Below are 57671 nucleotides of genomic sequence, written 5' to 3' on the forward strand. Positions count from 1 at the left end.
CATCCAAACCGTATCGCGCTGCATCTCTAAGGACAGAAACCTCTTAAACTCAGGAGAGTGAAATGGAAGGAATGAGCGGTATGGCGGGCGTCGCTGCCGGATTGGGTGCCTTTGGATTTTGGATTTTCCTGGCAGCGGTTGTTATTGCAGGCATCTGGTACGATATCCGCAAGAAGGAAGTCCAGCACGAAACGCTGCGCCGGATCATGGACAGTGATCAGAAAATCGACGAAGCACTCTTGGACAAACTCCTGTCGGCAAGTTCGGGCGGCAGCCGGCGGCTCGAGCGTGAGCTGAGGATTTACGGCGTCGTGACACTGTTTACCGCACCCGGACTGGCACTGCTGGGCTGGATTCTCGGGTTTCAATTTCCGCCGGCGATGCTTCCCATATTGGGCGCGTCCGTACTGGTTCTGTTTGTCGCCGTTGGTCTTCTGGTGGCTGCCGGCGTAGTCGGTCGCGATCAGCGGGAAGGCGAGACTGTCTCCGGCAAGCTGGGCAGGGGTTAAGTTTCTTGCCCACGGCTCGAGACGACTATTCGAAAAGTCCGGAAAGTCTGGTTGTCGGGCTCGCGCAGACCGGCGATCACAGGGCATTTGAGGAATTGGTGCGCCGTCGCCAATCGTGGATCCGCAATCTGATGCGCCGCTGCTGTGGCGATCCCGTGTTGGCGGACGATCTGGCGCAGCAGGTGTTTTTGCAAGCATGGCGAAATATCGCCCGCCTGCAGAAACCAAGCAGTTTCGGCGCCTGGCTGAAGCGGCTGGCCATCACCGCCTGGCTGCAGCACAGCCGCAGAAACGACGCCCTTCGCGATGCCGAGGTCCATGAGGAAGCCGACCTGCCCCACGAGGGCACAACCGGCGTTGCCATGGACCTCGATCGCGCCCTGTCGACCTTGCCTGATCCGGTTCGCCTTTGTGTCGTGCTGTCCTATCACGAGCGCATGACCCACGGCGAAATCGCGGAACTCACCGGTCTTCCGCCCGGAACGGTAAAATCCCACATCCGGCGAGGCGCGGAACGCCTGCGGCAGCGCCTGTCCGCATACCGGCAAACACACAGTTCAGAGGAACTATCATGACAGATGACCGCGACCCCAAGCTGCAGGCCCTGTTCGCAGAGGCCGAAGAGGATCTGTCCGCAGGCGACTTTACCGCAAATGTGATGAATGACGTCGCCGGGCTGAAACGCCGCGCGCTCATTTTGCGCCTGTGTGCAGGCCTGGCACTGGTCGCCTGTGCCTGGCTGCTCGCCATGCCGCTTCAGGATGCGGCCAGCCATTTGTCGCAAGGCCTGATGACGCCATTGATCGGCCTGGAGAACCCATTGCTCGCACAGCTCCTTTTGCCGCTCAACAACGTTGCCTTTCCGATCGCGCTGGCATTGCTGGGGTTGCGCTTCATTCGTCGCAGGCTGTTTTCGTAATTCGCAACGCATCGATTTTATGGGAAAATAGTACGGCTGTATTGGACCATGTCCGGCTGCCGCGCCAGCGCATTGTAGGCTCATCACCTGAAAAGATCCGAAGCCGGATCCGCCCCAACCTGCAATATGGTCTCCTGACAAAACGCTGTCAGGAGGGTGGCGGCTGTAACCTTTACGCCTGCTCACAGCATCTTAGTTTAACAGCGGTTCACAGAAATTGAGCCTTGCAGTCGGACCGGCGCCCTATTTCACCGTCAAGTTGCAGAAGACGACCTGGAGATGCGGAAGCGGCGTGCCGTCATTGTAAGCCGTAACATACTGATAAAAATCATAAAGGAGGCGAAGCCTCACCAATAGGCATGTCATGTAATCCCAATCCAAGATCGAGGACTTGAAACAGTGACACCTGAAAAAAACACAGTAATTTCAACCCAGACAGGTATCAACTTTTACAATGCAGTCCGCGCCCGCAGCCGGACTTTGGTGGAGGGCCTGTCGCCGGAAGACATGACCCTGCAGTCGATGGAGGACGCCAGCCCCGTCAAATGGCATCTGGCCCATACGAGTTGGTTTTTCGAGGAGTTCATCTTAAAGCCTCGCGTTGCGGACTATGTCTCACCCGACGACCGTTTCGCTTTCCTTTTCAATTCCTACTATGTCCAGGCCGGTCCGCGGCACACACGCTCAAAGCGCGGTCTCATTTCCCGTCCGACCGTGAAGGAGGTATTCGCATACCGCGAACATGTCGACGAAGGAATGCGGCAATTGCTGTCGCAGTCCCGCGATGATGCGGGCGAGATCCGCGATCTGACAGAGCTTGGATGCCACCATGAAATGCAGCACCAGGAACTGCTTGTTACCGACCTCCTGCACGCGCTTTCCCACAATCCTTTGATGCCGCCTTACCGTGTGCCGGAGCCGATCGGTCTGGCAACCGAGCGCCCACTCGGCTGGATCGATCACGAAGGCGGACTGGTCGAAATCGGCCATGCGGGCGAAGGTTTTGCCTATGATTGCGAAGGGCCGCGCCACAGGACCTACCTTGAACCGTTCCGGCTTGCCTCGCGTCCGGTGACCAACCGTGATTGGATCGGCTTCATGGAGGATGGCGGCTACGAAACAGCGACGCTGTGGCTTTCGGACGGCTGGGCGCGACGGCTGAAAGAAGACTGGGACGCACCGCTTTACTGGTGGCGGCAGGATGATGCCTGGTGGAGTTACACGCTGCGCGGACCGCAGCCGGTCAATCTTGACGCGCCGGTGGTTCACGTCAGCCATTACGAGGCCGATGCATTCGCCCGCTGGGCCGGCAAACGCCTGCCGACCGAGGCCGAATGGGAGGTGGTCGCCCGGGATCGCCCGATCCGTGGCAATTTTCTGGAGGACGCCAACTACCGGCCGATGCCGGCCAGCCTTCGCGCAAAACGCGCGACGCAGGACGAGCAGTTCTGGGGTGATGTGTGGGAGTGGACGCAAAGCCCGTTCACGCCCTATCCCGGTTTCCGTCCGCCGGAAGGCGCGATTGGCGAATATAACGGCAAGTTCATGTGCAACCAGTTCGTGCTGCGTGGCGGCTCCTGCGCGACACCACTGGCACAGATGCGCCCCACTTATCGAACCTTCTTCTATCCGCACCAGCGCTGGCAGATGCTGGGCCTGCGCCTGGCCGATGACGGCGGTAAAACCGATGGCACTAGTAAATATTTTCATACGGCCAGGGCTCCTGCCAAGACATCCAACCAGCAGGACGGTGGCTTTGCCGGATCGGTCCTTTCAGGATTGAAGGGCGAGCGCAAGACCATTGATGCCAAGTGGCTCTATGATGCGGCGGGCTCGGCGCTTTTCGACCGGATTACAGAGCTTGATGATTATTATCCGACACGCACCGAGACCGGCATATTGAAGAACAGGGCCGCCAGCCTTGCGGATTACACACCCGCAGGAGCCGCACTTGTCGAACTCGGCAGCGGATCCAGCGTCAAGACCCGTCTTCTGCTCGATGCAATGCCGTGGCTGTCCGCCTATGTGCCCGTGGATATATCGGGCGAGCATCTCGATGGGGCGGCAGGCCGGCTGTCCGCCGACTACGGTGCGCTTGATGTGCATCCCGTAGCCGCCGATTTCACCGGCGATTTCGCATTGCCGCCGGCCCTTGAAGACAGCGCCAAACTGCTGTTTTTTCCGGGATCCACAATCGGCAATTTCGAGGTGGATGAAAGCATTGAACTGATGCGGCGACTACGCGCGATAGACAATGTCTCGGCGTTTGTGATCGGTATCGATCTCGTCAAGGACCGCAAGACGCTGTTGCGTGCCTATGATGACGGCGAGGGTGTAACTGCGCGGTTCAACCTCAACCTGCTGACCCGCATCAACCGTGAGCTCGGCGCCAATTTCGATCTTGCCGGCTTCCGCCACCAGGCGTGCTGGAACGAGACGGAAAGCCGTATCGAGATGCATCTCGTCAGCCGCCGCCGCCAGGAGGTCATGGTTGCAGGAGAAACGATCGTCTTTAAGGAGGACGAGACAGTCCACACGGAAAACTCCCACAAATATACCTCCGCCCGTTTCGAGCAACTTGCGGAAAAGGCCGGATGGAACCTTGCGGAGCTGTGGACCGACGAGAAGAAGCATTTCGGCGTAGCGGTGCTAAACTAGTCGATTGCCAAAAAAGTAAGACACCGGCGGTCTACGCGGATCGCCGGCCCTTCTAAGGAACCGTGAGATTCGAAGCGAAGGCTGTTCGAACCTCGCATGGAAGCGCGGTAACGGACCGCATCCGGAACCTGATCGATCGGTGCAATCGAAGGTGTGGAAAGCCTGTCCGCGGCAACAAATTGCGCGGCGTCAGGACAGCCCGCTCAGCAATTTGGTAAGTGTGCGTTCGATTTTCTCCAGCGAGGCAACAAGAAGCTTGTGCCTCTTTGCTGCTGTTTTTGACACATCAGAGTAGTAGGATTGCAGCTGTTTCGACAGCTCATCGTGCGTTATACCGACCAGGCCGGCCACCGAATCGCAGTTAACACAGACGAGAACCGGCAGAAAATGGGGCACGTCACTATCGCGTACATCTCCTATTCTGAATCCGTCTTCTGAGTTGCAAAATCCACATTTGGCCATGCGTTTATCCTTGTCATGTCCAGATTCGTTCGGAACCAAACAGACCAACGCCGCGGCAACGAGTCGATAAACCTTAGTGCCATCCGGGCCTGTTTGCGCGGGGATATGCACAGCATTGCCATGGTCGTGAAAGTGGTCGACGGCGATACGTTCGAAGCCAGGTTCGATCCTGATTTTGATATCCGCGTCAAAAATGTCCGTATACGTCTCGCCGGCATTGATGCACCTGGAAACCGTGGCGTGGAAGGGGAGAGTGACAGATCAGTCTGTCGCGGTCCAAGGTGCGGGCTGACGGCGGACGTAAATCTGCCGGTTCATGCGCCTGGGGAACAGGTTTGCAACAGGAAAAACAGCAATCAGCCTGTCTCGCTTCTTCTTAAGCGTTGTTTTTCTGATGAAAAATTTGGCTGGGGAACCTGGATTCGAACCAGGACTAACGGAGTCAGAGTCCGCGGGTCTACCGTTAACCTATTCCCCAACGGCGCGTGTTAGCGCGGCGGCGTTATAGACAAAATTATAGCGCGATGTAAATGCCGGCGCAAAAATAATTTTAACGCCATTTCTGCGGCCGTCCAAAAATCATTTGGTGTTATATGACCGCGCTGTTACAGTTTCCCCAACGAAGAACAGATAAGCGCCCGCTGCCGCTATTTTTGCCTGGCGCGGCGCGACAGGAAATAAAGTGACAGACCCCGCAGACGACGCATCCGCGTCCGGCAACGGGGCGCTGAGAACTGGCGAGGTGAACGGGCACGAACGCGATGTTCGGTCCCGCGAGGACGGCGCGCAAGGGATACCATCCCCCGATGCCAGAACCGCCAGAGAGCCCGGATCGCAAGGCGAGGACGGGAGCCGGCGCTTCGAAAATGACAGACAAAAGGCTGCCGGTGACAGGCCGGACGAGCGCGGCGTATTTTCACAAAATTCCGACAAAAAACGGCGCCGCCGGCGTTCCAGGCGCGGCAAATCCGGTCGCGGTCAAAATGCCGGCCAGAACAAGGTCAACGGTTCAACGGACGAGGCGCGCGATCCGCATGGCGCCTCGCACAAACGCCGTGCAAGGCCGGTGCACTGGAAGGATGGCGCCGGCGAAGCGAAGTCCGCCGACGGGGCCGGCGCTCAATCCGCCAAACCCGGACAGGGACAGCAGTCCGGCCGCAACTCCAAGCATTTCAGGGGCAAGCGCTATTCCGGCAATGCGCCGCTTTATGCAGCGCTTGATCTGGGCACCAACAATTGCCGCCTGCTGGTTGCACTGCCGACCAAACCCGGCCAGTTCCGGGTGGTTGATGCCTTTTCGCGTATTGTGCGGCTCGGTGAAGGGCTAGGCGCCTCGGGAAGGCTGTCGCAGGCGGCTATGGACCGCGCCGTTGACGCGCTGAAAGTCTGCGCCACGAAACTGGAAAACCGGCCTGTTCGCCGTCACCGCCTCATTGCGACCGAGGCCTGCCGTTCGGCCGCCAACGGCGCCGAGTTTCTGGACCGGGTCAAATCGGAAACCGGTCTTGACCTGGAAATCGTCAACCGCGAAACCGAAGCGCGCCTTGCGGTTTCGGGCTGTTCGTCGCTGGTCGGGCGCGAAACCGATGGCGTCGTCCTGTTCGATATCGGTGGTGGATCGTCGGAAATCGCCGCCATCGACCTGTCCGGAAGCCGTTCCAACCGGCTGGCCAATCACATCGCCGCCTGGACATCACTTCCCGTCGGCGTGGTAACGCTTTCAGAGCGCCATGGCGGCCGTGACGTCACAAGCCAGATCTTTGCCGATATGGTTGAAGAGGTTGCCGATCTCCTGGAAGGTTTCCGGTGTCCCGAGATTCCGGGCTGCAATGGCACCAGGGACGGTGTGTTTCACCTGCTTGGAACTTCCGGGACGGTGACGACACTTGCAGGCGTACATCTTGACCTGCCCCGTTACGACAGACGGCGTGTCGATGGCTTGTGGCTGAGCAGCCGCGACGTCGACCGCATGACCGAAAAGCTCCTGTCATGGGATTTCCACGCCCGCTCCTCCAATCCGTGCATCGGATCGGACCGGGCAGATCTGGTGCTGGCCGGTTGCGCCATCCTTGAAGCCATCCGCCGGCGCTGGCCGTCGGAGAGGCTGCGGGTCGCGGACAGGGGACTGCGCGAAGGATTGCTCACTGAAATGATGGCCGCGGACGGCATCTGGCGACGGGGCAGAGGGCGGCGAAACTATTACAAGCGCCAGCAGGGCCAGGGGCCAAAGCGCGGACCGAGGCCGGGGGAACGGCCGGAACCGAAGGAAACCGGGCGATGACGCGATCAACCGCCGGAAACAGGACCGGGCGCAAGCTTGGTCAAAGAGTGAAAAAGCGCGGCAAGCTGAAGGCATCGTCACGCCGCTGGCTGGAACGGCATCTCAACGATCCTTATGTGCAGCGTGCAGAGCTTGAGGGCTACCGCGCTCGGTCCGCCTTCAAGCTGCTGGAGATTGACGAAAAGCACAAGATCCTGCGCGGCGCCAAGCGTATCGTCGATCTTGGTTCGGCGCCGGGAAGCTGGTCGCAGATCGCCGCAAAGGTGACCGGATCGAGCGATGCGGACCCAAAGGTCGCCGCCATCGACTTTCTGGAAATGGATCCGGTTCCGGGCGTCAAATTCCTGCAGATGGACTTTCTTGACGATGAAGCGCCCGGCAAGCTGATCGAAGCCTGCGGCGGCGCGCCGGATCTGGTGATGTCGGACATGGCGGCGCCGACGACGGGCCACCGCCGAACCGATCATCTGCGCACCATGCACCTTTGCGAGGTAGCGGCCTATTTTGCTGTTGACGTGCTTAATGAAGGCGGCCATTTCCTCGCCAAGACCTTCCAGGGCGGCACGGAAGCGGACCTTCTCAACATGCTGAAGAAGAACTTCAAGCAGGTGCTGCATATCAAGCCGCCGGCAACACGCGCCGAATCGGTTGAAATGTATCTTCTGGCCAAGGGCTTTCGCGGCAGGGACGAAGAGGCCGAATAGTCCTGAAATGCGCTTGGGGTGCGGCTTTTGACGGCTTCACGGCCCGGCAGCGCTTTTTCTGTTCCCTTCACCGTCTATCCGTGGTACCAGCCAACGCCAACTTCTGAACGAATAACAAGTCTGTAGCGGCGCTTTAATGGCGAACCGCCGCATACCTACACCATAGAGGATTGGCCATGGCGCACATTATCGAATCGGCGACAGGACACGAAGCCCTAACCTTTGACGATGTGCTGCTGCAGCCCGGACACTCTACCGTCATGCCCGGTCAGACGGACATCCGCACGCGCATTGCACAGGACATCGACCTGAACCTGCCGATCATATCGTCAGCAATGGATACGGTAACGGAGGGGCGCCTGGCGATCGCCATGGCGCAGGCCGGTGGCATCGGCGTCATACACCGCAACCTTTCGCCAGCTGAGCAGGCTGAAGAGGTCCGCCAGGTCAAGAAGTTTGAATCCGGCATGGTCGTCAATCCGCTGACCATCGGGCCGGAGGCAACGCTTGGCGATGCGCAGGCCTTGATGAAGACGCACGGTATTTCCGGCATTCCGGTTGTCGAAAACGGCGGCACCGGCGGTCACAACACGGGCAAGCTTGTCGGCATTCTGACCAACCGCGACGTGCGCTTTGCGTCCGATCCGGGGCAGAAGATCCGCGAGTTGATGACAAGCGACGGCCTCGTCACCGTCAATGAGAGTGTCGAGCAGCGCGAAGCAAAAAAACTACTGCACCATCATCGCATCGAAAAGCTGTTGGTCGTCGATCCCGACGGCCATTGTGTCGGACTGATCACCGTCAAGGATATCGAAAAGTCGCAGCTCAATCCCAGCGCGTCCAAGGATGCGCAGGGTCGTCTGCGCGTTGCCGCCGCCACCAGTGTCGGCGATGACGGTTTCGAGCGCGCCGAGCGGCTGATCGATGCCGGCATCGACCTTCTTGTGGTCGATACCGCCCATGGTCATTCGCAGCGCGTTCTCGATGCGGTGACACGGGTCAAGAAACTCTCCAACTCCGTTCGTATCATGGCTGGAAACGTCGCCACTGCCGACGGCACAAAAGCGCTGATCGACGCCGGTGCGGATGCGATCAAAGTGGGTATCGGCCCCGGTTCAATCTGCACGACGCGAATCGTTGCCGGTGTCGGCGTGCCGCAATTGTCGGCAATCCTGGGTGCAGTCGAGGTCGCCCAGGCGACCAACATTCCGGTCATCGCCGATGGCGGCATCAAGTTTTCCGGTGATCTGGCAAAGGCCATCGCAGCCGGTGCCTCCGCAGCCATGATCGGTTCGCTGCTCGCCGGCACGGACGAAAGCCCCGGCGAGGTCTATCTCTACCAGGGCCGCTCCTTCAAGGCCTATCGCGGCATGGGATCCGTCGGAGCCATGGCGCGCGGATCGGCCGACCGCTATTTCCAGGCCGAGGTGCGCGATACACTGAAACTTGTGCCGGAGGGCATTGAGGGGCAGGTGCCCTACAAGGGGCCCGTCTCGGCAGTTCTTCACCAGCTCGGCGGCGGTCTCAAGGCCGCCATGGGTTATGTCGGTGCGGGTAATCTTGACGAACTGCACGAGCGGGCGCGTTTCGTGCGCATTTCCGGAGCGGGCCTGCGCGAAAGTCACACGCACGACGTGACAATCACCCGCGAAAGCCCGAATTACCCCGGCAGCGTCTGACAACGCCCGTTGGGCTGTTTGAATATGCGAACGCCGCGTACTGTCTGAAGGCATGGCGGTCGCGTACGTACAGGCGTTGAAGCGCAATATTACTGCAAGCCGAGCAGATTTAACGATTAAGCTTTATATAAGCAAGAGTTGTGGCCGCGCTCATCAGATTTTATACGAAAATATGAGAAATATTCATGTATAGATTTAAAGGTTGCAAGAATTAGTCAAATTTAAGGATTGTTAATGCTTGCGACTATTATTTTGTCGACTAGGTTTGACACGCAAGGGTGAAATACGCAATCTTTAGTAGCCACGTATACTCGCGCCTCGTGGTGGGACTGGGCGGTATATCTTACCCTGGCTTGCTCGCTGCTGTGAAGAGTGAGTTTATGGACAACCGCCCAGTCACCTTTGCCTCAAAAAGATTCGTTTATCCGATTGTGATTGACAGCGCATGCAGCCGTGCCAAGTTGCCGGATGGGTGCGGTCGAGCCGCCCGTAATGAGTGAGATCTTAGAATTGACAGCCCTTCGCTTCCCGCATTCCCGAGCATCTGAAAAAATTTAGGAAACCGCTTGACCTCAAGTTCACTTGAGGAATTAGGATATAAATATCAGATAAATGAAGACCAGGGGAGGGCAGAATCGAGCGCGATCATGTGCAATGGCGGGAAATCGCCGCACCCGGATACCGGGAACCGCTGGCGGCCGCCTGTCTCGGTGTCTGGCTGCATGCCGCCGACAGCCTGCTGATCTCCACCATGATGCCGGCGATTGTCTCGGACATCGGCGGCGTGGCGCTGATTCCGTGGACATTCGCACTTTATGAAATCGGTACAATCGTTGTCGGTGCTGCCTCCGGATTGCTCTCCATGCGTTTTGGTATCCGCAAGCCGATGGCGCTGGCCGGCGCTCTGTTTGCGCTTGGCTGCGTGATCAGCGCCGTTGCCGCTCAAATGGAGGTATTGCTTGCCGGTCGCATATTGCAGGGGTTTGGCGGCGGCGGTCTCATGGCGCTGTCTTTTGTTGTTGCGGGTTCACGTTTCCCCAAGCGGTTGGCCGGCCGCGTCATGGGTGCGATATCAACCATCTGGGCGGTGTCGGCCTTCATGGGGCCGCTGGTTGGTGGCCTGTTTGTCGAATTTGCTTTCTGGCGGGGCGGTTTTCTGTTTTTCGCCGCTCAGGCACTCGTGCTGGCAGTGTGGATGGCGCTCTCAAAGGACCCGGGAGAAACGCCGCCAGTAGCGGATACGGGTGAGCGCATACCGGTCAAAAGGCTGGGCTGGCTGACTGCCGGGGTCGTCCTCGTCGCCTATGGAGGCATCGAGGTTTCGATCCTCAGTACGACCGCGTTCGTTGTTTCAGGACTGCTTTGCCTGGTAATGTTTGTCAGACTGGAAGCCCGCCATGAAGGCAGCAGGATGCTGCCGCGGCAGCCTTTCAGTTTGAAAGACCCGGTCGGCGCCGCGATGTTGATGGTTCTGTGTTTTGCTGCGGCGACGACAGCAGTCACCGTCTATGTGCCGTTTCTCATTACCGGGCTTCACGGCGTTTCGGTGCTCGTTGCGGGCTACATCATCGCGCTTGAATCGATTGCCTGGACTGTCGCCGCCCTGTTGATTTCGGGGCAACCTCAGCACCGCGACCGCATATTCATCATTCTTGGAATGGCAATCGTTACCGTTGGCATAGCAGGATTGATCTACGCGGTTCCGCAGGGGCCCATCTGGCTTATTGCGGTGTGTGCATGTCTGCAGGGCTTCGGCTTTGGTCTCGCCTGGACATTCGTGCTGCGTCAGGCAACGACGATCGCACCGGCCGAGGAAACACAGCGCGTGTCGAGCGCATTGCCGACCGTTCATCGTCTCGGTTATGGGCTCGGCGCAGCATTTATGGGCATTGTGGCCAATGCGGCGGGAATTGAGGGCGGACCGGGTCCAATGAAATTTGCCGCCGCGGCACTCTTTGTTGCAAGCATGCCGGTGGCGTTCTTGGGCCTGATTGCAGCTGTACGGTTCGTTGGCGGCGGAAACGGGGCTCGCTCCACCGTTCATTGATCAGATCTGCAACCGTTCCGAAACGATCTTGCGCAAATCCGGAACTCTCCCGGTCTCGAACACGCATTCGCCGTGATCAAGCAGGTGAACTTGATCGGCAACCTGTTCGACGAGCGTCATATTCTGCTCGACGATCAGGAACGATCGCCCGCATGCAGTCTCCTTCAGGATGGATTTGCCCATGCGGTCGATGTTTTCGGGCTGCACGCCTTCGGACGGTTCGTCGAGAATGACAAGCCGCGTCTCTTCGGCAATCGCACGGCAGAAGGACATGATCTTCTTTTCCCCTCCCGAAAGCGTGCCGGCAAGTTGCGCCAGCCGCTCGCCAATGCGCGGAAAGAGGCTGAAAAGATTGTCGTATCGGGTAAGATCGCGGTCCCGATAATGAAGCGTCAGATTCTCGAATATGGTGAGTGTATCGAAAACGACGCTTTCCTGCGGTGCGTAGCCGATACCAACGCTTCTTCGACTGTGTCCCGGTTCTTCCGTAATATCCCGTCCATTGAATGTTATGGTGCCGTCGGTCGCTTGAAGCTGCGCTGCGATGAGCTTGACCAGCGTCGATTTGCCGACGCCGTTACGCCCCGTAACAAATACGGCCTGTCCGGGGTGAACGTCCAGCGATACATTGCGAATGACGGTGACATCGTCATAGCCGCCCGTCAGATTCCTGACAGCCATAAGCGGAGTCCCGGTCATTTGGTGCCTCCGCTGTAAACGGCCCGGACTTGCGGGTTCTGGCGAATTTCGTCAATGGTTCCGTTTGCGAGCAGGCGACCCTGATGCATGACGAGAATATGATCGCACAAGCGCTCCACCACCCGCATGTCGTGCTCGATAACGATGGCGGTCGAGCCAAGGCGGGCATTGACTGCGGCAATCGCATCGATCATTTCGGCAGTCTCGCCGGTGGAAAGACCCGCGCAGGGCTCATCCAGCAGGAGCAGCCGCGCTTCCGTGAGATAAGTCATGGAAAAATCGAGCATCTGCCTCTGGCCGAGCGACAGTGCGCCGGCTGCCTGGCTTCCTTCGCTCATGAACGCAAACCGTTCCGAAAGATCGTCATAAAGGCTGCTGCGCCAACCGAAAGGCCGCATGGATAGAAGTTCGGCCCACCGGATGCGACTAGCCCACAGCGCAATATCAACGTTTTCGTCGACGCTCAGCCCCGCAAAAACGGACGGCACCTGGAATTTCCGCGACACGCCCTTGCGGGCCACCTGATAAGGTTTCAGACCCGTGAGTGTTTCGCCCTGCCAGGAAATCAGGCCGCCGGTCAGTTGCAGATTGCCGGTCAGGACGTTGAATGCAGTCGTCTTGCCTGCTCCGTTCGGGCCAATAATGGCATGGATGCCGGGCGTTGAGATGTTGAAGCCGAGGCCGTCGAGAATGGTGACCGGACCAATGACGAGTTGGACACTATCGAATTGCAGCTGCGGCGCCTGCGCAGCCTCGCGTTCGGGAAGCAGGACATCGCGCCGGCGTGGCGATTTGCCGTTTCCATCCGTAAGGCTTGACAGTGCCGCTTCGAGGATGCCGACGAGACCACGCGGGAATTTCAGCACCACCACGATGAATATCAGGCCGATAATGACTTCCCAGTAGCGGAAGGTGTCGCGCAGTTCCGATGCAAGAAAGCCGATCACGACGGCGCCGACGACCGGTCCGGCCAGCGACGCCCGCCCGCCAACGGCAGTCCAGATGACGAATTCCGCCGACAGCAGGAAACTGACGGCCTGCGGTGTGACGATACCCTGATGCGGTGCGTAGAGCGCCCCGGCGAGGCCTGCGAGACCGGCACTGATGGCAAAGGCCGCAGCCTTTAGGGCGCTGGTGTTGAAACCGAAGAACTGTAACCGTTCCTCATTTTGCGATGTTGCCGCAAGCAGCACGCCGAGCGGCGTCCTCAGTAGCCGGAAAAGCAGCAGGGAAACGCAGGTAAGGGCCGCAAGGATAACGAAATAGAGGCCGCCGAAACTGTCGATCCCGGGCAGACCGGGAATGCCGGTCATGCCGTTGAACCCGCCGGTCAGCCAGTCGAGTGAATTGGCAAGCTGGAAGCCGAGCATGGAGAGTGCCAGGGTGATCAGCGAAAAATACGGCCCGGAGCCGATCTGGCGGTTAAAGACGAGCAGGCCGACAATAGCGGCAAGTGCCGCCGGCACCAGGCAGGCAATAGCAAGGGCAGGGACTAGAAGGGCGTAGCTGCCGCCGAAATTCTTGAGTGCGGCACCTGCGATATAGGCGCCCATGCCAAAAAACAGCGCCTGCCCGAGCGGCAAAAAGCCGGTGCGACCCCAACACAGCGCAATGCCCTGGCCGACAATGCCGTAAAGAAGATACAACCCCAGCTGATAGGCCGTGAACGTGCCGAAAAGTGCCGGCACGATTGCAAGACCTGCGAGTATGAAAAGACTAGCGACGCGAGAATAGACCATCGGGCCTCAGCCATAAAAAGAGAATGGAAATTGACAAAACGGCCATATAGCCGCTGGTCTTGCTGAACAGCGTTGAAATGGCCGCATCCGATCCGCCGATGACGGACGAGCCGATTAAAAGCCCCTCGAGCGATCCGAGGCCCCCGACAACAAGAATGAAAAAGGAAGAGAGCAGATAGTCGATGCCCATATAGGGTTCGATACGCACCAGCGGAGCGAGCGCAACACCCGCAAGCCCGGCCGTGCATACGCCGAATATGAAGGTGTAGCGGGCAAGGCGTGCCGTATCGATGCCGACGGCTGCCGCAAGCGGTGGATTTGAAACCATGGCCTTGATGCGTGCGCCCGTGTTGCTTTGCCGGTACCACAAAAACAGCAGGCCGAAAAAGATCGCGATTACCGCCAGAAGCAACAACCGGTATGCGGGATAGGCAACGCCCAGGAGTTCGACCGTTCCCGGCAGTATCTGGTCGATGCTCTTGTAATCGCGGCCGAATACCACTTCGACCATCTTGCGCATCAGGATGGAAAGTCCCCATGTTGCAAGCAGCGTATCGAAGGGTCGACTGTAGAGATGGCGGACGATCGACCATTCAACGATATAACCGATCACACCACAGACAGCGAAGGCCAGCGGCACGGCTGCTATGAACGGCAAGCCCGCTCCCTGAACGACATAGACACTGTAGGCACCGAGCATGACGAATTCGCCATGGGCCATGTTCATCACGCCAAGCAGGCCGAAAACGACGGCGAGCCCCAGCGCAATGAGCGCCAGGGTCGCGATGGCATAAACAAGGTTCATGCCGTTTGTCAGAACAAGATCCAAGGTTTCCGAGCCGTCCCGCTATCTGCAGTTTTTGCCTGCACCGACGGCCGGGAAGGCCTCGACGACCCTGAACGCAGCGCCGTCGGCCTCGGCAAGGTAGATGTCCTTCGAGACATGTCTTTCGCTCATTGTCGCGCGGCCGCGCGGACCGTCATAGCTGGTGCCGTCCGCGGTGCCTTCGAAGTCCGCCACTTCAAGCGAGCCGGCCTTTGCGGCCAGGGCCTGGAGCAACTTCATGCCCTCATAGCAGGACTCGCCCAGCGTGTTGAGCGCAGCGGCGTCAGCGCCGAACTTGCCTTTATAGGCTTCGGAAAATGCAGTTGCGGCGGGTGTATCGATGCTGGCGAAATAGCCGGCGGAAGAAAAGAGGTTTTTCGAGTTCTCCGCACCGATACCGGCCAGGGTGTTTTCTTCGATCAGCGTTCCGAGCCGCACCACGGTATCCGGCAGGCCGAAGCTGGCAAAGGCCCGGTTGAAGCCGACAGATGCACCGCCGACCAGCGTTATCAACACGGCATCAGCGCCGCTGCTCTTGATCTTGGCAAGGTTGCTGTCGAAATTGTCGGCGGTGAACGGCAGATATTCCTCGCCCACCACGGCTCCGCCCGAGGCCTCGATATAACCTTTTGCAGCAGCGTTGGTATCGCGCGGCCAGTTATAGTCATTGCCGATGAGGTACCATTTGCTGGCACCCTTCTTGTCGGCCATCCACGGAATGACCGGTTCGAGCTGCTGTGCGGGCGTTTCTCCCAGCACATAGGTGCCGGCCGAGCACTCTCCGCCCTCATAAACGGGCGTGTAGATATAGGGGACCTGCCCCTTGAAGAGATTGGTCAGCGCTCCGCGCACGGCGCTGTCATGCATGCCGATAAAGGCGTCAACCTTCTGACCTTTCCAGAGTTTGAGTGCAGCCTGGGTGGCATCTGCAGGCGGGCCGCCGACATCCGCAAAGACCGGCTCGACCATACGGCCCAAAATGCCGCCGCCCGCGTTGATTTCGGCAACAGCCAGGTTTGTGGCGTTTTCGCATGATGGCCCGAAGAGCCCGGCCGGACCCGATTGAGGCAGGAGAACCCCGACCTTGATGGGATCGGCGGCCCGCGCAACGGTGCCGAGCAGCGACGGCAGGGCGGCAAGCGCCGATACGCCGATCGTCAGCTTGATGAGATTTCTGCGGTTCATGATGTATCCTCCCTTATCGTTCTAAAATTCCGGCGCCGCGTTGAAGCCGATAACGGTTTCGACCGCCTGCGCGATGGCCAGCAGCGTGTCGTCGGAGCCCTCAGGACCGTCCAGTTCCATGCCGACCGGCAGGCGGTCCGCCGTTATGCCTGCAGGCAGGCTGATGCCCGGAATGGCAGCATTGCTTGCCGGGTCGGTATTGCGGATGAAGGTCGGAAAGGTCGGCACGCGTTCGCCGTTGAGTTCCACCGTTTCATCGTCCCCGATTGGGCGGGCGGCAAGCGGAGCGGTCGGGAAGAGAATTGCCGGCACATCGTATTGCGCAAAGCAATCGGCATAGGCGCGCCGTAGCTGCGGCCGCGCCACATCCATGACCTGGCGGTAGACGGTTTCCGGAATGGCATCATCGCCGAGCTGCGATCCGAAGACGGCTTTGACGTCGGCGCTGCCAATCCCCTGATAAATGTCTTCCAGGGTATAGGTGAGACCGTGGTCCGCCAGATATTTTGCGAGATCGACCTTGAATTCATAAAGGGCGACCGGAAAACCGACCGCGTCGTTAAGGGCCGCGATATCGGGTATGTCGACCTCGATCAGCGCCACGCCAGCCTTGCCGAGTTCTTCTATGGTCCGATCGGCGACCGTCGCAACACCCGGGTCGAGATTGTCATAAAAATGCGGGCGCGGGATTCCAATCCGCAGGCCACGCAGATCCGCAATCGTCTCGGCCGGCTTTTGATTGCGCATGGCCGCATCAAGCAGCCGCGCATCCTGGACATTGCGGGTGATGGGGCCTGCCGTATCGCGTGTATGGGAGATCGGGACAATGCCGTCTCCCCGATAGCGCCCGACGGTTGGTCGGAAGCCGACAATGCCGCACAGGGCCGCCGGCAGACGCACCGAAGCACCGGTGTCCGTGCCGATACCGCCCGGCATCATGCGCGCCGAAACGGCTGTTGCGACGCCGCCGCTGGAGCCGCCCGGTATCATCTTGGCATTGTACGGATTGCGCGCCGGGCCGGTCACCGCATTGTTGCTGGTAATACCAAAGGCAAGCTCGTGCATATTGCCCTTTGCCCCAAGCAGCGCGCCGTTGGAAAACAACGCATCGGCGACCGGCGCATTGCGTCCCGCGATATGATCATTAAGTGCGCCAGTGCCGGCGCTCGTCGTTAGCGTCCGGGTATCGATATTGTCTTTCAAAACCAGGGGAACGCCGGACAGGCCTTCGCCGGCCCGACCGCTTTCGTCGACCGCCTTGGCCGCATCACGTAGCGCGTTCCAGTCATGACTAACATAGGCATTCAGTTCAGCGCAGCACTCGCTCCGATCGATATGCGCTTCAACATAGTCGCTGCAAGAGAGCGAGCCGGCCCGCATGGCTGCGAGTGCCTCGGTTATGGTGAGGTCGACAGGGTTTGACAAAGCAGGCACCTCCCAATGCGTGTCGCCTCAATCCTGCCGCTTGATCGAAAGGAGCGGTATCCTCACAAATGAGGATATTTTTTTGCCGTAGCGGATGCGGGTGACCGAGCACCAGCCTTTTCGAAGCTTTCGGAAAGCGGATACGGCGGAGGCTCGCGATTGGTGCGATTTGGTCGGGTAGGTGTTTGATTGGAAAATCAATTATATAGAAGTAGGCAGGTCGATATATGTAAGTAATTACTGATTTTTTATTGAAGCGCACATGTTTAAAGAGATTTTCGATGATCCAACTATTGTTGCGTGTGGTTTGAACTGGTTGCAACCAATGTATTGATTGATCAGTGCGAAGCATTAACTGAATTGAAACCACGTGTTACGATAAATACATAACGGTTGCTTGAATTGTATTGATTCAAAGGCATGACGCCCTGCTGCCGTGTCGGCATAAATCCAACATGTACAAATCGGGTCGGAACTCAACGCATCTGCCAAGAAGTTGCGTGGGGACTTGCTGTGCCGTTTTGCCACCAGGTCAGGTCGCGGCAACAAATATGAGGGAACTTAAATGATCAGGAAGTGTAAATATGGGGCGGTCCGCAGGCGCAGCCACTGCACGCCCCCCTTGGCTTATGAGGGCAGGGCCGCAACGGCCACTTCACCAATCGGCGTCGTTGCGCATCCCGCGCAGCCGGCCGGCAATCACCTGAAAACCATCGGCATATGAGCCGACCCGGATTTGGAGAAATCAGATGAAACGGCAAAGTGGATTTAATACACAGTCGAAGGCTGGCGCCAGATCAGTCGGCATCGGCGCCAAGGTTTATATGATCGTCGGTTTGTGCCTGGCATTTTTGTGCCTGGCCGCAGGCACGGGCATCTGGCAGATGCGGCAGGTTGGTCTTGAAGTCGAGGCAATCGCCGAACGCGATGTCCCGATGACGGCAAGTCTGGCCAAGGTGACGGTCCATCAGCTCGAACAGGCCATTAATTTTGAACGCGCCTTTCGAACGGCACAGGAGATGAAGAACCATCCCGAGGCAAAGGCCGGGTTCGAAAAGGCGGTTCAAACGTTCGAAAAACTGACCACGAAGGTCGACGGCGAATTCGTCGAGGCGATCGAGATGGCCGGTCACGCGCGCGATACTGCCCTGACTGACGCGGAACGCAAAGAATTTCAGAAGATCGCTGAGGAACTAACGGCCCTCGGCGAAATGCACAAAAGCTATGACACGCAGGCCCTCGACGCTATCGAACTGGTCCGTGCGGGTAAGCTGGAGGAAGCCATTGAGATGCTTCCGGGTATCGAAGCCCTGGAGGATACACTGGACCACGGCCTTGAGGCCCTGCTGTTCGAAATCGAGGAATTTACATTGCAGGCCGCGCTGGCGGCCGAGCACCACGAGCAATTTGCTCTCAAGCTGATGTCCGTCATTGCCGCGGTGGCTGTTCTCCTGGGAGTGGTCATCTCGATATTCCTGGTACGGCGGAGCATCACCCGTCCGCTGGCGCAAATCGTCAAGGGGCTCGAGGCGCTCAATGCCGATGACATGTCGGTTGATGTCGAGGTCGTCAGCAATGACGAGATCGGCAAGGTCGCCATGGCCTATGGTGTCTTCAAGGACAATATGATCAAGTCAATGGAGCTTGAGGAAGAACAACAGCGGCTGCTGCAAAAACAGCAAGATGAGGAAGCAAAAGCAAGAGAGCGGGACGAAGCCATGGCCGCCGAAACGGCGATGGTGACCGAGAGCTTCGGCAAGGCAATGTCCTCGCTTGCGCAGAAGAACCTGAGCTACCGCATCGATGAGGCGTTTCCGCCATCCTTCCAGGCGCTAAAGGACGATTTCAACGGTGCTGTGGAGCAGCTCTCGGCAACGATAGACCAGGTTGGCGCCGCCTCCGGACAGATCCTTTCCGGTTCGAAGGAAATCAATTCGGCTGTGGACACGCTCGCCAGCCGCAGCGAGCATCAGGCTGCATCAGTTGAAGAGACCGCTGCAGCAGTCAGTGAAACCACGTCGGCCATGAAATCGGCGAGCGACCGGGCACGGGAAGCCAGCGAACTTGTGACAACGGCCAGAAGCAACGCCGAAAAATCGGGCACCGTCGTTCGCAATGCGATCGAAGCCATGGGCAAGATCGAAGCGTCTGCGGATAAAATCACCGACATCATCGGAGTGATCGACGAGATTTCCTTCCAGACCAACCTCCTGGCGCTCAATGCCGGCGTGGAGGCGGCCCGGGCAGGCGAAGCCGGCAAGGGATTTGCCGTCGTCGCCCAGGAGGTTCGTGAACTTGCCCAGCGTTCGAGCAGCGCCGCCAAGGAAATCAAGGAACTGATCGATACCTCCGGGCAGGAAGTCAAAACCGGAGCTGCGCTTGTCAATGAAACCGGTGAGGTGCTTGAAGCCATCGTCTCGCAGGTAACAGAAATCAACGAGCATATCGGTTCGATTTCGGGTTCGGCCAACGAACAGGCCCTGGGTCTGCAGGAGATAAACGAGGCGGTCAACAATATTGATCAGGGCACGCAGCAAAATGCCGCCGCTTCGGAACAGGCCGCTGCCGCCAGTCAGATGCTCGCGGACGAGGTCGTGCGTATCAACGATATGCTGCAGCAGTTCGATATCGGTATGGCCGGACAACGCAAGGTGTCCGAGCCCGTCGCTCAAAACAGCAATGCACAAAAAGAGCAGGTTAAGCCAAAGCCGGCCGCCGCTGCTTTTGACGGCAACGCCGCCATCGATACAGATGGTGATTGGGACGAATTTTAAGCAGATTTTTCCTGTACAGCACAAATTGAGGGCCGCACATCACGTGCGGCCCTTTTTTTGATACCTCGGATTCACTGCCCTGGAAGGCGCTGCAACAAGCGCGGGTCGGTCACGCCGCGCGGGCCATTGCAAAAACTGTTGACGCGGGTGAATTTTTATATAACCATCATGTTATGGAAGCAATTGGTTATATAAATAGGCAATCAAGTCTCGATGCCGTTTTTGCAGCTTTGGCCGATCCGACGCGGCGGGCAATTCTGTCGCGGCTTGCCGAAGGCGAGGCTTCGGTCAATGAGATCGCCGCGCCTTTTGAAATGAGCCAGCCGGCAGTGTCGAGACATCTCAAGGTGCTCGAACGCGCCGGGCTCATAGAGCGCGAAATTGACCAACAGCGCCGCCCTGCGCGCCTGAAAGCCGAAAAGATGGCCGCTGCCGTCGCGTGGCTTGAGGAGTTCAGGGCATTTTGGGCTGGAAGCTTCGATCAGCTTGATGATGTCCTTGTCAGTATGAAACTAGCCGAAAAGAAAGAAGCAAAAGATGAGTGAACTTCCTGAATATGTACATGACCGCGTTTTCGACGCTCCCCGCGAAATGGTCTGGCGTGCCTGGACCGATCCCAAGCTGCTGTCCCATTGGTATGGCCCGGGGGTGGAGACGGTCATTCACAAATTTGAGCTGAAGCCGGGTGGGGTATGGCTCAACGAAATGAAATGGGGCGCCAAATCCGATCTGAGCAAAATGGAATTTCAGGAGGTCGTGCCGCAGGAAAAACTGGTCTGGCATCACTCGTCGACAGACTCTAACTGGAACATCATCACCAGTCCGATGATGGCGGACTGGCCGCGTGTGCTGTTGACGACTGTGACGTTTGAGGATGCAGGCGCCAAAACAAATGTGCGGCTTACGATGGTGCCGCTTGATGCGACGGATGCGGAGATTGCCTGCTGGGCCGGAGCCATGGAAGGCATGAAGAAGGGCTGGGGCAGCGGATTTGTCGTACTGGACGAACTGTTGGCGAAGCTGCAGGCGGAAAACTCCTAGAGCGTGTCCTTCACCGCCAGATATTCCGCGCGAACAGCGGCTGCGCCCTATCGAACACGCGCGAGCCGTTGTTCGCGATAAAGGCGGGGAGGGTCCCCGAATTCGCGTTTGAACCATCGTGAAAAGTGGCTGCTGTCCGCAAAACCGCATTCATGGGCGATTTGTGTGATTGTCCGCTTGGAGTTGATCAGCCGCCAGCGGGCGTGCTGCAGGCGCATATCGCGCCAGATTTCCTGCGGCGTTGCTTTGGCATGGGATCTGAAAGCTCTGTTGAGTTGCCGCACCGTCGTTCCGAGCGTTCGGGCAAGATGCTTGGTGGTATCAGGCTCCCTGAGCTTCTGGCGCATGATCCGAATTGCCTGCTCGACCCGCCAGTTGCCGCAATCTTCAAGGTCCTGATAGGGCATCCTTCCAACATCATGAGCCTGCCGGTGCTCATCGACGACCATCGCCGTCAGACCCTTCAGACCGCGGGATTTGCCGCAGTGTTTGATCAGGATCTCGACAGCCAGGTCAATCGCGGCGGTTCCACCCGGGCAGGTGATAATCTCGCCGTCATCGATATAGATTTCGTTCTCTATTGGCACGACATCTGGAAACAGCTCAACGAATTCGGGCCGATGGTGCGCGTGGATGGCGCAGCGCCGCCCGCTGAGAAGGCCGGCTTTGGCTATGGCGAAACTGCCGGTACACAAGCCAACGAGCTTCGTTCCCCGTTCGAACGACTGCCGAAGGAATGCAAACGTGTCCGGGTGAATGTCATCAAGTTCAGAGAGCAGGCCGCCAATCACGACGATGTAGTCATAATCGCCCGCATCCCCGAAGGTCTTCCACGGCAGGACAGACAGGCCGGAACTCGATTTTATTGGTTTCGTCGTATGGGAAAGAACCTCCCAATTGCAAAAAATCTGCCGGCTTCGGTCCGCTTCATCGGCAGAATGGCGTACCGCATCCAAAAAGCCGGCAAATGGCAGTAGCGTGAACGCCGGCGTCGGGATGAAGGCGAAGCGGACGTCCGGCTCCACATCTGCCGGAACGGGAGTAGGCTGAAACATGTCGTGCTCCGTCGCTGTCTTCCGCCGCATACATATAAATGTCTGACCTATTCTATTGGATGTCTTGTCCGTTCAGCAAGATCTTCTCAAAATGATGGAGGTACAATGCGCTGGAACCGGACAGTAACGATTGTGGGCGCCCACGCCGAAGGGGAAATCGGCCGGGTGCTGACAGGTGGCGTTCTGGATATCAAAGGAAAGACCACGCTCGAAAAACTCGAATATCTTCAGGCGCATGATGAACTGAGGCAGTTCGTCAATCATGAGCCACGCGGATGCGCGCAGATGACGACAAACCTGCTGTTGCCTCCCAGCCGTTCCGATGCTGATGCGGCCTTCATTCCCATGCAGGCCGACGGCAGCCATGCGATGTCGGGCTCGAATGCGATGTGCGTGACGACGGTCCTTCTGGAAACGGGTATCTTGTCCATGCAGGAACCCGAGACCACCGTTGTTCTCGACACGGCGGCGGGTCTTGTAAAAGCGCGTGCCGTGTGCCGCGACGGCCGGGTCGAGCGGGTTTCGCTGGATTTCTTTCCGGCGTTCGTTGAGCACCTCGGCGCCAGTCTGGAAGTCGAAGGACTTGGAACGCTGTCTGTCGACGTCTCTTTCGGCGGCGTTTACTACGTCCTTCCCCGAGCACGTGAACTGGATCTCAGGATCAGCCCCGATACCGCCCAGGACATGGTGTCACTGGGCAACCGCATAAAAGCGGCGGCAAGGGAACAATTGCCGGTGCAACATCCCGAGATCAGGCAATTCAACGCGATCGAGTTTCTGATGTTCGTTGATGACATAGACGCTGCCGCAAACGCCTATCGCAATGCGACGATCATGCCTCCCGGGCGGGTCGACCGGTCCCCGTGCGGCACCGGTACGGCCGCGCGTCTTGCCGTCATGCATGCCAGAGGCGAGGCGCGGATCGGGCAGGATTTCGACATGCGCTCCACGATCAACAGCCGGTTTTCCGCAACCATTCTCGGAACCACAACCGTTGGCGGCAGGGCGGCGGTCTTGCCGCGCATTTCCGGAAGGGCGTGGATCTACAGTGTGACGCAACTGGGCACTGACCCGAGCGATCCCTATCCTGTCGGCTTCACCATGGCGGACACATGGGGTACGGATATTGCGCACGCAATACCCGGGGTCTGACCGGCCGCCGGTCAGGCGGCAGGTTTTTCGCGGTATCGGGTTGCATCGTAGAGGACATTGATCACCTGATCCCGGGTCAACAGACCCATGTCGACGATAACGTCGACAAACAGTTTTCCCTCCGCCTCGGCATCCTTGACGATTCTACTCACATCGGAATAGCCGAGTTTCGGCACGAACACCGTTGCCAGCGCGCTCGATGCCAGCAGGTTTTCAAGCGCCTGTTCTTCATTCGCCTTGATGCCGGATACGCACCTGTCGGCGAAAATACGGCTGCCGCGGGTCAAAAGATCCATAGTGTCGAACAGACGTGAGGCTATCACTGGCTCGAAATGATTGATCTCCAGCTGCCCGCCGAGGGAGGCGAGCGACACCGCCGCATCGTTGCCGACGACCGCGAAAGCGATCTGTTGCATCATCATCGGCAACACCGGATTCACCTTGCCCGGCATGATCGAGGAGCCCGGTTGCACCGCGGGCAGGCGTATCTCGCCGATGCCGCTCTTGGTTCCCGAAGACATGATGATGAGGTCGAGACAGATCTTTCCCATGACTTCGGCGGCAATGCGCAATTCACTTGAAATGCGAGCGAAGGAGTCCGCGTTCTGCATGCCGTCGAACATGTCGGCTGCAGGCCTGACGGGCTTGTTCAAACCGGCAGACAGATGGCTGTACACGAGCTCGCGAAAACCGGGGGCCGAGCCAAGACCGGTGCCTATAGCCGTGCCGCCCAGCGGCAGCACAAGCAGCTCTTCCACGGCCTTGCCGGTTTTATCGCCGATACGGTGGATGGCTGCGGCATAACCCCCGAATTCCTGGCCCAGGGTCATTGGTTGCGCCGCCTGCATGCATGTGCGGCCGATCTTGAGAACCTTCGAAAATTCCTGCGACTTGATCTGGAATGCATCGCCCAATCGCTTCAAAGCTGCCGTCAGGTCAGTGGATTTTTCATGAACCGCCAGCTTGACCGCCGAAGGAACGACATCGTTGGTGGATTGTCCCATATTGACATGGTCATTGGGGTGCAACCGGTCGTAGCGGCCCGGTTCATGGCCGAGTAGCTGCAACGCCCTGTTGGCTATGACCTCATTCGCATTCATGTTGATCGAGGTGCCACCGGATCCTTCCAGAAGATCAACGACAAAGTGACAGGTGTGTTTGCCTGCAAGAATCTCGTCGCAGGCTTCGACAATTGCCGCACCTTTGGCTGCGTCCAGTACACCCAGCGCCGTATTGGCCTTGGCTGCGGCTCTCTTGATCGCTGCGAGGGCGCGGATGAGGGCAGGCTCGTCGCCGATCTTCAGCGGTGAGACTTCAAAATTTTCGACACCCCGGAGCGTGTTGATGCCAAACAGGACATCCGCCGGTACATCGCGCTCGCCAAGGCTGTCGGTTTCTTTTCGGGTATTTTTCATGGCTTGTTTTGCTCAGTAGAAAGTCAATCGATTGTGGTCCTTGCTTGCGCCGGGCAATGCGAGGATCCTGTTGTGGAAAACGACATAGGCACCTGGAGGCAACAGCCGCAGTGCAAGGAGCGCTTCGGTTACATTCTGGACGGCATCGGAACCGGCGATCGTGCCGGGAATCATTGCACCTGTGAATACGACGGGCACGTCCGGGCGTCCGATCGTCCGGCATAGCTCTTCGCCCGTCTCGGCCATGCTGTCGGTGCCATGGGTCACCAGCACGGCATCATGAAGCTCTGCCGCCTTCGCGACGGCATCGACAATCGCCCGGCGTTCCAACGGGCCGATGTCGAGGGAATCCCTGTGCATGAGATCGCAATAGTCAAAATGCAGATCGTCCGTTCGCAACGAGGCAATGATGTCTCTGACCTTTGTCTCAAAATTGTAGAGGCGCGCCTTGGCCGGATTATAGCTTTTGGCGATTGTGCCGCCCGTCATCACAACGGCGACGGAAAGCGTGCTGGACCTGTAAAGGCTGCGCTCCAACTGCATCGAACTGTTGGACATATCCGATGATCCTACCCACCCTGCAGGCCGTTGCGCACGACAAACACGGAACAATTCGCGTGCCGTACTATCTTCGCTGCATTGGGGCCAAGCAGGTAGTCGCCGAAATCAGGCAGATGCGAAATCAGCATGATGAGATCGGCGGCTGTCTCCTCGGCGGTCGCGAGGATTTCGGAATAGACCGAGCCTGACCGCGTAACCTTGTGGATTTCGCCGAATTCGTCCCCGACTTCCGACACGAGCCGGTCGAGCCGCTCCGTTGCAACCGCAAGGGCGTGCTCTTTCAGCTGCGCCGGGGCCTCCGATGTGAAAGGCGCTGCCTGTGCTGCCTGGGCAATGACCGTTCCGAGTTCAGGAACAACGGTCGCTACCGTCAATTCGACATCACTGCCTTTGGCAAATTGCCGGAGCGGATCGAGCACCTTGTGCCAGGAGCGGGGCTCCTCGACATCGACCGGAACAAGAATTCGTAACGTCATGATTGTTTTCTCCGGTAACCGTCAAAGGCCGGTGATCAGCGACGGCAGCCAAAGTGAGAGCTGCGGAATGAACGTTGTAAGCAGGACCACCGGAAAATAGGCAAGGAATACGAAAACCAGGGTCGGATTGACGACTTTTGCCAGTGTTGTCTGACCGATCAGCGTTCCGAAATAGAGAATTGGAGCCGTCGGTGGCGTAATCAGTCCCATTCCGAGATTGGTTCCGATGATTGCTGCGAAATGAACCGGGTGAACGCCTGCTTCCGTCACCACCGGCAAAAGCAGCGGGGCGGCGAGCAGGATGCCGCTGACATCCTCCATGAACATGCCAATCATCAGGAGAAAGGCGTTGACCAGGAGCAGCAGGACGATCGGATTGTCCGAAACCGCCAGCATCGTTTCAAGAATCTGTTGCGGCACTTCCTCCAGCGTCAAAACCCGGGCCAGCATATTGGCGGTAAAAATCACCAGCATCAGGACCGCGGTCACCTGTGCCGATTTCCAGACGACGTCATAGAAGGATCTGAAAGTCAGTTCGCGGTAAATCATGAACGCCACCGGCAAAGCATAAACGACAGCGACCGCGGCAGCTTCGGTTGGTGTTGTGACACCACCATAGATCAGGCCCAGAATAATCAGCGGCATTGCCAGCCCGAAGCCTGCCTCGCGTGCACGCCGATAGACCGTTTTCACCTGTACATTGAATGACACCGGTTCGGCGACGCGAATATCCATCTTGCGGGTCAAAATCATGTTCCAGAGGGAGAACAGCACGATCAGAAGCAGTGCCGGTATCAGCGGAGCCAGGAAACAGGCGGCTATCGAGGTGCCGGTGACCCATCCATAAAGGATCATGGTTGCGCTTGGAGGAATCAGCAACGCAAGTACGGCGGAGCACGAAACAAGCGAGGTTGCATAGCCGCGGTCGTAACCCTGTTCGACCATGCGTGGAATGGCTATCGATCCGATTGCCGCCACGGCGGACGAAGCCATTCCTGAAATCGCCCCGAAGATGGCCGTGGTAATGACGGTCACGACGCCCAGGCCGCTGCGATAGCGGCCAAGTATGCTGTCGGCAAGTTCCAGGAGACGCCGGGCAATGCCGCCCTGGGTCATGATCCCGCCGGCCAGGATGTAAAGCGGAATAGCCAAAAGCACGACCGACGAAACCTTGGAATAGCCGGCGGTGATCAGGAATGTCGTGGAGTTGTAGTCACCGAAAATGACCAGGAAGGCTGCTGCAGCGACAAAGGTCAATGCGACCGGAACCCCAAGGATCATCAATGTCACGAGAATCGCGACATCCATAAGAATTAGCGAGCTCATTGTTTCGTTTCCTCGGCGGGTACGTGCCAGATCGTCGCGCGCAGGCTGTCGTAAAATTCCAGCAGAAAGTAAAAGGCGGTAAGGCCGAGACCGACAAGCATCGTGCCGTATATCCAGACCATCGGCAGTCGCAGCTCGACCGATTTTGTGTTCATGCGTTCGGTGAATATGAACAGGTCGAACAAGGAACTGAGGATGTAGAGCGTAAGCAGAAATGCCAGCAGCCGCGTAAAGGCGTGGACACCGGCTGTAATGCGCCCTTCGCCGAAAATCGTATCGATCAGGCTTGCCGAAATGTGGCTGCGTTCATGCGTGGCGTATGCGGCGCCTATGAAATACATGATTACGCCGGCGAAGCTCGCGAACTCCTCGATGCCGAACAGCGAATAATTGAAAAGGTAGCGCGCGACGACCTGAAGAAAAACGGCCATTGTGAAGACAATGCTGGAGATGAACATCACCAGGCGCAGGATTTTCAACTTGAACTGCCACAGCGGGTGCTGGATCTGGATTTGACGTTCCTGAAGCATGGTTCATTCTGCTTTCGGAGGCTGACGGCGAAGGGCCGGCGCTGTCACACCGACCCCTCGCGCCGTGTTAGGGCTAGTTGGCGTAATGAGTTGTGATCAATTCATAGAGCTCATCGCCAATTTCGCCCTTCATTGCCGGCCAGGCGTCGCTACGCACGGCATCGGCAAGCGCTTCAATTTCCTCGCGTGAATATGTCACAACCGTAACGCCACTCTCGCGGAGCTGGTCCAGATAGGCATTGTCTGCAGCTTCGACCGCGTCAAAGCGCTGGGTTGCCAGATCCTTGGCCACGGCAAGAACTGTGGCACGATCTTCATCCGACAGGTTTGCCATGGACATGGCGCTGCCAAGCAGCCAGTTGATTTCAAAATGGTCGTTGATCTGCAGCCAGGTCTTGACGACACCGTTCCAGTCGCGAACCGCATTTTCCGGTACACCGCCAACCATGCCGTCGATCACCCCGGTTTGCACGCCGGTGTAAAGTTCAGCCCAGGGCATGGTCGTGGTCGAGTATCCCAGTCGCTCAAGCGTCGGCTTGTGAGTCGGAACGCCGGACGGCCATACACGGATTTTCAGCGAGCTGTGGTCCGCGTCCGGATTTTTCGGATCGTCCACCTCTTTGCCCACCGCCATGCCGCCAAGGCCGAAAGCATAGGGTGCCAGCACATTGATCTGCTGTGGCTCGACCAGTTCGTCGACGATGTTGAACAGGAAGCCGCCAGTGTTCCAGGCTTCCCTGGCTGAATCGTAATCGACAGCCGTGTAGGGGAACCAGGTCAATGCGAGACGGGAATCGAATTTGGTCGATATGGACTGAATGGCCAGATCCACCGATCCCTGGCTGAGCTGTTCATAGACTTCTTCCCAGTCTCCCAATTGGCTTGCCGGGAATATGCGCACATTGATTTCGCCGTCCGTCTCGGCAGAGACGCGATCGGCGAACTGATGCGCCCATTTGTCCATATCCGATCCGGGTGGCGAAAGATGCGACAGACGAAGCGTTGTCCCTGCTGATGCCACACTGCCCAGCGAAGCAAGGCCGACGAACAACGCCGTGGTAGCACCCAACGCAGCGCGGCGGTTGAGTTTGGAAAACATCGGTATCCTCCCTTGAATGTAACCCTGAAACATCCGAATTCCTGGACGTTCTCTTGGTTGTTTCAGGGTATGGGGTACCCGGGATGTCAACTTGAATAAAATAGTCCTTTGTCTGAACAAAAAGGACGTGAAATGCGGGAATCCTTGTTTGGCAGGCCCCGCTCGGACCCGCCGGCAAACGGCAATTCGGTAATAGGCATGTGCCGTCGACAAGTCGGTCTGGTCTGCTATCGGAAGAACATCTACTCGGTCAATCCCGCGCTCTCGAGATCAAACCGCCGATCATCCGGCTGTCGCAGACTACACCCTAGTGAAGTGCGATACGGTGCATGAGCTGGGCCCGGCTCGAAACGCCGAGTTTGCGGAAGAGGTGTTTGAGGTGGGTGCGCACCGTGGTGATGGAGATGAAAAGCTCCTGCGCGATCTGAAGGTCCGTCTTGCCGAGCATGACGGCAGCGGCGATCTCTTTTTCACGGTTTGTCAAATGCACCTTCATGCTCTCGTGCTCGATCGCGGTCGTTACGGAAATGCGCGATTCCGAGCGTCCTTCGCGGGCAAGCGCGCGGCGCATGGCATGGGTGAAAGCCGGTCCGATGGCATCGACGATTTCGAGGTCGCGGCGGCAGAAGTCTTCCCGCCCGCGCCCGCGCCAAATGCGCAGGTCGCCGATGTTCTGGCCGGCGGAATAGGCATAATAGTTGATGCCGAAAAAGAGACCGTCGCGAACCAGGAAGTCGTTGAAGAACTCGCTGCGTTCAAGCGCCGAGCGGGAAATGATCTCGCTCACCGCCGTTGTCTTGCGCCTGCGCTGCAGGCGTGGCGTGATCGGATCCCGGAACTGGTAGTAGGTTTCGTAGGTCTTCAGGTTGTCGTCGCTCATATTAAGGGCGATGCGGCTGTCGAATGTCGTTGTCTCGTCGCTCCACACATAAGACGCAAAATATTGCGCGCCCAACAGATCAAGCAGCATCGGGCCGATCGTCGTACGCAGTGAGTGTGACGAGTGGTCGGTCGACAACTCGCCCATGATGCGAAAAACGATGTCGCTTTCTCTTGCTGTGAGGCTCACCATGCAAACGCTCCGGGCACACTGGGTCTGAATTCTAGCAAACCGGCCTGCGTTTTCAAATTTTGACCACCGCATCGGCAATTGGCTCGTGCGGCATGGCCTTCAAATCATCTTGAAGAAGGTGATTGCCGGACTCGATGCATCGCCTGATGGCAATCTTGGCCAGGTAGAAATCCTCGTGACTGAGACCGGAATATTTCCGGTCGACAATGTCGGCGGTTGCATCATATGCGGACATGGCGCGGTTGAAGGCGTTGCTCACCTCCGGCAGCCGGTTGTGATCGGATCCGAGCTGGAAGATGATATCGTAGGTTGTACTCATCGCCGATTGCGCCCACTCCTCGACGCCAACCCAGTCGCCGATATCGCTGTTTCTGTCGATCGTCTCGACGGGAAAGGCCTCCAGAGACCTTTGCAGCGTGCACAGATGTTTTTTCAGCCTTTCCTTTTCAAAGGTGCTGAGTGATTTTCGATCAATTGCGTTTTTTGATGCGGTCATCGAGTTTCGCTCCCGATCACAACCAGCAAAACTGATTTTGGTTTCTCAATACGTGAGTTTCGTACTCGAAATACTATCGAAACAGCTGCTCAAATTCCGGCTACATGCGAAGATCCACAAGCAGCGGCGCTTGTCTTCCCGGACCCGCCGCAACGTTCAATTCCGGTGTATTGGCGGATGCGAGGCAATTTCGCACCACGCCGGAAACCGGGCTTTCGGCCCGCCGGAGCGCACGGGTCATTGTTCGCAAACAATTGCTGTTCACGCCCCCCGACCCAGCGTCTCCCGTAAATCCAACGCAGCCAAAAGTGTGAGCCCGAAATGTGTCAATTTCCCGGAGGGCAACCGGGTCGCCGATCACATTGTGAGAAAGCCCGGTCAATCCATATCGAAATCGTCGTCATCATCCTCATCGTCCCGGTAGGAATCGAAATCCACCTTGGCCATGCGTATGTCGTTGAGGGCGGATTCAAGTGCGCTGTGCGCATCGGCTATCCTGTCCGCGGCGGTTTCAAACCGGGCCTGTGCCGCCGGCGATATGTCAGTGGCGACTTCCAGCGTTTCTTCAATCTGGATTTCGGCTGTCGTGATCTCGGTCAGCGCCTCATCTATCTGTCTTAAGAGCGTTTGGTCGATCTTGCCCGTTTCAGCGACAGTCTCTGCGTGCTGGCGCGCGCGCTCTGCAAGTTCGAAACAGGGCTTGCACTGGTTTTCGAACGAGCCCATGACTTCGATGAACTCGTCGCAGCCCATCAGCCCGGCATTGCCGTCCAACGGCGGGACGCCGTCAATGGTCGGTCGGTCGGAATTGGATGACAGTTTTGACCGCAGTTTTTTGAACATGCCAGCACTCCACGTGTTGAGCCTGTCCCCCGGTATCCTCTCAATATGGCTCTTTGCCCTGAACTTCTCAAGTAAGGCAGTTCCATCCGCTGGCGTCTCGCACTAAAGTTTGCGCAAAGATTCGGAGCGGGGTACGCCATGAGCAACACAGCAATATTTTGGCCGCTGATCGTCCAGACCGGCCTGATTTATGTAATTTATCTGCTGGTAACGCGCCGTCGTTACTCCGCTGTCATGGCGGGCAAGGCAAGGGCATCGGATTTCAAGGTGCCGATTGTCGAACCGGAACCAACCGCAACGGTGGCCCGCAACCTGGTCAACCAGTTCGAATTGCCCTTCCTCTTTTATGCGGTCTGCCTCGCGCTCTACATGGTCAATGGCGTCAATTACGCCATTATCATTCTTGCGTGGATATTCGTTCTGAGCCGGATAGGCCATTCCTGGATTCACATTACCACCAATGACCTGCGCCTGCGCCGGCCGATCTTCATTGTCGGATATGCGGTCAATGGAATCCTGTGGCTGTGGCTCGTCTTGGTGCTGCTGCGGGTGTAGCGCTTTTCGGCAACACACCCACGGGCGGGCCGATTACTCGGTCCGCTGGTTATTTCCGGCGATGTGTTTGAGACATGATTGTGCGGCGCCCGCTTCAATCACGATTTGGAATGCGTCTTGACCCATTCGTCCATGGCGGCAACACAACGCTTCAGCGATGCATGCAGATATTCGACATCGGCCTCTGCACGCTGCCCCGTATTGACGATCTTTTCCTTAAGGTGCCGGTCTGTCTCCATGGCGGCTTCCGAGAGCCGGACGTTCAGCGGAACATCTTTCGAAAGGCCCTTGCAGGCCTCGGCCATGGGTTCCGTGTGGCGGACAACGAGCTCGCGGAGCCAGCCATCATCCGGCGGATATGTGAAGTTCTCAAGCTGAGAAGCAAGTGCGTCGCGGCGCTTCGACCAGTCGGCTAGTTCCTGGTCGCTCGGCCTGTAATTTTGAGTGCTCATCTTAACGCTCCTTCTTACCATGCGGCTTTTGAAAAAGTCGCGTTGTTATACCAATCTATATGTGTGGTCGCGACCGGTGATGCAACCGGATTTCAAGATCAGCGCAACGATATCCAATGCAACTTTTCGCGATCCGGCAAGCAGGACGTTGCGGTGCGATTTCGCAAAGCTTCCTAAGCACCCGCTTTTAACCGGATCCCGGCTTTCATTTGTGCGCAAGCCGCGTTATGGCTCGGCGCAAATGTACTGAGCAAGGATCATCTCATGCGGCTTGGCGGTCGGATGGCGGCAGCCATCGAAGTTCTCGGCGACATAGACCAGCGAAAGCGGCCCGTCGCGGACGCACTGAAGGATTGGGGTCTGTCACACCGTTTTGCCGGATCGGGCGACCGTGCCGCGATCGGCAATATCGTCTATGACGCGCTGCGCAAGAAACTCTCGCATGCCTATCTGATGGACGATGAGAGCCCCAATGCCCTTGTCCATGCAGTGCTCCACCGCCAGTGGGGCATCAGCCCCGAAAAACTGAAAGCCCAGTTGACCGACGATAAATTCGCTCCCGAGCCGCTGTCCGATAACGCCGTAAAAGCCTTTGCGGGCCACAAGCTCAAAAACGCTCCGCTTCATGTGCAGGCGGACATTCCCGAATGGACGCAATTTGCCTTCGAGGAGAATTTTGGCGGCGCGTGGGTGGCCGAGGCGCAGGCACTCGCCGGCCGTCCGCCCCTTGATCTGCGTGTCAACACGCTGAAATCATCGGTGCCGAAGACGCTGAAGGCGCTTGCACGCAGCGGCGCGGTGCAGACGTCGCTGGCGCGCAGCGGTCTGCGCATTGTACCGGGCGAGGGGCCGGCACGGCTTCCAAATGTCACTGCGGAACCCGGATTCCAGAAAGGCTGGTTCGAGGTACAGGACGAAGGAAGCCAGATAGTCTCCGAACTGATCTTTGCGCAGCAAGGCGAGCAGGTCCTCGATTATTGTGCCGGCGGCGGCGGCAAGACCCTTGCGCTTTCGGCGGCTATGGAAAACAAGGGCCAGATCCATGCATACGATATCGACAAGGCCCGTCTCGCACCGATTTTCGATCGGCTGAAACGCGCTGGAACACGCAATGTCCAGGTCCATGAGGCGGGTGCCGATTTAAGCGGACTTGCCGGCCGCATGGACCGTGTCGTCATCGATGCTCCATGCACCGGAACCGGTACCTGGCGGCGGCGTCCGGAGACCAAGTGGAAACTGACGCAGAAGAACCTTGAAGAAAGGCTCGATCAACAGCAGGAAGTGCTGGCGTCCGCTGCGCCATTCGTGCGCCCCGGCGGGTTCCTCATCTACATTACCTGTTCGGTCCTGCCTCAGGAAAACGAGTCCCAGGTCTACGGTTTTTGCGAGGACAATGGCGACTTCGAACTGGTTTCGGCAGGTGAAGTCTGGCAGGACCTATACGGTGAAAACAAGCGCCGGCCCTGGTCCGCCGACATGAAAACGATCACGCTGACCCCGGCCGCGACGGCAACCGACGGATTTTTCTTTGCCGTCATGCAGAGGACCTAGCAGGGGAGGAATCATGCCGGACTTCAAACCGCGAAACCCGCAATACGAGGCCCGCTCGAAAGACAGTTTTGACCGTCAGCAAGTCATGAAGACGCTTGGCATGAAGCTCAATGCCGTCGGGCCGGGCACCGTCGAGATGGAAATGCCCTATAATGCGAACCTGACGCAGCAGCACGGTTTCCTGCACGCCGGCATAGTTTCGACAGCGCTCGATTCAGCCTGTGGATATGCCGCCTTTTCGTTGATGGCGGCCGATGCCGCCGTATTGACGATAGAATTCAAGATCAATCTTCTGTCGCCTGCTCGTGGCGAGCGCTTCATCTTTCGTGCCGAAGTCACCAAGCCGGGCAGCACCATTACCGTCGCCGATGGCAGTGCCTTTGCCGTGAATGAAAAGGGTGATGAAAAGCTGATCGCAACCATGACCGGCACCATGATGGCGGTCGTCGGCAGAGAGGGAATAGAAGGATGATGGAATTCGTCAAAACCGTTGCCGGGCGCAGGCTGTTTTATGTCATGGCGGCGGACCAGGAATACGGACCCGAACTGCAGTCCCGGTTCAAACCGCTGATCACCGGTGTCGGACCGGTTGAATCGGCGATCAAGGTTACCTCGGCACTCGACCGGCTTGAGGCAGCGGGAGCAAAGCCGGACCTTATAATTTCGGTAGGCTCTGCGGGTTCGGCCGAACTGGAGCAGACCTGCGTCTACCAGGTGTCTTCCGTCTCCTATCGCGACATGGATGCCTCCGCGCTTGGCTTCGAAAAGGGTGCGACACCATTTCTCGACCTGCCGGTGACGCTGAAAATGCCGGTCACAATCCCGGACATTCCGGCCGCAAGCCTCTCGACGGGCGCCAATATCGTCTCCGGCGATGCCTATGACGGCATCGATGCGCAGATGGTGGACATGGAGACATTCTCAATCTTGCGGGCCTGCGATCATTTCGGTTTGCCGCTTGCGGGCCTGCGCGGCATTTCCGACGGCAAGGCGGAACTGAAGCATGTCGATGATTGGACGCAGTACCTGCATATCATCGATGAAAAGCTGGCCGATGCGGTGGATCATCTCGAAAATGCCTTGGAGAAGGGCCTGATTGCCTTCTGATCCGACCGGACGCTTGCGCTAGCGCAAAGGATTAACTAAAGCCTTGCCATGAACAGCTCAGCCCATCCCGACTCCATCCTCATTATCGATTTCGGCTCGCAGGTCACGCAGCTCATCGCCCGCCGCGTGCGCGAAGCCGGTGTCTATTGCGAAATCGTTCCGTTCCAGTCTGCACAAGCCGGTTTCGAGCGTATGCAGCCCAAGGCGGTCATCCTGTCCGGCGGGCCCGCCTCGACGGCCGATGTCGGATCGCCCCGCGCGCCCCAGGCCATCTTCGATGCCGGCGTCCCGGTGCTGGGCATCTGCTATGGTCAGATGACGATGTGCGTGCAGATGGGCGGCAAGGCCGAATCGTCCGATCACCGCGAATTCGGTCGCGCCTATGTTGAGGTCCTGAAGGATTGCCCGCTGTTCGAAGGCGTATGGACGCAAGGCCAGCGCCACCAGGTCTGGATGAGCCACGGCGACCGGGTCATCGACCTGCCGCCCGGTTTTGAGATTCTCGGACGCTCCGAAGGCGCACCCTATGCCGTCTTTGGCAATATCGAGCGCAAGACCTACGGTATGATGTTTCATCCGGAAGTCATCCACACGCCCGATGGCGCCCGGCTGATCAGCAATTTTGTTCACAAGATCGCCGGTCTTGAAGGGGACTGGTCGATGGCCGCTTACCGCGAGCAGGCAGTTGCGGCAATCCGCGAACAGGTCGGCGACAAGAAGGTGATCTGCGCTCTTTCCGGCGGCGTTGATTCTTCTGTTGCGGCACTGCTGATTCACGAGGCCATCGGCGACCAGCTCAATTGTATCCTTGTTGACCACGGCCTGATGCGCAAGAACGAGGCGGCGGACGTGATGGCCATGTTCCGCGAGCATTACAATATTCCGCTAACCCTGGTCGATGCTTCCGACACCTTCATTGATGCGTTGGAGGGCGAGAGCGATCCGGAGGTCAAGCGCAAGACCATCGGCAGGCTGTTCATCGATGTCTTCGAGGCCGAGGCCAAAAAGCTCGGCGGCGCTGATTTTCTTGCCCAGGGCACGCTTTATCCGGATGTCATCGAAAGCGTCTCGTTTACCGGCGGCCCCTCCGTCACCATCAAATCGCACCACAATGTCGGCGGCCTGCCGGAGCGCATGAACATGCAGCTCGTCGAGCCGCTGCGTGAGCTCTTCAAGGACGAGGTGAGGGCGCTTGGTCGCGAACTCGGCCTGCCCGACAGCTTCATCGGGCGCCATCCGTTTCCGGGTCCCGGACTTGCCATACGCTGCCCGGGCGGCGTTACTCGCGAAAAGCTCGAAATCCTGCGTGAGGCCGATGCCATCTATCTCGACGAGATCCGCAGCGCCGGTCTTTACGACACGATCTGGCAGGCCTTTGCCGTTTTGCTTCCCGTGCAGACCGTCGGCGTTATGGGCGACGGCCGCACCTATGAATATGTCTGTGCACTGCGCGCCGTCACCTCCGTCGATGGCATGACGGCCGATTTCTACCACTACGACATGGAATTCCTCGGCCGCGCCGCCACCCGCATCATCAACGAAGTCCGCGGCATCAACCGCGTCGTCTACGACGTCACCTCCAAGCCCCCCGGCACCATCGAGTGGGAGTGAGGAGCGGTTGAAGAGCGCAGCGCTTCAACGAAAAGGTCCAGTGGACCTTTTCGAGCGACGAGCGCCCTGAGAGCTGTGCTCGAAGGGCTGGAGCGCTGGTGCGCAGCACCAAAAACACCAACGATTTGGCGTATTTAGCGACGAACGCGCGGAGCCATGGCGAGGCGCCGAAAAGCCGTTACACCCACATTGTTATCCGCGGCAAGGACGACCTCGGGCAGGACCTGGTCATCGCACAGGGCTACGTGATACATGGGTTTCGGGAACGGGCACGCGATCTTGTCACTCTTGAACTCGGCTCTGAAACGCCGGCCGAACCCGACCAGAAGCCCCGGGCCTGGATTAAGGCTGGCCGGTTCACCCGCCTTGACCGATAGCTCATGCGGAAAGTGGATGAGGCTATCCTGCATCTCAACTGGGCGCGCTCAGAAAATCCGCACGGGGGCACTGTAAGATCGGAATCGGCTATCCCAAAAGTTTCTTTTTTGTTTGACGACGTTCGTGTTCCTTCAATTGACCGTTCCCTTGCTGTCGTATTGCTCGTGACATCGGTAGTGGGTCTGCTCGGTGATACGAACCGCGCGGTGCGCATCTATCCGCACACTCACCGTCCGACAACCATCCCTGCCTGCAGCAGCTTCGCGGCATTGCCCTAGGGTTTTTATCGTTTCGTTGCCATTCGGATCCTCTGTTTTCCTGATCACAACCGCGGACCAATTCAGCGGGTGAGGATCGAGGGAGCCGGACTGGTTTCACTCTAAAATTACTAGTAATTCCGACGATATGAAATTAAAAGTGACATTGTCGGATTAATTTGACATATTGTAGCTAATGTGAGATTAAGTGAGCAGGGAGAACATCCAAGTGTCAGCGACAATTGATTCAAAAAGGCATCTGAAAACAGCCAAGCGGCTCGACACCGCGGGCGACGCCGTCAGTTCAGAATTCGGCTCTGCCGGTGTTAAGCAAATTCAGTCGGTCAGTCGTGCGCTGACGATCCTGGAAGTGCTGGCTGCCGAGGGCGATGCGCTGCCGCTGAACGAGCTGGCGATACGGGCAGGGCTCAACCAGTCGACCTGCCACCACCTGATTTCGACCCTGGTCGGCCGCGGCTACATCGTTCACCTGGGACGCAACCGCGGTTACGCCCTCGGGCGGAAGCTTCACGAGCTCGCGGATCTCGCCGGTCGCCAGGCGGATCTGGCGGAGGTCCTGAAAGCCGACATCGAGGCGCTCAGCGAGCAGTTCGGCCGCAGCGTGCAACTGGCGGTTCTCAGCGACACGTCACTGTTGACCAAATTGAGCTGCACCCAGCCCGACAATCAGGTCGAGGAGCCCGACGAGATCATCAAGATGGCGGCCCCGCATGCCACCGCGACCGGGAAGGCGATCCTGGCATGGCTTCCCGATGCGGAACTGGCGCGGGTCGTCGCGGCAAACGGTCTCACTGGTTACACCGACAAAACGATCACCAGTCTTTCCGGGCTGATCGAGCAGTTGAGGCTCGTGCGTCGAAACGGCTTCGCCGTCGATGACGAAGAGCTCAAGAACGGAATCGTCTGCATCGGTTCGGCGCTACGCGAGAGCAGCGGCGCCGTGGTTGCATCGATTTCGGTGACGCTTCCTGCGAGCGAGGCAACGCCCGAATACCGCAAGGAGCTGTCGCGTTCCGTCATTCGGGCCGCCCAGGAGTTTTCCAAGCGGCTGCGAAACACCAAGCCCTGACGGGCACCAATCCCAGAGACTCAGGAGTACTGAAATGGCAATGCCGGATAATGTGACTGTAAGTGCGGACCATCCCGTCCCGGAATCCATGAAAGCGTGGGTTCTCGGCAATCCCGGAGAGATGATCCTCACCGAAAAGCCGGTGCCGGCGCCGAAGAAGGCCGAAGTTCTCGTTCGCATCGACGCGGTCGCGATCTGCGCCACCGACCTTGAAATCATCCATCACGGTCCGCCGGCACAGATCCATGGCGGCGATCCGTTCAACAAGAACTTCACGCCGGGCCACGAGTATATGGGAACGGTCGTCGCGCTCGGACCGGGTGTCGACGAATACGAAATCGGCGAACGCGTGACCGTCGAAATTCACGCCGGTTGCGGCCAGTGCAAGCGCTGTCGCGAGGGCATGTACACATCGTGCCACAATTACGGAAAGAACTACGGCGCCGTGGACAAAGGTCACCGCGCCAACGGCTTCACCACCGACGGCGGTTTTGCCGAATACGCCGTCAACAACATCAACACGCTCGTGCATGTCGATGACTCCATGACCGACGAGGAAGCGACGCTTGTCGTGACCGCCGGAACGGCGATGTACGGCCTGACCGAACTTGGCGGCCTCGTCGCCGGCGAGAGCGTGGTGGTGACCGGTCCGGGGCCCATCGGCCTGCTTGGTGCAGCCGTGGCCAAGGCCCTCGGTGCGCAGCCGGTGATCCTGACCGGGACCCGCGACAATCGCCTGGAAATCGGCAAAAAACTGGGTGCGGATCACGTGATCAACGTTCGCAACGAGAACGTTCTGGAGAAGGTGCATGAGTTGAATGGCGGCAAGGGCGTCGACTATGTGGTCGAGTGCTCCGGTGCGCCGAACGCGCTGAACGAAGCGGCGCTGATGGTCAACAGGGGCGGCAAGATCTGCCTCGCCGCCTTCCCCGGCAGCAGCCCGGAAGTCGATGTCGCCCATCTGGTGCGCAACAACATCTATCTCTACGGCATCCGCGGCGAGGGCAAGACGGCGACCCACCGGGCCGAGGCCTTCATGCGCCAGAAGCGGTTCGACGCGACCCTGATCCATACCCACACCTTCGAAATGAGCGACCTCGAGGAGGCACTGCGTTACGCCAAGGACAGGGTCGAGGACGCGATCAAGGTGGTGGTCAGGAACCAGACCGCCGCTGCCAGCCAGGTAGCAGCCGAGTAGGCCGGACGGAGGACGTGAACCATGCTGACCTGCGACGCTTACCATATGCCGACAAGCCTGACCGAGGCATTGGACATCTGGGCCAGTGCGCCGCAGGGTAGCCGGCTCGTCTCGGGCGCGACCGACCTGTTGCCCTGGGCCCGCGAAGGCCGGGCCGGCGATGTGCACGTGCCGGCGCTCGTGGACGTGACCCGGATTCCGGATCTGCAAGGCTATTCGTTCGAAAACGGACGCGTGCGGCTGGGGGCGAATACCGTTTATCAGGACTTTCTGACCGACAGCGCCCTCATTCGCAGCCTGCCTTGCATGCCCTATTGCGCCATCTGGTTCGCGGACGACCAGATCCGCGAGCAGGCTTCGCTGGCGGGAAATCTTATCAACGCCTCTCCCGTTGCCGACGGTACGCCCCCGGTTGTCGCCCTCAACGGCGAGATCGAATTGGCAAGACAGGAAAACGGCGAAATCGTTCGGCGCTGCGTCGCGGTTGAAGATTTCATCGAAGGTCCGGGACGTACCCGCATTGCGGATGACGAAATCGCGACGGCGGTAATCCTGGATACCGCGTCAGGCTACGGCGGATCGTTTCAGAAGGTCGGCCTGCGTCGCTCGCTGGTTATCTCGGTGGCCTGTTGTGCAGTGCTGATCAAAGCCGATCGCGACGGGCGCGTATTCGAAGATGTGCGGCTTGCGCTGGGAGGCGTAGGCCCGCGTCCCATCCGCTTGCGCCAGGCAGAAAAAGCCATGCGCGGCGAACCCATATCCCGCGCGCTGATCGACCGGGTTGCCCGTACCGCCGTTGATGCGGTCGCTTCCCGCAGCCGACAGGAATATCGCCGGGAGGTCGTGGTCAATTTTGTACGGGCGGCGATCGAGGAAGCATTGACCAACCAGCCGGGCGTGGACGTGAAACTCAATGGCACAAAGGAGCGCGCGCATGTCTAAGGTCAAGATTGATGTTGACGTAAACGGCCGCCAGGTCTCTCAGGAAACTGATGTCCACAAGCGTTTGCTGGATTTTCTGCGGGACGATTTGAACCTGACCGGGACCAAGGAAGGATGCGGCGCCGGGGAATGCGGCACCTGTTCGGTCTTTGTCGACGGCAAGCTGGTGAAATCCTGTTTGATGCCGGTTGCCAAGGCATCCGGAACAAGCATCGAGACGATCGAAGGGCTTGCCCGGCCGGGAGACCTGACGCCGGTGCAGAAGGCCTTCCACAAGACCGGCGCCAGTCAGTGCGGATACTGCATCCCTGGCATGGTCATGGCGGCGACGGCGGCGCTGCGCCAGAATCCTGATGCCGGGATCGAGGAGATCAAGGAGCGCCTCGGCGGCAATATCTGCCGGTGCACCGGCTACACCAAGATCTTCGAGGCTGTGGAGATCGCCCGGGCGGTGACCGCGGGCGAGACGCCGGCGACCGTGCTGGATGAGGACGAGGCCGTCGAGGAAAGCTACATCGGCGCAAATGTGCGCCGCCTCGACGCGCCGTCGAAGGTGTCCGGCCGGTTGAAATACGCTGCCGACATGAAGATGCCCGACATGCTGCAGATGCAGGTTCTGCGATCGCCGCATGCCCATGCCCGCATCGTCTCGATCGATACGAGCGAGGCAGAAGCCATGGACGGGGTCGCCTGCGTGATTACCGCCGACGACGTTCCGGGCAAGGACGGGTTCGGTGTCTTCGTTCACGATCAGCCGATCATGGCTCGCGGAAAGGTGCGTCATGTGGGCGAGGCCGTCGCTGCCGTTGCGGCGGAGGACCTGGTGGCCGCCCGCCGGGCGCTGTCGAGGATCAAGGTCGAATATGAGGAGCTTCCCGGACTGTTCGATCCTGAAGACGCTCTGGAGCCGGGCGCGCCTGTGATTCACGACTACGCTGCGGACAATATTGTCAAACATATTCCGGTTCGAAAGGGCGATGTCGAGGCGGGATTTGCCGAAGCGGACCTCATTCTCGAAGACCATTTCTCCACCCAGCAAGTCGAGCATGCCTATCTCGAGCCGGAAGCGGGCATTGCCTATGTCGACCCCGACGATGTGGTGGTTGTGGTCTCGCCGTCACAGAACATCACCCATCACCGCCACATGTTGGCCGAGATCATCGACCGACCGATCAACAAGGTGCGCTTCATCATGAGCCCGGTTGGTGGCGGCTTCGGCGGCAAGGAGGACATGATCTATCAGGGCATGCTTGCGCTCGCGGCAATGCAGACGCACCGGCCGGTGCAACTGAACTTCACCCGCGAGGAAAGCCTCATCGCCTCGGCCAAGCGCCACCCCTCGCGCGTCCACTACAAAATGGGGCTGAAATGGAGCGGTCATATCACCGCGATCGAATTCAGCATGCTCTCAGACGGCGGCGCCTACGGCATGTCGAGCGAAGGCGTCATGCGCAAGGCGGCGATCCTGTCCTGCGGCCCCTACGAGGTGCACAACCTCAAAGTGGATACGACGGCCGTCTATACCAACAACACGCCGTCCGGCGCCTTCCGCACATTCGGCGGCATGCAGGCCCAGTTCGCCACCGAAAGCATGATGGACATGGCCGCCGAGGCCTTGGACATGGACCCGTTCGAGATTCGCCGCATCAACATGATGAAGATCGGCTCGCGAACCCATACGCGGCAGAAGCTCGACACTGCGTCGCTCGACCGGGTGCTGGACGCGGCCGAGGAAGCCTCGCGCTGGGAAAAGGGCGCGCCCAAGGTCCGCGGCGATGCGCGCGGCGACCTCGGCGGTCCCGATACACGCAAGCCCTGCACGCTGGGCGCGCGGATTGTGAAACCAGGCACTTCGAAATCGAAAGTCGAAAGGGTTGCGTGATGACCAGGATGAAACACGGCCGCGGCATGGCGGCAAGCTGGTACGGAATAGCCCGAACCGCGACCATCGACCGGGCCGGCGCCTGGGCGGAGCTGGATGATGGCGGAACCGGCAAAGTGGTGACCGGTGTAACCGAGATCGGAGAGGGCATCCTGACGCTGCTGGCACAGGTGGCCGCCGATGAAATGGGCATCCGGCCGCAGGACGTGACCATCGGTGACAACGACACGGCCCGGTCGCCCGAGGCGGCGCATGCCGGCGCCACCCGCCAGACCTACATGATCGGCAACTCCGTGGCCCTGGCCGCGCGTGAGGCCCGTACGGTCCTGTTCGAGGAAATCGCCGACCACTGGGAGGTGCCGGTCGAATTGCTGCACGCCTTCGACGGTGTCGTCCGCGTGGCCGATACAAACCTGCGCATGTCGATGTCCGACGCGGTTGCGACCTGCAAGGCGCGCGGCGTTGTGCCTGTCGGATCGGCTTCGTTTACCGCTCACGGAACCGGTCTCGATCCGGTCGACGGATCCGGCAGCCCTTGGCAGGCCTATGTATTCGGCACCCAAGTCGCCGAGGTGGAAGTCGATACCTGGACCGGCGAGGTACAGGTGCTCGGGATCTGGGCGGCCCACGATGTCGGGCGGGCAATCAACCCGCGCGGCGTGGAAGGGCAGATCGAGGGCGGCGTCGTCCAGGGACTCGGTCAGGCGCTGATGGAGGATTACCAGACGGACAAGGGTCATGCGGTTACTCACGGTTTCGCTAAGTACATCCTGCCGACCTCGCTCGATATTCCGCAGATCAACAGCACGATTGTCGAAGATCCGGACCCTCTTAGTCCGCTTCAGGCCAAGGGTATTGGAGAGCCGGCCCTGGTGCCGACCGCACCGGCAATCATGAATGCGATCTACGATGCAATCGGAGTACGGATCAAATCGCTGCCGGCCACTCCGGAAAAAATCCTCCAGGCTTTGCGTGACCACGTTCCCGGACGGGAACTGATCGCCCAGTCTGCGAGGGAAGAGCGCGCGAATGCTGTCAGGAGGACTCATTCGCGTACCGGATGATTCCGGGTCAAAACGGCTGTTTCAACGGCCAAGCATGGGAGGAAAACATGAAGTTTACTGGAAAAGCCCGCGTTGGCATGACGGCCATTTTGTCCGCGGCATGCATCGCATTCGGCGGTGCTGCGCAGGCAGAATATCCCGAAAAGCCGGTCGAGATGACGGTGCTGTTCGGTGGCACCGCGAACACGATCGCACAGTTGCTGTCAGAACTGATGTCGGATGCGCTGGGCCAACCGGTCGTTCCGGTCAGCCGCACCGGCGGCGGCGGGGCTGTCGGCTACTCCTACGTCGTGGCCACGGCGCCGGACGGTTACAACATCGTCTGGAACTCCAATTCCATCAGCACGACGCACCACACCGGCCGCGTACCTTTCGACCACACCGCGTTCAAGCCGATCGCCCGGGTCTCCACCGAGATTCCGGCGCTTGCGGTCAACAGCTCGACCGGGTGGAAAAATCTCGGCGACCTGGTCGAGGCAACCAAGGCATCCGGCGGAAAGTTGAAAGTCGGCATATCCGGCAAGGGTTCCTTTACCCACCTGACTTCGGCGGCACTCTTCGATGCGATGGGGATCGGCGACAAGGTGGCATACATCTCGTACGGAAAAGGCAAGGCGCCGGTTGAACTGCTGGCCGGTCGCATTGACGCCGCCATCCAGTGGCCGGGACAGTTCGCTTCCTTTGTCGAGGCCGGTGATCTGAACGTATTGGCCGTCACCGGCGCGGAGCGCGTTGCAATCCTGCCGGACGTGCCCACCGCGCGGGAACAGGGAGTGGACGTCAACATCTCGATGTGGCGCGGTCTGGCCGCTCCCGCCGGCACGCCCGACGATGTGGTTGCCAAGCTGCAGGCCGCCGCCGAAGCCGCGGTCGCCAGCGACCAGTTCAAGGATGCCGCCTCCAATATCGGATTCTCGCCCGCGTATCTGACCAGCGCCGGTTTCGGCGAGGTCATCGAAACGGACGACGCGTTCTACGGCGCGCTCCTTCAGCAACTTGGCATGGCCAAGTAACGGACGGTGGAGGTGGAGATGACCAGTCGTATTCAGGAAACGGTGCTGGGTGTTTCGCTCCTGGTTCTTGCGGGATGCTGGATCTGGTTGGTCATCGACACCATTCCCCCGGGTTTCGGTGACGGGGAGATCGGGCCCCGCGCCTTTCCCCTGTCCTTCGGGGTCATCCTGCTGGCGCTGACGGTCCTGTTCCTGCTGCGGCTGATTCTTCGCAGAAACGCCGATCCGAATGGGGACGCGGCGGTCGATGCGGAGACACCGGCGGTCGACAGACCAAGCTGGTTGACGGCCCTGACGGTTCTCGGAGAAATCGCGCTTTACGGCTATCTGCTCGAAAAGATGGGGTTCCTCCTGGCGACGCCGGCCATCGTGCTGCTCGCCATGTTCCTCAGCCTGCGGGTGCGCTCCGTCCCGAAACTCCTCGGCATGTCGCTTGGCCTGACGGTCGGGTGCTGGCTGATCTTTGAAAAAGTTCTCGGCATCCATCTGGCCAATGGCATCTGGGTAAACCTGGGATAGCGACTCATGGATATTTTCTTGCAAGCTGCCGCCCATGCGTTAACTCCCCCGGCCGTCGCCGCAGTTGCTCTCGGAGCATTTGTCGGCCTCATATTCGGCTCGATACCGGGTCTGACTTTCACAGTGGCTCTGGCGCTGGCACTGCCGATCACCTTCAGTATGGATCCGGTGCCTGCCATAGGGCTTCTGCTCGGAACCTATATCGGCGGGATGACCGGCGGATCGGTTTCCGCCATCCTTTTGGGCATTCCCGGCACGCCGTCGGCGGCGGCAACGGTCATCGACGGCTATCCGATGACCAAACGGGGCGAGGCCTCCATCGCGCTCGGTACGGCGGTTATCGCATCGGTGTTCGGCGGTATCTTCAGCCTCATCGTCATGATCGTGTCGGTGGATCTCGTGTCGCGTCTGGCCATCGGGTTCGGTCCCGCCGAGATCTTCGCCCTGGTGCTGTTCGGCATGTCGACCATTTGCGGCCTGTGCGGCGATTCACTGATCAAGGGTCTGATCAGCGGCGTGCTCGGCCTGATGATCATGACTATCGGCATCGACGCGATCGACGGCGTTCCGCGGATGACCTTCGGCAGCATCAATCTGCTGCAGGGCGTCAACCTACTTGTCGCCATGATAGGCCTGTTCGCGGTGCCCTTCATCATCGAGGCTTTTTCAGACCGGTCTGCGACCCGCGACGAGACGAAGGGCGTTGCCAACGCCCGCGCCGAACTGCCGTCGCCGCGCATGATGGTTCGCAATCTCTGGCTGATGGTCCGGTGCTCGGTCCTGGGGACGGGCATCGGTGCGATTCCCGGCACCGGCGGAGCGATCGCGGCGTTTCTGGCCTATGACCACGTCAAACGGTTTTCCAAAAAGCCCAAGACTCCCTTCGGCAAGGGCAATATTGAGGGTGTGATCGCCCCCGAAAGCGCCAACAATGCCGTGACCGGCGGTACTCTGATCCCGCTTCTGTCGCTTGGCATTCCCGGCGATCCGGCGACGGCCATCGTCCTGGCCGGACTGATGATCCACGGAATTACACCGGGACCCGCCCTGTTCATGAACCATGCGGGCGAAGTTTACAGCATGTATGTGGCGGTGGTGATCGCCTATGTCTGGGTTCTCGGGCTGCAACTGATCGGCATTCGAATCTTCGTTCACGTTCTGAAGATCCCGCGGGATCTACTGGCCGTCGTCGTGCTGGTTTTGTGCGCGATCGGTGCCTATTCCATCCGCAACAGCGCTTTTGACATCTACGCCATGGGGGTCATCGGCGTGCTGGCCTATGTGCTGGTGGCCATTCGCGTGCCGATCACGCCGATCATCCTGGGAATGGTTCTCGGCCCGACGCTGGAGAACGAGTTCCGCACTGCCATGATGCTCTCCGGCGGCAGTGCCGATATTTTCCTGACATCTCCCACCGCTTTGTTCTTCTTCGCCCTGGCCTTGCTGGTCATCGGCCTTCAGGCGGCGAGTGAATTGAAGCTGAAAAGAAAATCCCGAGACAAAGTAGAGACTTCCGATGCTTGACAAAAACCAGGCGCCCGGCGGGGCGGAACAGACCATGCGTGCCCGCGCGGCCAGGCTTGCCGCGGATTCCGTCGAAGATGCGCTGATCGACGACGCAAACGGCGGAATCCTCGAACTCACACTGTCCGAGGCCCTCGTCGTCGGAATGCTGAAACAGGGTGTGCGGCGGTACTACGCCATCTTCGGCCACGGCTCGACGGATCTGGGTGAAGTGCTTCGCATCTATTGCGAGGAAGGCGCGGTTGAGGTGATCAACTGCCGCAATGAGGTAGAGATGGCTCATGCGGCCACGGCATACGCCTGGATGCATGGCGAAACGCCTGCCGTCGTCACCTCGATCGGACCGGGAGGATTGCAAGCCATGGCCGGATCGCTTGCGGCCGCTTCGAACGGCGTGGGCGTCTATCACATCTATGGGGACGAGACCACGCAGGGCGAAGGCTACAATATGCAGCAGGTCCCGAAAACCGAGCAGGGTGTATTCGGCAAGGTGACGGCGTTGATGGGGCAGTCCTATACGCTGCATACGCCTGGTGCGCTGCGCGAGTGCCTGCGCCGCGGCACGTCCTGTGTACATCATCCATACAAGGCCGGGCCCTTCTATGTGATGCTGCCGATCAATACGCAGCCTCTGGCCACGCGGATCAACATTGCCACGCTGCCCGCGCGCAATGAAGTTCCGGCAGTTGCACCGGCCCGATCCGGCGACGTCGCGGAGGCGGTCGAATTCGTCCGAACGCACCGACGCATCGTTATCAAAGCCGGCGGCGGCACCCGCAACCACTTTCGCGCCGTGCGCGAGTTGGCAAGCAGGATCGGCGCTCCCGTCGTGCTGTCACCAGGCTCTACCGGTGTGATCGCGGATGCCGATTCACTGAACATGCATGTGGGCGGCTCGAAGGGTTCAATCAGCGGCAATCATGCCATGCAGAATGCCGATGCGGTCGTCATGATCGGCAGCCGTGCGGTGTGCCAGGCGGATTGCTCGGGCGTAGGGTACCCGAATGCACGGGCCGTGCTGAATATCAATGGCGATCTGGCCGACCTGACGCACTACGCGAACACCGTCTGCCTGCCCGGAGACATCACTGCAGTGATCGAGGTACTGCTGGAAGCGCTCGGTGAGGCCACCGGTGCCGGCGCACGGAAAGACTGGTTGCGCGAATGTTCAGCCAAGAAGGATGAGTGGTCGGATTTCAAGGCTGAGCGATTTTTTGCCGAACCGCTCTGCGACACCGTGTGGCAACGTCCAGTTCTGACGCAACCGGCGGCCATACATGCGGTATCGTCCTTTGCAAGCAGGGTCGGCGCGGTCAAATTCTTCGATGCCGGCGACGTGCAGGCAAACGGCTTTCAGATCGTCGAGGATGACGTGCCGGGGCAGACCTTCACGGAAACAGGAGCCTCCTTCATGGGGTTCGCGGGTTCGGCGCTCCTTGGAAATGCTTATGTACCGGACGCAAAATATGGCATCGCGTTCACAGGCGACGGTTCTTTCATGATGAACCCGCAGATCCTGATTGATGCTGTTGAGCATGGCGTGCGCGGTATGATCGCCCTGTTCGACAACCGCCGCATGGCAGCCATTACCGGCCTTCAGTACGACCAGTACGGCCACGAATTCAAAACCAATGACGCGGTCGCCGTGGACTATGTTGCGATGGCCGGCGCCATATCCGGAGTCAAGGCTCTGCATGGTGGGTACAGCCGCGAAGAACTTGAATCTGCGCTAGAGGTAGCGCACGCACATAAAGGACTCTCGCTCCTGCACATCCCAGTCTATTCCGGCCGGGATCCTGTTGCCGGTATGGGCGCCTATGGTTCGTGGAATGTGGGCAACTGGGTTGATGACGTACAGGAGCGTTATCTCGCGTCAAGCATCTAAGGGAAACGGACCATGTATCAGGATCTCGATCTATTCATCGGGGGCGATTGGCGCCCTGCATCGGACAACGGCACGAAGGCCGTCTCAGACCCCGCCACCGAGGAGGTGCTCGGCACCATCGCCGTTGCGACAGAAAGCGACATCGATGCGGCCCTGGCGTCAGCGCAAGAAGGGTTTGCGGTCTGGCGTAAAACAGGCACATGGGATCGCGCCGCCAAGATCCGCAGGGTGGCCGATCTCATTCGAGAGCGGCAGGAACACATTGCACAATTGATGTGTTTGGAGACCGGCAAACCGTTGGCCGAGGCGATGGGCGAAACCGGTGCGTCAGCCGACCAGTTCGAGTGGTATTCCGAGGAAACCAAGCGCATATACGGTCAGATTATTGAAGCGCGCGCGCAGGACAGCCGCATGGCCGTCATCCACCAGCCGGTTGGGGTTGTCGCCGCGTTTTCGGCCTGGAATTTCCCGGCGCTCCTGCCGGCGCGGAAAATTGCCGCCGCGTTGGCGGCGGGCTGCGCAATCGTCATCAAGCCCGCCGGCGAGACGCCGGCGTCCTGCGCGGCGCTGATTCAGGCTTGCCATGACGCGGGCATCCCCGCTGGGGTCGTTTCCATGGTCACCGGCAGTTCCGGCCGGATCGCCGAACAGCTGATCGGCTCGCCCATTGTGCGCAAGGTCAGCGTCACGGGATCGGTGCCTGTCGGCAAGCAGATCCTCTCACTGGCCGCCCAGGGTGTGAAGAAAGTATCAATGGAACTCGGCGGTCACGCTCCGGTTTTGGTATTCGACGATTTCGATGCCAGGATCGCCGCCGAAGTCTGTGCGGCAACCAAATTCCGCAATTGCGGACAGGTCTGCATTTCCCCGACGCGCTTTTATGTACACCGCAACAGCTACGACGCGTTCTCTTCCAGATTTGCCGAGATCGCAAAGTCGCTCAAGATCGGGCGCGGGCTGGATGAGGGCGTACAGGTGGGGCCGATGGCTAACCGCCGGGGGCTTGAGACGGTCAGGCGCATGACTGAGGATGCATTGTCGCGGGGAGCCAGGCTTCTTGCCGGCGGGAAGGCCCCCGCGGGTTTCAACAAGGGGCATTTCGTCGAGCCGACCGTATTGGGCGATGTGCCGGACGATGCGCTTGTCATGACCGAAGAGCCGTTCGGCCCGATCGCGCCGATCACCACGTTCGACGATTACGACGATGTCATTGAGCGGGCAAACGCGCTTCCGTTCGGTTTGGCCGGTTACGTTTTCTCCAACGATTTGAGCGTGGCGACGCGCGCCTATGAGGACCTTGAGGTGGGTATGGTGGGCGTCAACGAGATGCTGCTGGCCACCGCCGAGGCACCCTTCGGCGGCGTCAAGGAAAGCGGTATGGGGCGGGAAGGTGGCTCTTTCGGGATCCATGACTACCTCGACCCGAAATACGTCAAGATAAAGCTGGCGGGGTAATCACAATGGCAGAAGACAAGTCGACGGGCCTCGCCGGAGGCCTGACCAATTATGGCGACCGCGATTTTTCGGTTTACCTGCGCAATTCCTTCGCCTCTTCGATGGGCTATTCGCGTGAGGTGCTGAAAAAACCCATCGTCGGCATCGCGAACAGCTTTTCGGGCTTCAATAACTGCCATCGGCACTTTCCTGAGCTGCTTGAGGCCGTCAAGCGCGGAGTTCTGCTGGGCGGCGGACTACCGATCGAATTCCCGACCATCTCGCTGGGCGAGGTGTTTTTGAGCCCGACAAGTCTCAAATTCCGCAACCTGATGTCGATGGACACAGAAGAAATGATCCGCGCCCAGCCAATGGACGCGGTGGTGCTGATGGGTGGGTGCGACAAGACGGTTCCGGCGCAGTTGATGGGTGCCGCCTCGGCCGATCTGCCGGCGATTCAACTGGTTGCCGGACCGATGATGACGTCCCGCTACGGCGACGAACGTCTCGGCGCCTGCACCGATTGCCGCCGCTTCTGGGGCAAGTATCGCGCCGGCGAAATAACCACCGAGCAGATCAACGACATCGAGGGAAGACTTGCCACCACGGCAGGGACCTGTGCCGTCATGGGTACCGCGTCGACCATGGCATGCATCGCCGAGACGCTAGGAATGTCGCTGCCCGGAACGGCCGCCATTCCGGCTGTCCACGCCGACCGGCTGCGTGCCGGTGAGGCTTCGGGACTGGCCGCGGCGCGGATGGTCGCCAATCCGATACGGCCCAGTGATGTGGTGACTGAAAAGTCGGTCGAAAATGCGCTTCGGATGCTGCTCGCCCTCGGAGGATCGACAAACGCCATCATCCATCTTACCGCCATCGCAGGGCGGCTGGGCATCAAGGTTCCGCTCAAGAAACTGAACGAGCTGTCCGACACAACACCGGTCCTGGTCAATCTCAAACCCGTCGGCTCCGACTATATGGAGGATTTCTTCCATGCGGGAGGTGTCGGCGCGGTGTTGCGCGAGCTTAAACCCTTGCTGCATCTCGACACGGTGTCGGTGACCGGTGAAACTCTGGGTGACCGGCTCGAATGCGACCCCGGCTATGTGGACCGCCGCATCATTTCAGCTGCCGACGAACCGCTGGAACCGCAGGGGGGATTGGTGGCGCTGTTCGGCAATCTTGCACCCCGCGGAGCTATCTTGAAGCGGTCGGCCGCCGACAAGCGGCTTTTCGAGAAGGAGGGCCGGGCCGTCGTTTTCGATTCGCTCGAGGATCTGGCGAACCGTATCGACGATCCGGATCTCGATATCTCGCCGGACGATGTCATGGTGCTGCAGAATGCAGGCCCGAAAAGCGATTCCGGCATGCCCGAGGCCGGATACCTTCCCATTCCGAAAAAACTCAGTGCCTTGGGCGTCAAGGACATGATCAGGATCTCCGATGCGCGCATGTCGGGAACCGCATTCGGAACGATTGTCCTTCATGTGACACCGGAGAGTGCGGTCGGCGGCCCCCTGTCGCTGGTGCGCACCGGCGACCGGATCCGTCTGTCCGTCGAAGCAAAACGCATCGACTTGCTTGTCGACGACGAAGAACTCCAGCGTCGGCGCGATGCCACAGTGGTGGCGGCCAGGCCGCCTGAAACCAGGCGCGGATATGACCGGCTCTACGCCAGCGAGGTCGGCCAGGCCGACGAGGGTTGCGATTTCGCGTTCCTGCTGCCGGTCGAACAGAAAGACGAACAATCCGGGGAGAATGGATCATGAAAATCGGTACACCGCGAGAGGTTTTTTACGGCGAGAACCGGGTTGCGATGACGCCGCAGTCAGCTATTCAGCTGCAGAAACTTGGACATCAATGTCTACTCGAAACGGGTGCCGGCGAGGCGGCTGGATACTCCGATGAAGCCTACCGCGGGGCGGGCGTTCAAATTTTGAATTCCGCGACCGAGTTGTGGGAGGAAGCGGATATCGTTGCGAAGGTTCGTCAGCCCGATCCAACCGAGATAAACCGGCTTCGCAAAGGGCAGACACTGATTTCATTCTTCAATCCCGGCGGCAATGCGGCCGGACTGGAGGGCGCGAGGGCAAAGAACGCCACCGTGATCGCCATGGAGATGGTGCCCAGGATCAGCCGCGCGCAAAAAATGGACGCGCTTTCCTCGATGGCGAATATCGCCGGTTACCGTGCAGTGATCGAGGCCGGAAACAATTTCGGCCGCTTTTTCACCGGCCAGATCACAGCGGCCGGCAAGGTGCCGCCAGCAAGGGTCCTGGTCGTGGGCGCAGGCGTCGCCGGACTTGCCGCAATTGGCGCTTCGACTTCGCTGGGCGCCGTCACATACGCCTTCGATGTGCGGCCCGAAGTGGCAGAGCAGGTCGAATCCATGGGTGCCGAATTCGTCTATCTTGATTTTGAGGAAGATCAACAGGACGGTGCGGCAACAGGGGGCTATGCCTCCGTTTCATCGCCGGAGTTTCGCGAAGCCCAACTGGCCAAGTTTCGCGAACTGGCGCCCGGAATAGACATCGTCATAACCACGGCTCTGATCCCCAATCGCGAGGCACCCGAACTGTGGACCGAGGATATGGTCGCCTCGATGAAGCCCGGATCGGTCGTCATCGACCTGGCTGCCGAAAAGGGTGGCAACTGCAAGCTCACGGTGGCGGACGAGAAGATCGTCACCGGCAACGGTGTCACCATCATCGGCTATACCGACTTCCCCAGCCGCATGGCCAGGCAGGCGTCCGACCTCTATTCCACCAACATCCGCCACATGCTGGCGGATCTGACGCCCGGCAAGGACGGCATCGTCAAGCACGACATGGAAGACGACGTCATTCGTGGTGCGACCGTTACGCATGAAGGGGAAATCACCTTCCCGCCGCCACCGCCGAAAGTGCAGGCGATCGCGGCGCAGAAACCGAAAGCGCCGGAAAAGACTGCCGAAGAAATCAAGTCCGATGAAGCCGCCATGGCGGCGAGGGCCGGGCGCCAGCAGATCGGCCTTCTGGTCGTCGGCGGCCTGCTGATGCTGCTGATCGGACTCTATGCGCCCGCCAGCTTCATGCAGCACTTCATCGTCTTCGCGCTGGCGGTGTTTGTCGGCTTCCAGGTGATCTGGGGTGTGGCGCACGCCCTTCACACGCCGCTGATGGCGGTGACGAATGCCATCTCGGGCATCATCATCCTCGGGGCACTGCTGCAATTGGGGACCAGTTTGCCAGTCGTGACCGTCCTGGCGGCCGTCTCGGTGTTGATCGCCACCATCAACATCGTCGGGGGCTTCATGGTGACGCGCCGCATGCTCCAGATGTTCCAGAAATCCTGACCGCCGGAGGAATGCCATGACCTCGGAACTGCTCAACGCGGAACTGCAGACAGCTGCCTATATCGCGGCTACCGTGCTTTTCATCCTGTCACTCGGCGGGCTGAAGGACCAGGAGAGCGCCAAGCGCGGCGTGTGGTACGGAATCGTCGGCATGGCCATTGCGGTGCTTGCCACCGTCTTCGGCCCCGGTGTCGCCATCGATGCCACGCTGATCGTGACCATCGCCGTCGGGGCGGTGGTCGGTGTCATCGTTGCGCAGCGGGTCGAGATGACCGGCATGCCGCAACTGGTGGCAGCGCTTCACAGCTTCGTCGGCCTTGCTGCCGTCTTTATCGGCATCAACTCCGACCTGACCGAGCATCACTTTGTCTCCAATGCCGAAGCGATCATTCACGAGGTGGAGATCTTCCTTGGCGTTTTCATCGGTGCAATAACCTTTACCGGTTCGGTTGTCGCCTATGGCAAACTCGCCGGGCGTATTTCGGGCAAGGCGCTGATCCTGCCCGGTCGGCACTTGTGGAACGGCGCTATGGTTGCAGCCTCGCTTGTTCTGTTGGGAATGTATATGGGCGGTGCCGGAAGCTGGACGCTCTACGTCATGACCATCATTGCCTTCGTTGTTGGTGCGCATCTGGTGCTGGCGATCGGCGGTGCTGACATGCCGGTGGTGGTCTCGATGCTCAACTCCTATTCGGGATGGGCAGCGGCTGCGACCGGCTTTCTGCTTGGCAACGATCTGCTAATCGTTACCGGAGCGCTGGTGGGCTCGTCCGGCGCCATCCTTTCCTACATCATGTGCAAGGCCATGAACCGGCACTTTCTGTCCGTCATACTAGGGGGATTCGGAAACACGGCGGGTCCGGCGATGGACATCGAAGGGGAGCAGATCGCCATTGATGCGGATGGCGTGGCTGCGGCACTCAACGATGCCGACAGCGTCATTATCGTTCCCGGCTACGGCATGGCCGTTGCCCAGGCGCAGCAATCCGTATCCGAACTGACCCGCCGCCTGCGGGCCAAGGGCAAGGACGTGCGCTTTGGCATTCACCCGGTGGCAGGCCGCCTGCCGGGGCATATGAACGTGCTTCTGGCCGAGGCGAAGGTTCCCTACGACATCGTTCTGGAGATGGACGAGATCAACGATGATTTTCCCGAGACGGACGTGGCCATCGTAATCGGTTCGAACGATATCGTGAATCCAGCGGCACAGGAGGATCCGAACTCGCCGATCGCCGGTATGCCAGTCCTGGAGGTCTGGAAAGCCAAACAGGTTTTCGTGTCGAAGCGCGGGCAGGGGACCGGTTACTCGGGAATTGAGAATCCGCTCTTCTACAAGGAGAACACCCGCATGTACTACGGTGATGCAAAAGCCTCGCTCGACACGCTGCTGACAATGACCGAGTGACGGAATGCGCAGCGTCCTTCCGGTTTGCGCTTTGCGTGTGGACAAAGATCTTATCTGTTGTCGTGCGGGTGAATCAGATTTGGGAGCCGGGTTATGAAATTACTGGTCTATGTCAGTCAGGCGACGAGACCGTTCACACGCGAGCAACTGAAAGAACTGCTCGATTACAGTCGGGCCCGAAACGTCCAGGACGGTATCACCGGATTGCTGATTTACCGGTTCAATCCCGATTATGATCGCGGCAGCTTCCTGCAGGTCCTGGAAGGGCCGGACGCGGCGATCGAAGATGTCTGGCGCCGAATTTCCAGGGATCGCAGGCACCACACGGTCGTGGTGATAGAAGACGGAGGTATCGAACGCCGCATGTTCGGCGACTGGTCCATGGGGTTCAAGAATGTGGACGCTGAGGATCTCCGCGATTTTCCCGGCTTCGCGGATCTCGGCAGCGATGCCTTTTGGGAGACTGCAAGTGCTGGTGTGCTTCGCGAAGCGTTGGAACTATTGAAGAGTTTTTATGACGGCATGTGAACAGTCGAATCTGCAAACATTAGCCAACTAAGATTTGCGTTCTGGTCCGAAATTGTGTGTCTTCGATCCGGTGATCGATCACAAATCGGCACATGGTCAGCTGTGTGTGACGTTCCATTGCATTTTTTCAAAGGTTGTTATCCGCTAGCGAAGAGTATAAACAAAGCAATTTCAAAGACTTAGAGCATTGACGGTATTTCTGACGGTATGCGCGAATTGTCGCGGATAAAATCGTCACAAAATCAAAATGTTACCAACCTCGTTGATCATCGAGTGGGAGTAGGGATCCGCATGGATCTGCGTTGATGGCAGTTGACCGGTGTTCTCACAAGCAATTGAATCAGTAAATTTTCCATCATCATCCAATGTCCGCCATGTGCGGATATCGCGGTGAAGCGAGAATTATTGACGGTATATTTGACGGACCCCCACGCCCTTGAATTCGGCGATTCCCGCCGGCACCGTCACCTGAAGCAAATCCATAAGCATATCTTCTATGTAGATGAAGTCCGCTCCGGATTCGGTGTCGATCTTGCCCATTCGCCCGCGCTATCCAATGATGAAGGCGACCACCACGCAAAGCGGGAACAGACCAAATGCAATTTCCAGATATCGAGGGGGAAGCCAATGCGCCAGACGCGTACCGAGCGGTGCGGCAAGGATCGAAAATGGTGCGATCATGATGACGGCAGCACATAGATATAGCCAAAAGTGTACGCTGGTAGACTTGGTAAACCCCACCCAGCGGCCAGATTGCCGATCGCGCCCGGGATCGCGATTAGAATACCGAGACCCGCAGATGTGGCGACCGCCTGCTGCATCGTCTGGCCATAGGCGGTCATGAATAGATTGTTTATATTGCCACCACCTATTCCCATGAATGTCGACAAGAAGCCGATCGTGAAGCCGACGATGCTGGATGTGATCTTGCTCGGCAACGTATTGCTGATTACCCTGCTTTGGCGATTGAACAGCATTTTCAATGCGATGAGCGTGGCTACCCCTGCGAAAACCAACTTGAGGATCTTTCCTGGAACAAAACCGACTGTTCCCCCTGGAAAAAAGCGGATCGCATTTCCGTCGAATGCGGCCGGCAACTCAGGGGTGCTGTTTCAAAAGCGGGGGGGAATCGAGCGCTGCCATCGCTGCAGCAAGAGCCTGACGCAGTACCGCCAGTTCGCGCTCGTCACTGTGTAGGACAGCCAGCCCGCGCGAAACGACAAAAAAAAGCGAAGCCAGAGCATCGGTATCGGTCTCGTCAGGAAGCTCGCCATCCGACACGGCTCTGTCAAACCTCCGCTTGAGGAGTGTCAGGAGCCGGTCAAGCTGCAGCTTAACAAAGGCGCCTCCGTCACCCTCGTATCGCCCGCTCGCAAGCGCGCCCATTGTCGCTAGGCTTCCGCAGGGAACATCCGAACCTTCAAAATGCTCGAATAGCGCCTCGAAATAGGCTTCCAAAACTGACCGCAGCCCCGGTTTTTCGAGTCCCTCCAACAGGGCGGATTCGTATGCGTCCTCAAAGCGGTCCAGGCATCGGCGGTAGATCTCGGCCTTGTCACCAAAGGCATTGTAGAGACTGGATTTCTTTAGTCCCGTGGCCGCCTCGAGATCGGCAAATGACGTGCCTTCATAGCCCGAATGCCAGAATGCGACTAAAGCCTGGTCAAGGGCCTTGCCTTCCTCAAATGACTTTTTACCGGCCATGTTCAACCTCTCGTACCGTGCCGAATTAAGAATTATCTTGTACCGAACGGTATAAATACCTATGTTGTACCGCTTCGTACAAAATAAATTAGAAAGTCACCCATGTCACCTAGGACGGAACGGAATCACCTGCTGATAGCGGCAGTCATTTCGGCGGTCACATCGATCGGAGCAACCCTATTCCTCAACAAGCCTCTTTTCGCAGTGTTTCTTGGCAGCGTGAAATCTCCGTTCAGGAGAGCAGAAATTGGCACAGGTCGAAGAAAGACGACTTTGCATATCAGCCGATCGAAGCGTTCGCATTTTAAGGTGTTAAGGACGAGCATCTCCAGATACGCGGGATGGGGAGTGCGATCGGCTTTAGGAACACTGCTCGCCGCGATTCCGATGGCTGGAACAGCAGCAGACGCTGCACTTGAAGATAATGTTCGGCGCATTGTGGAAGAAGAGCGCGCGCACGGAGGCACCCCGGCGATGTCCGTGGTGGCGGTGCGGAACGGCCGAGTCGTGGTCGAGATTGCGTCTGGGCTCGCCGATAAAGAGACCGGTCGGGCTGCAACCCTCGAGACGCAATATCCTGCAGGCTCAGTTTCGAAGGTTCTGACCGCTGTTCTCGTTATGCGGCAGGTCGAAGAAGGAAGGCTGAATCTCGACGAACCGGTGAATATGTACCTGGAACCCAAGTTATGGGTGCGGGACCGTACCGGCAAACCCGTACCCGTGACGCTCCGACAGCTGTTGTCGCACAATTCCGGGATGCCCGTGACATGGAAGGGCATCATTGATCTGGGAGATCAAGTTCGGACAATTGAAGAGCATTTGGCGGATGGCCAGCGTATTCTCCACTCGCCTGGCGAACGTGTCGTCTATTCCAACAATGGCTTCGCACTCGCCGGCTATGTGGCGGCCAAGGTCGCGGGGCAGTCATTTTCGGATTACGCACGTCACACACTTTTCGAACCGCTCGGCATGTCTCGATCGACGTTCCAGTCGCCATGGCAGTTTGAGGATGCGCTAGCGGCAGCCTATGGTCACTGGTTCGAAGGTGGCTCCGATCGAAACCATCATGCCGATGCGACTGCGATCGCTCCGGCCGGCGCTCTCATTACCACAGCTCGTGACCTTGCGCGCTTTGCCTTGATGATCCTTGGCGAAGGCGAGTTCGACGGCGTTCGCGTTCTGCAGCCGCAGTCGGTCGCCGAGATGATGCGTCTCCAGGCCCGACCGCATCCCGATATGGATCAGGGTTTCGGTCTCGGTTTCGC

The 57671-nt window shown here is 58.9% G+C and carries 54 protein-coding genes and 1 tRNA gene (1 of these 55 cut by a window edge); 32 read left to right on the forward strand and 23 right to left on the reverse strand.

Annotated features, from left to right (window positions below; translation table 11 throughout):
* Positions 1-62 precede the first annotated feature (62 nt).
* The 4 genes from ABVT35_RS03425 to egtB all read left to right on the forward strand — a co-directional run bounded on the left by ABVT35_RS03425 (position 63) and on the right by egtB (position 4086).
* Positions 63-509 (forward strand): hypothetical protein, encoded by a 447-nt coding sequence (locus tag ABVT35_RS03425; protein ID WP_368464874.1) that lies wholly within the window; start codon positions 63-65, stop codon positions 507-509.
* A 5-nt stretch (positions 510-514) separates the two neighbouring features.
* Positions 515-1084, forward strand: coding sequence for an RNA polymerase sigma factor (locus tag ABVT35_RS03430; protein ID WP_368464875.1), 570 nt, complete (start codon positions 515-517; stop codon positions 1082-1084).
* A complete protein-coding gene (locus tag ABVT35_RS03435; RefSeq protein ID WP_368464876.1) occupies positions 1081-1428 on the forward strand; it encodes a hypothetical protein in 348 nt (115 codons plus the stop codon). The genes ABVT35_RS03430 and ABVT35_RS03435 overlap by 4 nt, the downstream gene beginning before the upstream one ends.
* Positions 1429-1827: 399 nt before the next feature.
* A complete protein-coding gene (egtB, locus tag ABVT35_RS03440; RefSeq protein WP_368464877.1) occupies positions 1828-4086 on the forward strand; it encodes an ergothioneine biosynthesis protein EgtB in 2259 nt (752 codons plus the stop codon).
* A 189-nt stretch (positions 4087-4275) separates the two neighbouring features.
* Here egtB and ABVT35_RS03445 read toward each other — a convergent pair whose 3' ends face one another.
* Both ABVT35_RS03445 and ABVT35_RS03450 read right to left on the reverse strand, forming a co-directional pair.
* Entirely contained in the window at positions 4276-4548 is a 273-nt protein-coding gene (locus tag ABVT35_RS03445) for a hypothetical protein (RefSeq protein WP_368464878.1), read from the reverse strand.
* A gap of 404 nt (positions 4549-4952) precedes the next feature.
* Positions 4953-5026, reverse strand: a tRNA-Gln gene (locus tag ABVT35_RS03450).
* A gap of 204 nt (positions 5027-5230) precedes the next feature.
* Between ABVT35_RS03450 and ABVT35_RS03455 the strand changes: the two genes are divergently transcribed.
* The 4 genes from ABVT35_RS03455 to ABVT35_RS03470 all read left to right on the forward strand — a co-directional run bounded on the left by ABVT35_RS03455 (position 5231) and on the right by ABVT35_RS03470 (position 11259).
* Positions 5231-6829, forward strand: a complete 1599-nt coding sequence (locus ABVT35_RS03455) for a Ppx/GppA phosphatase family protein (protein WP_368464879.1) — start codon at positions 5231-5233, stop codon at positions 6827-6829.
* Positions 6826-7533 carry an RlmE family RNA methyltransferase gene (locus ABVT35_RS03460; RefSeq protein ID WP_368464880.1) on the forward strand — a complete coding sequence of 236 codons (708 nt, stop codon included), beginning with the start codon at positions 6826-6828 and terminating at the stop codon, positions 7531-7533. Before ABVT35_RS03455 ends, ABVT35_RS03460 begins: the two co-directional genes overlap by 4 nt.
* Positions 7534-7709: 176 nt before the next feature.
* Positions 7710-9212: an IMP dehydrogenase gene (guaB, locus tag ABVT35_RS03465; protein WP_368464881.1), complete on the forward strand. Its 1503-nt coding sequence runs from the start codon at positions 7710-7712 to the stop codon at positions 9210-9212.
* Positions 9213-9861: 649 nt separating this feature from the next.
* A complete protein-coding gene (locus tag ABVT35_RS03470) occupies positions 9862-11259 on the forward strand; it encodes an MFS transporter (protein WP_368464882.1) in 1398 nt (465 codons plus the stop codon).
* Here ABVT35_RS03470 and ABVT35_RS03475 read toward each other — a convergent pair whose 3' ends face one another.
* From ABVT35_RS03475 to iaaH, 5 genes are read right to left on the reverse strand one after another with little or no spacing between them, the layout of a single operon-like run.
* The gene (locus ABVT35_RS03475; protein WP_368464883.1) at positions 11260-11958 is read right to left on the reverse strand and encodes an ATP-binding cassette domain-containing protein; all 699 of its coding nucleotides are present in this window, start codon (positions 11956-11958) and stop codon (positions 11260-11262) included.
* A complete protein-coding gene (locus ABVT35_RS03480) occupies positions 11955-13697 on the reverse strand; it encodes an ATP-binding cassette domain-containing protein (RefSeq protein ID WP_368464884.1) in 1743 nt (580 codons plus the stop codon). The genes ABVT35_RS03475 and ABVT35_RS03480 overlap by 4 nt, the downstream gene beginning before the upstream one ends.
* Positions 13675-14502 (reverse strand): branched-chain amino acid ABC transporter permease, encoded by an 828-nt coding sequence (locus ABVT35_RS03485; protein ID WP_368464885.1) that lies wholly within the window; start codon positions 14500-14502, stop codon positions 13675-13677. The genes ABVT35_RS03480 and ABVT35_RS03485 overlap by 23 nt, the downstream gene beginning before the upstream one ends.
* A 42-nt stretch (positions 14503-14544) precedes the next feature.
* A complete protein-coding gene (locus tag ABVT35_RS03490) occupies positions 14545-15708 on the reverse strand; it encodes a substrate-binding domain-containing protein (RefSeq protein WP_368464886.1) in 1164 nt (387 codons plus the stop codon).
* A 21-nt stretch (positions 15709-15729) separates the two neighbouring features.
* Entirely contained in the window at positions 15730-17133 is a 1404-nt protein-coding gene (iaaH, locus tag ABVT35_RS03495; protein ID WP_368464887.1) for an indoleacetamide hydrolase, read from the reverse strand.
* Positions 17134-17882: 749 nt separating this feature from the next.
* Here iaaH and ABVT35_RS03500 point away from each other — a divergent pair.
* The 3 genes from ABVT35_RS03500 to ABVT35_RS03510 all read left to right on the forward strand — a co-directional run bounded on the left by ABVT35_RS03500 (position 17883) and on the right by ABVT35_RS03510 (position 20948).
* Positions 17883-19907 (forward strand): methyl-accepting chemotaxis protein, encoded by a 2025-nt coding sequence (locus ABVT35_RS03500; protein ID WP_368464888.1) that lies wholly within the window; start codon positions 17883-17885, stop codon positions 19905-19907.
* A 173-nt stretch (positions 19908-20080) separates the two neighbouring features.
* Entirely contained in the window at positions 20081-20452 is a 372-nt protein-coding gene (locus tag ABVT35_RS03505; protein WP_368464889.1) for an ArsR/SmtB family transcription factor, read from the forward strand.
* Positions 20445-20948 (forward strand): SRPBCC domain-containing protein, encoded by a 504-nt coding sequence (locus ABVT35_RS03510; protein WP_368464890.1) that lies wholly within the window; start codon positions 20445-20447, stop codon positions 20946-20948. Before ABVT35_RS03505 ends, ABVT35_RS03510 begins: the two co-directional genes overlap by 8 nt.
* Before the next feature lie 47 nt (positions 20949-20995).
* On the opposite strand, the gene ABVT35_RS03515 is transcribed toward ABVT35_RS03510, so the two are convergent.
* Entirely contained in the window at positions 20996-22003 is a 1008-nt protein-coding gene (locus ABVT35_RS03515; protein ID WP_368464891.1) for a GlxA family transcriptional regulator, read from the reverse strand.
* 105 nt (positions 22004-22108) lie between these two features.
* Here ABVT35_RS03515 and ABVT35_RS03520 point away from each other — a divergent pair, with 105 nt between their 5' ends.
* The gene (locus ABVT35_RS03520; RefSeq protein WP_368464892.1) at positions 22109-23155 is read left to right on the forward strand and encodes a proline racemase family protein; all 1047 of its coding nucleotides are present in this window, start codon (positions 22109-22111) and stop codon (positions 23153-23155) included.
* Positions 23156-23166: 11 nt separating this feature from the next.
* Here ABVT35_RS03520 and ABVT35_RS03525 read toward each other — a convergent pair whose 3' ends face one another.
* The 9 genes from ABVT35_RS03525 to ABVT35_RS03565 form a co-directional block, all read right to left on the reverse strand.
* Positions 23167-24570: an aspartate ammonia-lyase gene (locus ABVT35_RS03525; protein WP_368464893.1), complete on the reverse strand. Its 1404-nt coding sequence runs from the start codon at positions 24568-24570 to the stop codon at positions 23167-23169.
* A 12-nt stretch (positions 24571-24582) separates the two neighbouring features.
* Positions 24583-25128, reverse strand: a complete 546-nt coding sequence (locus ABVT35_RS03530; RefSeq protein ID WP_368464894.1) for an asparaginase domain-containing protein — start codon at positions 25126-25128, stop codon at positions 24583-24585.
* 11 nt (positions 25129-25139) lie between these two features.
* On the reverse strand, positions 25140-25607 hold the full coding sequence (locus ABVT35_RS03535; protein ID WP_368464895.1) for a universal stress protein: 468 nt from the start codon (positions 25605-25607) through the stop codon (positions 25140-25142).
* A gap of 21 nt (positions 25608-25628) precedes the next feature.
* A complete protein-coding gene (locus ABVT35_RS03540) occupies positions 25629-26933 on the reverse strand; it encodes a TRAP transporter large permease (protein ID WP_368464896.1) in 1305 nt (434 codons plus the stop codon).
* The gene (locus ABVT35_RS03545) at positions 26930-27463 is read right to left on the reverse strand and encodes a TRAP transporter small permease (RefSeq protein ID WP_368464897.1); all 534 of its coding nucleotides are present in this window, start codon (positions 27461-27463) and stop codon (positions 26930-26932) included. Before ABVT35_RS03545 ends, ABVT35_RS03540 begins: the two co-directional genes overlap by 4 nt.
* Before the next feature lie 73 nt (positions 27464-27536).
* Positions 27537-28562: a TRAP transporter substrate-binding protein DctP gene (gene dctP / locus ABVT35_RS03550; RefSeq protein WP_368464898.1), complete on the reverse strand. Its 1026-nt coding sequence runs from the start codon at positions 28560-28562 to the stop codon at positions 27537-27539.
* A 307-nt stretch (positions 28563-28869) separates the two neighbouring features.
* Entirely contained in the window at positions 28870-29634 is a 765-nt protein-coding gene (locus ABVT35_RS03555) for a response regulator transcription factor (protein WP_368464899.1), read from the reverse strand.
* Positions 29635-29686: 52 nt separating this feature from the next.
* The gene (locus ABVT35_RS03560; RefSeq protein ID WP_368464900.1) at positions 29687-30130 is read right to left on the reverse strand and encodes a hypothetical protein; all 444 of its coding nucleotides are present in this window, start codon (positions 30128-30130) and stop codon (positions 29687-29689) included.
* Positions 30131-30508: 378 nt separating this feature from the next.
* Positions 30509-30973, reverse strand: coding sequence for a hypothetical protein (locus ABVT35_RS03565; RefSeq protein ID WP_368464901.1), 465 nt, complete (start codon positions 30971-30973; stop codon positions 30509-30511).
* 138 nt (positions 30974-31111) lie between these two features.
* Here ABVT35_RS03565 and ABVT35_RS03570 point away from each other — a divergent pair, with 138 nt between their 5' ends.
* A complete protein-coding gene (locus tag ABVT35_RS03570) occupies positions 31112-31528 on the forward strand; it encodes an MAPEG family protein (protein ID WP_368464902.1) in 417 nt (138 codons plus the stop codon).
* A 98-nt stretch (positions 31529-31626) separates the two neighbouring features.
* On the opposite strand, the gene ABVT35_RS03575 is transcribed toward ABVT35_RS03570, so the two are convergent.
* The gene (locus ABVT35_RS03575; RefSeq protein ID WP_368464903.1) at positions 31627-31980 is read right to left on the reverse strand and encodes a hypothetical protein; all 354 of its coding nucleotides are present in this window, start codon (positions 31978-31980) and stop codon (positions 31627-31629) included.
* A 264-nt stretch (positions 31981-32244) separates the two neighbouring features.
* Here ABVT35_RS03575 and ABVT35_RS03580 point away from each other — a divergent pair, with 264 nt between their 5' ends.
* From ABVT35_RS03580 to guaA, 4 genes are read left to right on the forward strand one after another with little or no spacing between them, the layout of a single operon-like run.
* A complete protein-coding gene (locus ABVT35_RS03580) occupies positions 32245-33531 on the forward strand; it encodes an RsmB/NOP family class I SAM-dependent RNA methyltransferase (protein ID WP_368464904.1) in 1287 nt (428 codons plus the stop codon).
* 13 nt (positions 33532-33544) lie between these two features.
* Complete coding sequence (locus ABVT35_RS03585) at positions 33545-34003, forward strand: PaaI family thioesterase (protein ID WP_368464905.1); 459 nt, start codon at positions 33545-33547, stop codon at positions 34001-34003.
* The gene (locus ABVT35_RS03590; protein ID WP_368466266.1) at positions 34003-34638 is read left to right on the forward strand and encodes a 5'-methylthioadenosine/S-adenosylhomocysteine nucleosidase; all 636 of its coding nucleotides are present in this window, start codon (positions 34003-34005) and stop codon (positions 34636-34638) included. The genes ABVT35_RS03585 and ABVT35_RS03590 overlap by 1 nt, the downstream gene beginning before the upstream one ends.
* Before the next feature lie 48 nt (positions 34639-34686).
* Positions 34687-36249: a glutamine-hydrolyzing GMP synthase gene (gene guaA / locus ABVT35_RS03595; RefSeq protein ID WP_368464906.1), complete on the forward strand. Its 1563-nt coding sequence runs from the start codon at positions 34687-34689 to the stop codon at positions 36247-36249.
* Positions 36250-36383: 134 nt separating this feature from the next.
* Here guaA and ABVT35_RS03600 read toward each other — a convergent pair whose 3' ends face one another.
* Entirely contained in the window at positions 36384-36659 is a 276-nt protein-coding gene (locus tag ABVT35_RS03600) for a hypothetical protein (RefSeq protein WP_368464907.1), read from the reverse strand.
* Positions 36660-37113: 454 nt separating this feature from the next.
* Here ABVT35_RS03600 and ABVT35_RS03605 point away from each other — a divergent pair, with 454 nt between their 5' ends.
* The 14 genes from ABVT35_RS03605 to ABVT35_RS03670 all read left to right on the forward strand — a co-directional run bounded on the left by ABVT35_RS03605 (position 37114) and on the right by ABVT35_RS03670 (position 54702).
* Positions 37114-37974: an IclR family transcriptional regulator gene (locus ABVT35_RS03605; RefSeq protein WP_368464908.1), complete on the forward strand. Its 861-nt coding sequence runs from the start codon at positions 37114-37116 to the stop codon at positions 37972-37974.
* 34 nt (positions 37975-38008) lie between these two features.
* A complete protein-coding gene (locus ABVT35_RS03610) occupies positions 38009-39172 on the forward strand; it encodes a zinc-binding dehydrogenase (protein WP_368464909.1) in 1164 nt (387 codons plus the stop codon).
* 21 nt (positions 39173-39193) lie between these two features.
* A complete protein-coding gene (locus ABVT35_RS03615) occupies positions 39194-40114 on the forward strand; it encodes a xanthine dehydrogenase family protein subunit M (protein ID WP_368464910.1) in 921 nt (306 codons plus the stop codon).
* On the forward strand, positions 40107-41996 hold the full coding sequence (locus tag ABVT35_RS03620) for a molybdopterin cofactor-binding domain-containing protein (protein WP_368464911.1): 1890 nt from the start codon (positions 40107-40109) through the stop codon (positions 41994-41996). The genes ABVT35_RS03615 and ABVT35_RS03620 overlap by 8 nt, the downstream gene beginning before the upstream one ends.
* On the forward strand, positions 41996-43060 hold the full coding sequence (locus ABVT35_RS03625) for a xanthine dehydrogenase family protein molybdopterin-binding subunit (RefSeq protein WP_368464912.1): 1065 nt from the start codon (positions 41996-41998) through the stop codon (positions 43058-43060). Before ABVT35_RS03620 ends, ABVT35_RS03625 begins: the two co-directional genes overlap by 1 nt.
* 47 nt (positions 43061-43107) lie before the next feature.
* Positions 43108-44073: a Bug family tripartite tricarboxylate transporter substrate binding protein gene (locus ABVT35_RS03630; RefSeq protein WP_368464913.1), complete on the forward strand. Its 966-nt coding sequence runs from the start codon at positions 43108-43110 to the stop codon at positions 44071-44073.
* A gap of 18 nt (positions 44074-44091) precedes the next feature.
* The gene (locus ABVT35_RS03635; protein WP_368464914.1) at positions 44092-44592 is read left to right on the forward strand and encodes a tripartite tricarboxylate transporter TctB family protein; all 501 of its coding nucleotides are present in this window, start codon (positions 44092-44094) and stop codon (positions 44590-44592) included.
* A 6-nt stretch (positions 44593-44598) separates the two neighbouring features.
* Positions 44599-46116, forward strand: a complete 1518-nt coding sequence (locus tag ABVT35_RS03640) for a tripartite tricarboxylate transporter permease (RefSeq protein ID WP_368464915.1) — start codon at positions 44599-44601, stop codon at positions 46114-46116.
* Complete coding sequence (locus tag ABVT35_RS03645) at positions 46109-48001, forward strand: thiamine pyrophosphate-dependent enzyme (RefSeq protein ID WP_368464916.1); 1893 nt, start codon at positions 46109-46111, stop codon at positions 47999-48001. Before ABVT35_RS03640 ends, ABVT35_RS03645 begins: the two co-directional genes overlap by 8 nt.
* Before the next feature lie 12 nt (positions 48002-48013).
* Positions 48014-49456, forward strand: a complete 1443-nt coding sequence (locus ABVT35_RS03650; RefSeq protein WP_368464917.1) for an NAD-dependent succinate-semialdehyde dehydrogenase — start codon at positions 48014-48016, stop codon at positions 49454-49456.
* A gap of 5 nt (positions 49457-49461) precedes the next feature.
* Positions 49462-51204, forward strand: a complete 1743-nt coding sequence (locus tag ABVT35_RS03655; protein WP_368464918.1) for an IlvD/Edd family dehydratase — start codon at positions 49462-49464, stop codon at positions 51202-51204.
* Entirely contained in the window at positions 51201-52769 is a 1569-nt protein-coding gene (locus tag ABVT35_RS03660; protein WP_368464919.1) for a Re/Si-specific NAD(P)(+) transhydrogenase subunit alpha, read from the forward strand. Before ABVT35_RS03655 ends, ABVT35_RS03660 begins: the two co-directional genes overlap by 4 nt.
* Before the next feature lie 16 nt (positions 52770-52785).
* Positions 52786-54174, forward strand: a complete 1389-nt coding sequence (locus tag ABVT35_RS03665) for an NAD(P)(+) transhydrogenase (Re/Si-specific) subunit beta (protein WP_368464920.1) — start codon at positions 52786-52788, stop codon at positions 54172-54174.
* A 93-nt stretch (positions 54175-54267) separates the two neighbouring features.
* On the forward strand, positions 54268-54702 hold the full coding sequence (locus ABVT35_RS03670; protein ID WP_368464921.1) for a BLUF domain-containing protein: 435 nt from the start codon (positions 54268-54270) through the stop codon (positions 54700-54702).
* A gap of 402 nt (positions 54703-55104) precedes the next feature.
* On the opposite strand, the gene ABVT35_RS03675 is transcribed toward ABVT35_RS03670, so the two are convergent.
* Genes ABVT35_RS03675 through ABVT35_RS03690 form a run of 4 tightly spaced genes read right to left on the reverse strand, consistent with a single transcriptional unit; the run spans position 55105 to position 56406 of the window.
* Positions 55105-55242: a hypothetical protein gene (locus tag ABVT35_RS03675; protein ID WP_368464922.1), complete on the reverse strand. Its 138-nt coding sequence runs from the start codon at positions 55240-55242 to the stop codon at positions 55105-55107.
* 9 nt (positions 55243-55251) lie between these two features.
* The gene (locus ABVT35_RS03680; protein ID WP_368464923.1) at positions 55252-55383 is read right to left on the reverse strand and encodes a hypothetical protein; all 132 of its coding nucleotides are present in this window, start codon (positions 55381-55383) and stop codon (positions 55252-55254) included.
* On the reverse strand, positions 55380-55799 hold the full coding sequence (locus ABVT35_RS03685; protein ID WP_368464924.1) for a TSUP family transporter: 420 nt from the start codon (positions 55797-55799) through the stop codon (positions 55380-55382). The genes ABVT35_RS03680 and ABVT35_RS03685 overlap by 4 nt, the downstream gene beginning before the upstream one ends.
* A gap of 1 nt (position 55800) precedes the next feature.
* The gene (locus tag ABVT35_RS03690; RefSeq protein WP_368464925.1) at positions 55801-56406 is read right to left on the reverse strand and encodes a TetR/AcrR family transcriptional regulator; all 606 of its coding nucleotides are present in this window, start codon (positions 56404-56406) and stop codon (positions 55801-55803) included.
* 387 nt (positions 56407-56793) lie between these two features.
* Here ABVT35_RS03690 and ABVT35_RS03695 point away from each other — a divergent pair, with 387 nt between their 5' ends.
* A protein-coding gene (locus ABVT35_RS03695; protein WP_368464926.1) for a serine hydrolase domain-containing protein crosses the window boundary here: on the forward strand, positions 56794-57671 show its 5' portion. The gene runs 607 nt beyond the window's last position; the window shows 878 of its 1485 coding nt (coding positions 1-878); it begins with the start codon at positions 56794-56796; the stop codon falls past the right edge of the window.

Source organism: Hoeflea sp. TYP-13, assembly GCF_040932035.1.
GTDB lineage: Bacteria > Pseudomonadota > Alphaproteobacteria > Rhizobiales > Rhizobiaceae > Hoeflea_A.

Coding starts and splice junctions, on each gene's coding strand:
- ABVT35_RS03570 (WP_368464902.1), top strand. CDS start 31,112: ATGAGCAACACAGCAATATTTTGGCCGCTGATCGTCCAGACCGGCCTG.
- ABVT35_RS03545 (WP_368464897.1), bottom strand. CDS start 27,463: ATGCTTCAGGAACGTCAAATCCAGATCCAGCACCCGCTGTGGCAGTTC.
- ABVT35_RS03565 (WP_368464901.1), bottom strand. CDS start 30,973: ATGTTCAAAAAACTGCGGTCAAAACTGTCATCCAATTCCGACCGACCG.
- ABVT35_RS03575 (WP_368464903.1), bottom strand. CDS start 31,980: ATGAGCACTCAAAATTACAGGCCGAGCGACCAGGAACTAGCCGACTGG.
- ABVT35_RS03510 (WP_368464890.1), top strand. CDS start 20,445: ATGAGTGAACTTCCTGAATATGTACATGACCGCGTTTTCGACGCTCCC.
- ABVT35_RS03640 (WP_368464915.1), top strand. CDS start 44,599: ATGGATATTTTCTTGCAAGCTGCCGCCCATGCGTTAACTCCCCCGGCC.
- ABVT35_RS03610 (WP_368464909.1), top strand. CDS start 38,009: ATGGCAATGCCGGATAATGTGACTGTAAGTGCGGACCATCCCGTCCCG.
- ABVT35_RS03660 (WP_368464919.1), top strand. CDS start 51,201: ATGAAAATCGGTACACCGCGAGAGGTTTTTTACGGCGAGAACCGGGTT.
- guaB (WP_368464881.1), top strand. CDS start 7,710: ATGGCGCACATTATCGAATCGGCGACAGGACACGAAGCCCTAACCTTT.
- ABVT35_RS03480 (WP_368464884.1), bottom strand. CDS start 13,697: ATGGTCTATTCTCGCGTCGCTAGTCTTTTCATACTCGCAGGTCTTGCA.
- ABVT35_RS03690 (WP_368464925.1), bottom strand. CDS start 56,406: ATGGCCGGTAAAAAGTCATTTGAGGAAGGCAAGGCCCTTGACCAGGCT.
- ABVT35_RS03670 (WP_368464921.1), top strand. CDS start 54,268: ATGAAATTACTGGTCTATGTCAGTCAGGCGACGAGACCGTTCACACGC.
- ABVT35_RS03505 (WP_368464889.1), top strand. CDS start 20,081: ATGGAAGCAATTGGTTATATAAATAGGCAATCAAGTCTCGATGCCGTT.
- ABVT35_RS03645 (WP_368464916.1), top strand. CDS start 46,109: ATGCTTGACAAAAACCAGGCGCCCGGCGGGGCGGAACAGACCATGCGT.
- ABVT35_RS03515 (WP_368464891.1), bottom strand. CDS start 22,003: ATGTTTCAGCCTACTCCCGTTCCGGCAGATGTGGAGCCGGACGTCCGC.
- dctP (WP_368464898.1), bottom strand. CDS start 28,562: ATGTTTTCCAAACTCAACCGCCGCGCTGCGTTGGGTGCTACCACGGCG.
- ABVT35_RS03425 (WP_368464874.1), top strand. CDS start 63: ATGGAAGGAATGAGCGGTATGGCGGGCGTCGCTGCCGGATTGGGTGCC.
- ABVT35_RS03535 (WP_368464895.1), bottom strand. CDS start 25,607: ATGACGTTACGAATTCTTGTTCCGGTCGATGTCGAGGAGCCCCGCTCC.
- ABVT35_RS03590 (WP_368466266.1), top strand. CDS start 34,003: ATGGAATTCGTCAAAACCGTTGCCGGGCGCAGGCTGTTTTATGTCATG.
- ABVT35_RS03680 (WP_368464923.1), bottom strand. CDS start 55,383: ATGATCGCACCATTTTCGATCCTTGCCGCACCGCTCGGTACGCGTCTG.
- ABVT35_RS03520 (WP_368464892.1), top strand. CDS start 22,109: ATGCGCTGGAACCGGACAGTAACGATTGTGGGCGCCCACGCCGAAGGG.
- ABVT35_RS03635 (WP_368464914.1), top strand. CDS start 44,092: ATGACCAGTCGTATTCAGGAAACGGTGCTGGGTGTTTCGCTCCTGGTT.
- ABVT35_RS03675 (WP_368464922.1), bottom strand. CDS start 55,242: ATGGGCAAGATCGACACCGAATCCGGAGCGGACTTCATCTACATAGAA.
- guaA (WP_368464906.1), top strand. CDS start 34,687: ATGAACAGCTCAGCCCATCCCGACTCCATCCTCATTATCGATTTCGGC.
- ABVT35_RS03655 (WP_368464918.1), top strand. CDS start 49,462: ATGGCAGAAGACAAGTCGACGGGCCTCGCCGGAGGCCTGACCAATTAT.
- ABVT35_RS03525 (WP_368464893.1), bottom strand. CDS start 24,570: ATGAAAAATACCCGAAAAGAAACCGACAGCCTTGGCGAGCGCGATGTA.
- ABVT35_RS03475 (WP_368464883.1), bottom strand. CDS start 11,958: ATGACCGGGACTCCGCTTATGGCTGTCAGGAATCTGACGGGCGGCTAT.
- ABVT35_RS03560 (WP_368464900.1), bottom strand. CDS start 30,130: ATGACCGCATCAAAAAACGCAATTGATCGAAAATCACTCAGCACCTTT.
- ABVT35_RS03555 (WP_368464899.1), bottom strand. CDS start 29,634: ATGGTGAGCCTCACAGCAAGAGAAAGCGACATCGTTTTTCGCATCATG.
- ABVT35_RS03625 (WP_368464912.1), top strand. CDS start 41,996: ATGACCAGGATGAAACACGGCCGCGGCATGGCGGCAAGCTGGTACGGA.
- ABVT35_RS03580 (WP_368464904.1), top strand. CDS start 32,245: ATGCGGCTTGGCGGTCGGATGGCGGCAGCCATCGAAGTTCTCGGCGAC.
- ABVT35_RS03490 (WP_368464886.1), bottom strand. CDS start 15,708: ATGAACCGCAGAAATCTCATCAAGCTGACGATCGGCGTATCGGCGCTT.
- ABVT35_RS03585 (WP_368464905.1), top strand. CDS start 33,545: ATGCCGGACTTCAAACCGCGAAACCCGCAATACGAGGCCCGCTCGAAA.
- ABVT35_RS03530 (WP_368464894.1), bottom strand. CDS start 25,128: ATGTCCAACAGTTCGATGCAGTTGGAGCGCAGCCTTTACAGGTCCAGC.
- ABVT35_RS03615 (WP_368464910.1), top strand. CDS start 39,194: ATGCTGACCTGCGACGCTTACCATATGCCGACAAGCCTGACCGAGGCA.
- ABVT35_RS03435 (WP_368464876.1), top strand. CDS start 1,081: ATGACAGATGACCGCGACCCCAAGCTGCAGGCCCTGTTCGCAGAGGCC.
- ABVT35_RS03650 (WP_368464917.1), top strand. CDS start 48,014: ATGTATCAGGATCTCGATCTATTCATCGGGGGCGATTGGCGCCCTGCA.
- ABVT35_RS03500 (WP_368464888.1), top strand. CDS start 17,883: ATGAAACGGCAAAGTGGATTTAATACACAGTCGAAGGCTGGCGCCAGA.
- ABVT35_RS03460 (WP_368464880.1), top strand. CDS start 6,826: ATGACGCGATCAACCGCCGGAAACAGGACCGGGCGCAAGCTTGGTCAA.
- ABVT35_RS03630 (WP_368464913.1), top strand. CDS start 43,108: ATGAAGTTTACTGGAAAAGCCCGCGTTGGCATGACGGCCATTTTGTCC.
- ABVT35_RS03620 (WP_368464911.1), top strand. CDS start 40,107: ATGTCTAAGGTCAAGATTGATGTTGACGTAAACGGCCGCCAGGTCTCT.
- ABVT35_RS03540 (WP_368464896.1), bottom strand. CDS start 26,933: ATGAGCTCGCTAATTCTTATGGATGTCGCGATTCTCGTGACATTGATG.
- ABVT35_RS03665 (WP_368464920.1), top strand. CDS start 52,786: ATGACCTCGGAACTGCTCAACGCGGAACTGCAGACAGCTGCCTATATC.
- ABVT35_RS03445 (WP_368464878.1), bottom strand. CDS start 4,548: ATGGCCAAATGTGGATTTTGCAACTCAGAAGACGGATTCAGAATAGGA.
- ABVT35_RS03485 (WP_368464885.1), bottom strand. CDS start 14,502: ATGAACCTTGTTTATGCCATCGCGACCCTGGCGCTCATTGCGCTGGGG.
- ABVT35_RS03600 (WP_368464907.1), bottom strand. CDS start 36,659: ATGCAGGATAGCCTCATCCACTTTCCGCATGAGCTATCGGTCAAGGCG.